Source organism: Altibacter lentus (assembly GCF_000746845.1).
Taxonomy (GTDB): Bacteria; Bacteroidota; Bacteroidia; order Flavobacteriales; family Flavobacteriaceae; genus Altibacter; species Altibacter lentus.
This window is the reverse complement of record NZ_KN050846.1, coordinates 131,394-189,064: the sequence shown is the minus strand read 5'-3', so window position 1 is coordinate 189,064 and position 57,671 is coordinate 131,394. Positions and strand designations below refer to the sequence as shown.

53 protein-coding genes and 1 other RNA gene (1 of these 54 only partly in view) are annotated in these 57,671 nt (G+C 40.5%); 38 read left to right on the top strand and 16 right to left on the bottom strand.

Annotated features, from left to right (window positions below; translation table 11 throughout):
- Window positions 1–772: the 5' portion of a M1 family metallopeptidase gene (locus JS40_RS01055; RefSeq protein WP_034257763.1), read on the bottom strand. Its footprint begins 1,286 nt before the window's first position; the window shows 772 of its 2,058 coding nt (coding positions 1–772); the start codon lies at window positions 770–772; its stop codon lies beyond the left edge, outside the window.
- 87 nt (window positions 773–859) lie between these two features.
- On the opposite strand from JS40_RS01055, the gene recG reads away from it, so the two are divergent.
- On the top strand, window positions 860–2,965 hold the full coding sequence (recG, locus tag JS40_RS01050; RefSeq protein ID WP_034257762.1) for an ATP-dependent DNA helicase RecG: 2,106 nt from the start codon (window positions 860–862) through the stop codon (window positions 2,963–2,965).
- 91 nt (window positions 2,966–3,056) lie between these two features.
- Entirely contained in the window at window positions 3,057–4,397 is a 1,341-nt protein-coding gene (locus tag JS40_RS01045; protein WP_034257761.1) for a hypothetical protein, read from the top strand.
- Here the strand turns inward: JS40_RS01045 and JS40_RS01040 are convergent.
- On the bottom strand, window positions 4,382–5,614 hold the full coding sequence (locus tag JS40_RS01040) for a TlpA family protein disulfide reductase (RefSeq protein WP_034257760.1): 1,233 nt from the start codon (window positions 5,612–5,614) through the stop codon (window positions 4,382–4,384). The genes JS40_RS01045 and JS40_RS01040 overlap by 16 nt on opposite strands.
- Window positions 5,615–5,703: 89 nt before the next feature.
- Between JS40_RS01040 and pheT the strand changes: the two genes are divergently transcribed.
- On the top strand, window positions 5,704–8,130 hold the full coding sequence (gene pheT, locus JS40_RS01035) for a phenylalanine--tRNA ligase subunit beta (protein WP_034257759.1): 2,427 nt from the start codon (window positions 5,704–5,706) through the stop codon (window positions 8,128–8,130).
- Window positions 8,131–8,186: 56 nt separating this feature from the next.
- Here the strand turns inward: pheT and JS40_RS01030 are convergent, their stop codons facing one another.
- Window positions 8,187–8,792 (bottom strand): fasciclin domain-containing protein, encoded by a 606-nt coding sequence (locus JS40_RS01030; RefSeq protein ID WP_034257758.1) that lies wholly within the window; start codon window positions 8,790–8,792, stop codon window positions 8,187–8,189.
- A gap of 115 nt (window positions 8,793–8,907) precedes the next feature.
- Window positions 8,908–9,483, bottom strand: coding sequence for a fasciclin domain-containing protein (locus JS40_RS14735; protein ID WP_051957451.1), 576 nt, complete (start codon window positions 9,481–9,483; stop codon window positions 8,908–8,910).
- A gap of 144 nt (window positions 9,484–9,627) precedes the next feature.
- Here JS40_RS14735 and JS40_RS01020 point away from each other — a divergent pair, with 144 nt between their 5' ends.
- Together JS40_RS01020 and JS40_RS01015 are read left to right on the top strand one after the other, a co-directional pair.
- A complete protein-coding gene (locus JS40_RS01020; RefSeq protein ID WP_034257757.1) occupies window positions 9,628–10,350 on the top strand; it encodes a hypothetical protein in 723 nt (240 codons plus the stop codon).
- Between the two features lie 11 nt (window positions 10,351–10,361).
- Window positions 10,362–10,604: a hypothetical protein gene (locus tag JS40_RS01015; protein ID WP_034257756.1), complete on the top strand. Its 243-nt coding sequence runs from the start codon at window positions 10,362–10,364 to the stop codon at window positions 10,602–10,604.
- Between the two features lie 3 nt (window positions 10,605–10,607).
- Here JS40_RS01015 and JS40_RS01010 read toward each other — a convergent pair whose 3' ends face one another.
- Window positions 10,608–12,233: an ABC-F family ATP-binding cassette domain-containing protein gene (locus JS40_RS01010; protein WP_034257755.1), complete on the bottom strand. Its 1,626-nt coding sequence runs from the start codon at window positions 12,231–12,233 to the stop codon at window positions 10,608–10,610.
- A 152-nt stretch (window positions 12,234–12,385) separates the two neighbouring features.
- On the opposite strand from JS40_RS01010, the gene JS40_RS01005 reads away from it, so the two are divergent.
- The gene (locus JS40_RS01005; protein ID WP_034257754.1) at window positions 12,386–13,774 is read left to right on the top strand and encodes a TlpA family protein disulfide reductase; all 1,389 of its coding nucleotides are present in this window, start codon (window positions 12,386–12,388) and stop codon (window positions 13,772–13,774) included.
- A gap of 62 nt (window positions 13,775–13,836) precedes the next feature.
- Here JS40_RS01005 and fsa read toward each other — a convergent pair whose 3' ends face one another.
- The 3 genes from fsa to ffs all read right to left on the bottom strand — a co-directional run bounded on the left by fsa (window position 13,837) and on the right by ffs (window position 15,576).
- Window positions 13,837–14,490 (bottom strand): fructose-6-phosphate aldolase, encoded by a 654-nt coding sequence (gene fsa, locus JS40_RS01000; RefSeq protein WP_034257753.1) that lies wholly within the window; start codon window positions 14,488–14,490, stop codon window positions 13,837–13,839.
- A 100-nt stretch (window positions 14,491–14,590) separates the two neighbouring features.
- Window positions 14,591–15,400, bottom strand: coding sequence for an SDR family oxidoreductase (locus JS40_RS00995; protein ID WP_034257752.1), 810 nt, complete (start codon window positions 15,398–15,400; stop codon window positions 14,591–14,593).
- Window positions 15,401–15,477: 77 nt separating this feature from the next.
- An RNA gene (ffs, locus tag JS40_RS14995) (signal recognition particle sRNA small type) lies at window positions 15,478–15,576 on the bottom strand.
- A gap of 86 nt (window positions 15,577–15,662) precedes the next feature.
- Here ffs and JS40_RS00990 point away from each other — a divergent pair.
- A complete protein-coding gene (locus JS40_RS00990) occupies window positions 15,663–16,718 on the top strand; it encodes a glutaminyl-peptide cyclotransferase (protein ID WP_034257751.1) in 1,056 nt (351 codons plus the stop codon).
- A gap of 107 nt (window positions 16,719–16,825) precedes the next feature.
- The gene (locus tag JS40_RS00985) at window positions 16,826–18,370 is read left to right on the top strand and encodes a hypothetical protein (RefSeq protein ID WP_034257749.1); all 1,545 of its coding nucleotides are present in this window, start codon (window positions 16,826–16,828) and stop codon (window positions 18,368–18,370) included.
- Between the two features lie 82 nt (window positions 18,371–18,452).
- On the opposite strand, the gene JS40_RS00980 is transcribed toward JS40_RS00985, so the two are convergent.
- From JS40_RS00980 to glyA, 3 genes are read right to left on the bottom strand one after another with little or no spacing between them, the layout of a single operon-like run.
- A complete protein-coding gene (locus JS40_RS00980) occupies window positions 18,453–18,644 on the bottom strand; it encodes a cold-shock protein (RefSeq protein WP_034257748.1) in 192 nt (63 codons plus the stop codon).
- 51 nt (window positions 18,645–18,695) lie between these two features.
- A complete protein-coding gene (locus tag JS40_RS00975) occupies window positions 18,696–19,235 on the bottom strand; it encodes a GNAT family N-acetyltransferase (RefSeq protein ID WP_034257747.1) in 540 nt (179 codons plus the stop codon).
- 2 nt (window positions 19,236–19,237) lie between these two features.
- A complete protein-coding gene (gene glyA / locus JS40_RS00970; protein ID WP_034257746.1) occupies window positions 19,238–20,512 on the bottom strand; it encodes a serine hydroxymethyltransferase in 1,275 nt (424 codons plus the stop codon).
- A gap of 107 nt (window positions 20,513–20,619) precedes the next feature.
- Here glyA and fahA point away from each other — a divergent pair, with 107 nt between their 5' ends.
- Complete coding sequence (fahA, locus tag JS40_RS00965; RefSeq protein WP_034257745.1) at window positions 20,620–21,900, top strand: fumarylacetoacetase; 1,281 nt, start codon at window positions 20,620–20,622, stop codon at window positions 21,898–21,900.
- Between the two features lie 49 nt (window positions 21,901–21,949).
- Window positions 21,950–23,134: a hypothetical protein gene (locus JS40_RS00960; protein WP_034257744.1), complete on the top strand. Its 1,185-nt coding sequence runs from the start codon at window positions 21,950–21,952 to the stop codon at window positions 23,132–23,134.
- A 30-nt stretch (window positions 23,135–23,164) separates the two neighbouring features.
- Here the strand turns inward: JS40_RS00960 and ytxJ are convergent, their stop codons facing one another.
- Window positions 23,165–23,557, bottom strand: coding sequence for a bacillithiol system redox-active protein YtxJ (gene ytxJ / locus JS40_RS00955; protein ID WP_034257743.1), 393 nt, complete (start codon window positions 23,555–23,557; stop codon window positions 23,165–23,167).
- Between the two features lie 177 nt (window positions 23,558–23,734).
- Here ytxJ and clpB point away from each other — a divergent pair, with 177 nt between their 5' ends.
- The gene (clpB, locus tag JS40_RS00950) at window positions 23,735–26,344 is read left to right on the top strand and encodes an ATP-dependent chaperone ClpB (RefSeq protein ID WP_034257742.1); all 2,610 of its coding nucleotides are present in this window, start codon (window positions 23,735–23,737) and stop codon (window positions 26,342–26,344) included.
- 156 nt (window positions 26,345–26,500) lie between these two features.
- Here the strand turns inward: clpB and JS40_RS00945 are convergent, their stop codons facing one another.
- Window positions 26,501–27,802 carry an Ig-like domain-containing protein gene (locus tag JS40_RS00945; RefSeq protein WP_034257741.1) on the bottom strand — a complete coding sequence of 434 codons (1,302 nt, stop codon included), beginning with the start codon at window positions 27,800–27,802 and terminating at the stop codon, window positions 26,501–26,503.
- 109 nt (window positions 27,803–27,911) lie between these two features.
- Between JS40_RS00945 and JS40_RS00940 the strand changes: the two genes are divergently transcribed.
- Window positions 27,912–29,657, top strand: coding sequence for a redoxin domain-containing protein (locus JS40_RS00940; RefSeq protein WP_034257740.1), 1,746 nt, complete (start codon window positions 27,912–27,914; stop codon window positions 29,655–29,657).
- A 109-nt stretch (window positions 29,658–29,766) separates the two neighbouring features.
- On the top strand, window positions 29,767–29,895 hold the full coding sequence (locus tag JS40_RS15615) for a hypothetical protein (RefSeq protein WP_262482533.1): 129 nt from the start codon (window positions 29,767–29,769) through the stop codon (window positions 29,893–29,895).
- 49 nt (window positions 29,896–29,944) lie between these two features.
- Here JS40_RS15615 and JS40_RS00935 read toward each other — a convergent pair whose 3' ends face one another.
- Window positions 29,945–30,130, bottom strand: coding sequence for a CsbD family protein (locus JS40_RS00935; protein ID WP_034257739.1), 186 nt, complete (start codon window positions 30,128–30,130; stop codon window positions 29,945–29,947).
- Window positions 30,131–30,423: 293 nt separating this feature from the next.
- Between JS40_RS00935 and JS40_RS00930 the strand changes: the two genes are divergently transcribed.
- The 5 genes from JS40_RS00930 to JS40_RS00905 all read left to right on the top strand — a co-directional run bounded on the left by JS40_RS00930 (window position 30,424) and on the right by JS40_RS00905 (window position 37,476).
- Complete coding sequence (locus tag JS40_RS00930) at window positions 30,424–30,960, top strand: SixA phosphatase family protein (RefSeq protein ID WP_034261862.1); 537 nt, start codon at window positions 30,424–30,426, stop codon at window positions 30,958–30,960.
- Between the two features lie 63 nt (window positions 30,961–31,023).
- Entirely contained in the window at window positions 31,024–31,491 is a 468-nt protein-coding gene (gene smpB / locus JS40_RS00925) for an SsrA-binding protein SmpB (protein WP_034257738.1), read from the top strand.
- A 308-nt stretch (window positions 31,492–31,799) separates the two neighbouring features.
- Window positions 31,800–32,090: a GIY-YIG nuclease family protein gene (locus JS40_RS00920; protein ID WP_034257737.1), complete on the top strand. Its 291-nt coding sequence runs from the start codon at window positions 31,800–31,802 to the stop codon at window positions 32,088–32,090.
- A 324-nt stretch (window positions 32,091–32,414) separates the two neighbouring features.
- Window positions 32,415–34,898, top strand: a complete 2,484-nt coding sequence (locus JS40_RS00915; protein WP_034261859.1) for a DUF5686 and carboxypeptidase regulatory-like domain-containing protein — start codon at window positions 32,415–32,417, stop codon at window positions 34,896–34,898.
- Window positions 34,899–36,294: 1,396 nt separating this feature from the next.
- Window positions 36,295–37,476: a tyrosine-type recombinase/integrase gene (locus tag JS40_RS00905; protein WP_051957449.1), complete on the top strand. Its 1,182-nt coding sequence runs from the start codon at window positions 36,295–36,297 to the stop codon at window positions 37,474–37,476.
- A gap of 406 nt (window positions 37,477–37,882) precedes the next feature.
- On the opposite strand, the gene JS40_RS00895 is transcribed toward JS40_RS00905, so the two are convergent.
- Together JS40_RS00895 and JS40_RS00890 are read right to left on the bottom strand one after the other, a co-directional pair.
- Complete coding sequence (locus JS40_RS00895) at window positions 37,883–38,719, bottom strand: IS3 family transposase (RefSeq protein ID WP_084677410.1); 837 nt, start codon at window positions 38,717–38,719, stop codon at window positions 37,883–37,885.
- 8 nt (window positions 38,720–38,727) lie between these two features.
- Window positions 38,728–39,126, bottom strand: coding sequence for a transposase (locus tag JS40_RS00890; RefSeq protein WP_034257734.1), 399 nt, complete (start codon window positions 39,124–39,126; stop codon window positions 38,728–38,730).
- Between the two features lie 388 nt (window positions 39,127–39,514).
- Between JS40_RS00890 and JS40_RS00885 the strand changes: the two genes are divergently transcribed.
- The 20 genes from JS40_RS00885 (at window position 39,515) to JS40_RS00790 (ending at window position 57,499) form a co-directional block, all read left to right on the top strand.
- A complete protein-coding gene (locus JS40_RS00885) occupies window positions 39,515–40,183 on the top strand; it encodes a hypothetical protein (RefSeq protein ID WP_034257733.1) in 669 nt (222 codons plus the stop codon).
- Between the two features lie 407 nt (window positions 40,184–40,590).
- Entirely contained in the window at window positions 40,591–41,865 is a 1,275-nt protein-coding gene (locus JS40_RS00880; RefSeq protein ID WP_034257732.1) for a protein NO VEIN domain-containing protein, read from the top strand.
- 144 nt (window positions 41,866–42,009) lie between these two features.
- Window positions 42,010–42,549, top strand: coding sequence for a hypothetical protein (locus JS40_RS00875; protein WP_034257731.1), 540 nt, complete (start codon window positions 42,010–42,012; stop codon window positions 42,547–42,549).
- 165 nt (window positions 42,550–42,714) lie between these two features.
- The gene (locus JS40_RS14730; protein WP_084677409.1) at window positions 42,715–43,326 is read left to right on the top strand and encodes an immunity protein Imm33 domain-containing protein; all 612 of its coding nucleotides are present in this window, start codon (window positions 42,715–42,717) and stop codon (window positions 43,324–43,326) included.
- Between the two features lie 180 nt (window positions 43,327–43,506).
- A complete protein-coding gene (locus tag JS40_RS00865; protein ID WP_009780324.1) occupies window positions 43,507–44,232 on the top strand; it encodes a superoxide dismutase in 726 nt (241 codons plus the stop codon).
- Window positions 44,233–44,382: 150 nt separating this feature from the next.
- On the top strand, window positions 44,383–44,757 hold the full coding sequence (locus tag JS40_RS00860; RefSeq protein ID WP_034257730.1) for a hypothetical protein: 375 nt from the start codon (window positions 44,383–44,385) through the stop codon (window positions 44,755–44,757).
- Entirely contained in the window at window positions 44,757–45,206 is a 450-nt protein-coding gene (locus tag JS40_RS00855; protein ID WP_034257729.1) for a DUF4279 domain-containing protein, read from the top strand. Before JS40_RS00860 ends, JS40_RS00855 begins: the two co-directional genes overlap by 1 nt.
- 237 nt (window positions 45,207–45,443) lie before the next feature.
- A complete protein-coding gene (locus JS40_RS00850) occupies window positions 45,444–46,085 on the top strand; it encodes a hypothetical protein (RefSeq protein WP_034257728.1) in 642 nt (213 codons plus the stop codon).
- 585 nt (window positions 46,086–46,670) lie between these two features.
- On the top strand, window positions 46,671–47,084 hold the full coding sequence (locus tag JS40_RS00845) for a DMP19 family protein (protein ID WP_034257727.1): 414 nt from the start codon (window positions 46,671–46,673) through the stop codon (window positions 47,082–47,084).
- 245 nt (window positions 47,085–47,329) lie between these two features.
- Window positions 47,330–48,124, top strand: a complete 795-nt coding sequence (locus tag JS40_RS00840) for a cation efflux transmembrane domain-containing protein (protein ID WP_034261849.1) — start codon at window positions 47,330–47,332, stop codon at window positions 48,122–48,124.
- 532 nt (window positions 48,125–48,656) lie between these two features.
- Window positions 48,657–49,241 (top strand): hypothetical protein, encoded by a 585-nt coding sequence (locus tag JS40_RS00835; RefSeq protein ID WP_034257726.1) that lies wholly within the window; start codon window positions 48,657–48,659, stop codon window positions 49,239–49,241.
- Between the two features lie 191 nt (window positions 49,242–49,432).
- Window positions 49,433–50,017: a hypothetical protein gene (locus JS40_RS00830; protein WP_034257725.1), complete on the top strand. Its 585-nt coding sequence runs from the start codon at window positions 49,433–49,435 to the stop codon at window positions 50,015–50,017.
- A 223-nt stretch (window positions 50,018–50,240) separates the two neighbouring features.
- Window positions 50,241–51,017, top strand: coding sequence for an ApaLI family restriction endonuclease (locus JS40_RS14725; RefSeq protein WP_233273930.1), 777 nt, complete (start codon window positions 50,241–50,243; stop codon window positions 51,015–51,017).
- The gene (locus JS40_RS00820) at window positions 51,004–52,212 is read left to right on the top strand and encodes a DNA-methyltransferase (protein WP_034257724.1); all 1,209 of its coding nucleotides are present in this window, start codon (window positions 51,004–51,006) and stop codon (window positions 52,210–52,212) included. The genes JS40_RS14725 and JS40_RS00820 overlap by 14 nt, the downstream gene beginning before the upstream one ends.
- Before the next feature lie 140 nt (window positions 52,213–52,352).
- Window positions 52,353–53,162 (top strand): hypothetical protein, encoded by an 810-nt coding sequence (locus JS40_RS00815; RefSeq protein ID WP_034257723.1) that lies wholly within the window; start codon window positions 52,353–52,355, stop codon window positions 53,160–53,162.
- 1 nt (window position 53,163) lies between these two features.
- Window positions 53,164–53,760: a hypothetical protein gene (locus JS40_RS00810; protein WP_034257722.1), complete on the top strand. Its 597-nt coding sequence runs from the start codon at window positions 53,164–53,166 to the stop codon at window positions 53,758–53,760.
- A gap of 182 nt (window positions 53,761–53,942) precedes the next feature.
- Window positions 53,943–54,494 carry a DinB family protein gene (locus JS40_RS00805; protein WP_034261845.1) on the top strand — a complete coding sequence of 184 codons (552 nt, stop codon included), beginning with the start codon at window positions 53,943–53,945 and terminating at the stop codon, window positions 54,492–54,494.
- Between the two features lie 184 nt (window positions 54,495–54,678).
- Window positions 54,679–55,110 (top strand): hypothetical protein, encoded by a 432-nt coding sequence (locus tag JS40_RS00800; protein WP_034257721.1) that lies wholly within the window; start codon window positions 54,679–54,681, stop codon window positions 55,108–55,110.
- A gap of 342 nt (window positions 55,111–55,452) precedes the next feature.
- Window positions 55,453–56,685, top strand: coding sequence for a hypothetical protein (locus JS40_RS00795; protein WP_152558101.1), 1,233 nt, complete (start codon window positions 55,453–55,455; stop codon window positions 56,683–56,685).
- Window positions 56,686–56,848: 163 nt separating this feature from the next.
- The gene (locus tag JS40_RS00790) at window positions 56,849–57,499 is read left to right on the top strand and encodes a hypothetical protein (protein WP_034257719.1); all 651 of its coding nucleotides are present in this window, start codon (window positions 56,849–56,851) and stop codon (window positions 57,497–57,499) included.
- The last annotated feature ends 172 nt before the right edge of the window (window positions 57,500–57,671 follow it).

Below are 57,671 nucleotides of genomic sequence, written 5' to 3'. Positions count from 1 at the left end.
CCATACCGGCGTACAAAAAATCCTTCACGGGAACTTGTTTGTAGTTTTGCCACGGATACGGGATCTCAATTTCGGCTTCCAAGAAATCAAAGATATCTGCGGTGTATCGATATGTAGGCTCCCACTTGGTTGTATCTTCTTCTGAAATGTACAACGCAATGGGCACGCCGCTTTTGGATCTGGTTTCTCTTTTCTCGAAATTCCCCATCGCAAAAGCCACTAAATAACTGGACATGGGCTGTTCCATATCCCACTGCCAATAGGTTAATTGGTCTTTGGTATAAGTTTCTTTTAACGCTCCATTGGCGATCACTGTTTTGTCCGCAGGAGCCGCCAGGGTAAGATCGAACTCGATTTTGTCATTCATATCATCAATACTGGGAAGCCAGTGTGAGGTATATTTTCCCTGACCCTGGGTCCATAATTGTTCTCCCACAAAATACAGGGTCTGCTTCGGAAATGCTTTGTATGAGAACGCCACGGTGTATTCCTTACCTTCTTTAAAATCATCTACTAACCAAATGCGATCGGCTGTTGCCGCTGTTTCCGTCTTTGAGGTATTCTCAAGGACCGTCATCTTCTTGGCATCCAAATAAATCGAATCTGTATCCTGAAGCATTTTAAATGTATAACGAACATTTCCTTGGATGGACCTTTCAGAAGCATTGGGAATAAGGGCAGCCTCGGCCTTTAGAAAATCAACGACCTCTGTTTGTTGTGCAAAAAGAAGCGGAGCAAAACAAAAAAGAAAACTAGAAATGAATAAGCGCATGAAAGGTTTGTATCAATTTTCTTGCTAAAATTACAAAATCCTTTGTCGGGATTCCCTGTCTTCGTATGGAATTGCTAAATTCGTTCTATGAATGCGAATTTTCTGCAAACGCCTATCGATTACCTTAAGGGTGTGGGTCCCAACAGAGCAGACCTGCTTAAAAAAGAACTTGGCATTCATACCTTTCAAGACCTGTTGAATCTGTTTCCCAACAGATACTTGGATCGAACGCAGTATTACAAGATCGGGCAATTACAACAAACCAATGCCGAAATTCAGGTCATTGGCAAGATCACACATCTTAAAATGGTACAACAGCAGCGGGGAAAACGTCTGGTGGCAACCTTTACAGATGAGACGGGAAGTATGGAGCTGGTTTGGTTTCGGGGTCATAAATGGATCAAAGAGAATTTAAAGATCAACGTTCCGTATGTTATCTTCGGAAAGACAAACTGGTTCAACGGAACCTTTTCCATGCCTCATCCCGATATGGAATTGCTGGAAGCACATGAAAAAAGCATTCGTTCTGCGATGCAGCCCGTCTATCCTTCTACCGAAAAACTATCGAACAGTGGTATCACGAATAGGGTAATCGGGAGTTTGATGCAACAGGTATTTTTAGAGGCCAAAAAAGGGTTCTCCGAAAGTCTTTCAAAACCGCTTCTGGAACAGCTAAAATTACTCTCAAAAAACGATGCGCTTTTCAACATACATTTTCCGAAAAGTCAGTCGCTTTTGGCACGGGCACAATACCGTTTAAAATTTGAAGAATTATTCTACATTCAACTACAACTTATTCGTAAAAATCTACTTCATAAGACCAAAATAAAGGGGTATCCTTTTCCTGTGGTCGGGGATCATTTTAACAACTTCTACAACCACCATTTACCCTTTGAATTAACCGATGCACAGAAGCGAGTGATCAAAGAAATTAGACAAGATCTGGGAAGTCATGCACAGATGAATCGCTTGTTGCAGGGAGATGTAGGTTCGGGTAAGACCATAGTGGCGCTTTTATCAATGTTTATAGCACTTGACAATGGTTTTCAAGCCTGTTTAATGGCTCCGACTGAAATTTTGTCAGTCCAACACTATAACAATATAATAGAATTATGTAACTCACTCAATACCAGTGTTGAATTGCTAACAGGTTCAACCAAAACTTCAAAAAGAAAAGAAATTCACGAAAAACTCAAAAATGGCTCATTGGACATTCTAATCGGGACTCATGCGCTGCTCGAGGATAGCGTTGCTTTTAAAAATTTAGGCCTCGCCATTATCGATGAACAACATCGTTTTGGAGTCGCCCAACGAAGCAAATTATGGCATAAAAATGAGTACCCTCCTCATGTACTCATCATGACCGCCACCCCTATTCCCCGCACCCTCGCGATGAGCGTTTACGGAGACTTGGATATTAGTATTATTGATGAGTTACCTCCGGGACGAAAAGACATAAAAACCGTGCATAGATTTGATGCGAACAGGCTTAAGGTATTTCGCTTTTTAAAGGAGGAGATCTCAAAGGGTCGGCAGGTGTATATTGTCTATCCCCTTATACAAGAAAGCGAGGCAATGGATTACAAGGATCTTATGGATGGTTACGAAAGTATTGTTCGGGAATTTCCGCTTCCCCGTTATCAAGTATCGATCGTACACGGGCAAATGAAACCTGCAGATAAAGAGTACGAGATGCAGCGCTTTGTAAAAGGTGAAACCCAAATCATGGTAGCCACTACCGTTATAGAAGTAGGAGTCGATGTCCCTAATGCAAGCGTCATGGTGATAGAAAGCGCAGAACGCTTCGGTTTATCCCAATTGCATCAATTAAGGGGTCGCGTTGGACGAGGTGCAGCGCAGAGCTATTGCATACTTATGTCAGGCCATAAACTCTCTGCCGACGCAAGAACACGTCTGGAGACTATGGTGCGTACCAACGACGGATTTGAAATTAGCGAAGTCGATCTAAAGCTACGCGGACCCGGTGACCTCATGGGTACCCAACAGAGCGGTGTACTTAATTTACGCATCGCCGATATTGTAAAGGATTCAGAAATATTAAAGATCGCCCGCACCTATGCTTTACAGGTACTCAAGGAAGATCCCAATTTAGAGCAGCCGCAACATCTGCCTATCAAACAGACCTTCGCACAGCTATCCAAATACAAGAATATCTGGAACTATATTTCCTGATCAGACGCGCAGTTTTAAAAGTCCATTTTTTTCTATGCGGTTCATCATAAAGTAGTTACCTTTAGTAGAGGCATTTTAACAACACACTATTATGACCGCAACCAACTACCAGCCTGCGCTATCATTCTTGATCATTTGTTTCATGTTCTTTATGGGATGTTCCAACAACGCATCATCATCCGACAAAGATCAAAACAGTTTTATTACTCCTAAAACAGAAACCTTTGAAGCCACCACGCAAGAACGCACGGCCAATGTTCCGGCATCCGTGATGGAATCGCTGCAAACGTATAACCCAAAAACCGGCACCTACGTTTTTAACGACAATGCAGACGACATTGAAGATCTTCAAGCCGGGACCGTGGTTCTTTTTGAAAGGCATTCACTTCGGAAAATCAAGAATGTGCACAAAGAAAACGGCACCATAGTAGTAACAACAGATTTCGCTAAACTCACCGATTATTACAAGGATGCCAATATCCAATACAGCGCGCCTATTAACTGGTCTAACGCAACGGCAGCAACCACTACCATGCATGTAGGACAACCCGTAATTACAATGGCCACTCCCATGCTTGGGTTCATCGCACCTCAAGAGGAAGCACAAGGACTTTCACCGGAAGGCGAGGAAGGACTTCACATTCGGTACGAAGAGATGATAAAAGGCTGGAAAGTAGGTTTCAACCTCACTCCTGAAGCTGGTGGCAAGCTCAAGATAAAACTCAGTGCCGAAAAAGGTAATGTCTGCAGTATTGTTGCCGAAGGCTTTATCTCCTCCTTTACGAGCAATGCACAAATTCTAATTGAAGATGGTGAAACCCAACAGTTCACATATCGCAATGATGGGATGCAGGGAGAGATGGAGGTGAAGTTTGCGGCTGTAGGTCTGGGATCGGAGATTGCTATTCTGGAAATTCCGGCGAAGATCGAGAGAACCATTTTAGTGAACGGAGTGATACCGGTGACCCTGCGGTTAAAAGCAAATTTAAAGATCTATCCGGAAGTGGCTCCGGGCAGCAGCAGCCAGGTAAGCATCAAGCTCAATTACAACAGTAGTCTTGGTTTTAGTTACGAAACAGGTCACGTGAATACCTTTGCCGATGTCACCGGAGACCGCGCCGAGCAAACTGGAGACAGCAATACCGCCACAGCGGGAATTGCAGGCATGGGCGTAGGTGTGGAGTTTCCTCGTTTTGAGCTCGGGATCTTTGGCAACACCATTGTCCCTTACTTGTTACTCAATACACACACATCTTCCTACTTAAGCACAGGACTGCTGGACAACCGTCCTTGCCATACAGCTACTTGTAAATATGTGGTCCATGCGGGTTTGAGCCTTAGTTTCTTAGGATTAGGCGCTATAAATCATGATTATAAAGCGTTTGAAGAAGAAAAAAGATGGATCGCCGAGGGTTCTCACTGTGGTGATTGATCTTCGGGAGTTTCCTCGAGGAGCATTTGTACAAAAGCTTCAAAAGTTTTTACAAAAGTATCGTACTCCTCCCCTGTAGCGGGTCCGTTAAAGCCGGTATGAATTTTCCGTACGTTTCCGCTTTTGTCAATGAAAATAGTGGTTGGATAGGAAAGAACATGATTAAGCATAGGGAGTTTGTCGTTGGCCTTCTGCTTGCTGCTACTGCCATACTGGGCAAGTAAGATAGGGTAAGGCACATCCACGGCACTTTTTAGCTTATTGATCGCTTGCATGGCCTTGGCTTCCGTTTTGGCATATTCAAAAGCAAGTGACACAAATTCAAGTTGTTCGTTCTTGTTGTTTTTATAATATTCTGAAAAATATTTAGTCTCATCCAAACAATTGGGACACCAGGTACCCATGATTTGCACGATTACTACTTTATTCTGAAAGCGTTCATCGGATAAAGAAACGATGTCTCCATCTGTATTTGGAAAACTAAACTCTATATTCTTATACCCTTCCTTTAAAAATGTCAATGAATCTGCTTTGGGTAATTCGTAATTTTCATTCCGCTTTGCGATAAAAGGCTCTTTCCAGTGATTTCCACTGTAAAAGATCCCATTCATAACGCTGTCCTTTACCTCAGCCTCAAACAAGAAGGCATGGGCTCCGTCGAAGGTTGAGAGTTTCAGTGAATCGCCTTCCACAGCGCCTTCTAAGAACCGGTAATCACCGGTAGTGGTTCTAAAAGTACCGGTAACCTTATGCCCTTTCTGGTCAAAGATCCCTTTGGCGATATAGCGATCTGCCTCCGAATCGGGACTAAAAACAGTTTCCCAATTTCCGGTAACGATTTGATTGGGAGCTTTAGAAAGGTCAAATCGCTCCGCCCTGCCTTGCTTCATCTTAAATGGCACCGCGCGATCCAAACTGGGCTGAATAAAACTTCCATAGATGGAATCTTCAGAATAGATCCCTTTAAAAACACCTTCAAAAACAGGATGTTCCAATATAATACTGTCGCCTTTTAAGGTGACATCGGTAATCTCGATCGATTCTCCTGCATTATAGAAAGTGATCACATTCCCTGTAGCATATTCCATTAAAAACGGAATCTTTTTCCCTTTATCCAATTCCAAAACAGCGCGCCATTCTCCTACTTTTGGAGTTTTAGGGTCCCTGTTACAGGAAACAACCAACAGTGCGCTAAAGAGTAAAAGTAAATACTTCATATAATTTTCAATTTCTGGTAGGGAAAGTATCAAAAATAGTTACAAAAAACGAGGTAAATGCTATCTTTGCGGTTTGTTAAGAATATTTTATGAAGATTTCATACAACTGGCTGAAACAATTTGTAAACATTGACTGGGATGCCCAAAAGACCGGTGAACTCCTTACCGATCTCGGACTCGAAATTGAAGGAATTGAGTCTTTCACATCGGTGCCGGGCGGCCTCCAAGGTATTGTCGTGGGTGAAGTGATAGCGTGTGAACAACACAGCAATGCCGATCGCCTAAAAGTAACCAAGGTAGCCATTGGTGATGGTCCCCATTTGCAGATCGTTTGTGGCGCACCCAATGTTGCTGTGGGTCAGAAAGTCCCGGTCGCCACGATAGGCACCACCTTGTATGATGCCGAAGGTAAGCCTTGGGAGATCAAGAAAGGAAAGATTCGTGGTGAAGTAAGCGAAGGGATGATCTGTGCCGAAGACGAATTAGGTCTTGGACAAAGCCACGAAGGAATCTTAGTGCTCAATAAGAAATTAAAACCGGGTACCAAATTAGCTTCGGTCTATAGTGTAGAGAACGATAAGGTGTTCGAGATCGGACTCACACCCAACCGCGCCGATGCTATGAGCCATTGGGGAGTAGCGCGTGACCTGCGTGCAGGATTGCTTCAAAAAGGAATGTCTGTGGAACTTATCACCCCATCCACAAGCAGCTTTCATATTGATAACCGAACCCTCAAAATAGACGTTCAGGTAAAGGATACGAAATTCGCTCCAAGATATTGCGGGGTTACCTTATCGGGTCTAAAGGTAACTGCTTCACCCGATTGGCTGCAAAATAGGCTGAAAGCCATTGGTCTGGCTCCTATAAACAATGTTGTGGATGCCACGAATTATGTGCTTCATGAACTTGGACAGCCTCTGCATGCTTTTGATGCTGCTAAGATCTCGGGAAATAAGATAATTGTAAAGACACTACCTGCCGGAACCAAGTTCACAACGCTCGATGGCGTGGAACGAACTCTGGACGCCGAAGACCTGATGATCTGTGATGCAGACGGCCCCATGTGTATCGCCGGAGTTTTTGGCGGCATGCATAGTGGGGTCACAGAAAAAACAACAAGCATCTTTTTGGAAAGTGCCTATTTTGACCCCGTGAGTATTCGCAAAACGGCAAAACGACACAATTTAAATACCGATGCGTCCTTTCGGTTTGAGCGAGGTATCGATCCTAATATTACAGAATATGCGTTAATGCGAGCTGCTATTTTGATCACCGAGATCGCCGGAGGAGAAACCACCAGTGATGTGGTAGATATTTATCCAAAGAAAATCAACGATCACCAAGTGGTCCTCAATTTTGAGAATACCGCCAGACTAATTGGAGAGGAAATCCCGAAGGAAACCATTAAAAGCATCCTTACCTCTTTGGAGATCAAGGTAAATAACGTTACAGAAACAGGTATTGGGATGACTATTCCCGCCTATAGAAACGATGTGATACGCGAAGTGGATGTCATCGAGGAGATCCTTCGGGTGTACGGTTACAACAAGATCAATTTTACTGAAAAATTACATGCGTCCATAGCTACCACCAAGAAAGTAGAAGATTTTAAGATCCAGAACAAGACCGCTGGTCAACTTATAGGATTGGGCTTTCATGAGATCTTGGGAAATTCTCTCACTTCGGAAAAATATGCAGGTCTCACCTCAACGCTCAACCCGGAGCACAATGTTACTATGCTCAATCCGCTAAGTCAGGATCTTTCCGTTCTCCGGCAATCTCTTGTGTTTGGTGGTTTGGAGGCGCTGTCATATAATAAGAACAGGCGGATGCATAACGTGAAATTGTTCGAGTTTGGAAAAACCTATCACAATTATGCCGAAGGACGTATTGAAAAGAAACACCTGGCATTAACCGTTTCCGGCAATAAGGAAGTTGAAAACTGGGCAAGTAACTCCTCACAGACCAATTTCTTTTACTTAAAAGGTGTGGTCACAGCTATTTTGCAGCGTCTGGGCATCACGGAATATACCGAGAAACCCGTTAAAAGTGATCTCTATTCGGAAGGGATCTGCTTCGTAAAAGGGAAAAAGACGCTGGTAGAGTTTGGTGTGCTTCGTAAAAAACTTGCTTCGGCTTTCGATATTGACGCCGAAACGCTCTACGCCAATTTCAACTGGGACTTGGTATTAGAAGAGATCCCTACAGCTACTTTTGAAATGAAACCCATCCCCAAATTCCCAGAAGTAACCAGAGACTTCGCCCTTTTATTGGATAACACCGTTGCCTTTGAAAGTCTAAAAGATGCTGCGTTTCAAACCGAGCGATCCTTACTCAAAGAAGTGACGTTATTTGATGTTTTTACAGGAAAGAAACTGCCTGCCGGAAAGAAATCCTATGCCTTGTCGTTCACACTGCAGGATGAGAACAAAACACTCACCGACAAACAGATCGATAAGATCATGGCGAAATTGCAAAAGCGTTTCGAGACCGATTTTGGAGCTACCTTACGTTAATACAAAAAGCGTCCGCTAGTAAGTAGCGGACGCTTTTAATTTAGATGTAAGAAAAATTATTTCTTGCTGCCGGTTCCCGGCAATACCACAGTATCCACCACATGTATCACCCCATTGGACTGAAATACATCAGTTATAGTGACCATGGAGATTCCACCATTCTCATCTTTTAGAACAACATTGTTGCCCTTTAACATTGCAGTTAGGGTCCCGCCATTAACAGTCTTAAAAGTAGCTTTGCCCTTGCCTTTTTTGATTGCATTTACAATGGCTTCAGCCGAATAATTGCCGGACAGCACATGGTACGTTAAAATGCTTTGAAGCTTCGCTTTGTTCTCTGGTTTTACCAATGCCTCCACAGTGCCAGCAGGCAATTTAGCAAAAGCCGCATTGGTTGGTGCAAAAACCGTGAACGGTCCTTCCCCTTGTAAGACATCCACCAATTCTCCTGCTTTAACCGCTGCAACCAATGTGGTATGATCTTTTGAATTTACCGCATTCTCGATAATATTTTTGCTTGGGTACATGGCAGCACCACCCACCATTACGGTTTTTTCATTGTTCATGGCATCCTTCATCATTTTGTCTTGTGCGATCGAAGTGCTCCCCACCAATAGAGTAACTGTTAGGGCAATAAGGGTACTAATGTTTGACTTTTTCATAATTTGAATTTTTTATTTTAAGTTATATGCATACAAACGAAATCCGAAGTGCTGCGGTTTTTGCAGACTTCGGATTTATTATTTATTTAACGTTTGTAAGTGCCCGTTCGAGCCGTTACTTGGCAGTGGCCGGGAATACCAGTCCACTTATAATATGAAAGAAACCGTTGGCATGGTAAAAATTGGAGGCTGTAACAGTTGCCGTATTGCCCTGCTTGTCGAATAAGATCACATTTCCGTCGCGTTCCTTTACCCCCAATTGCTCTCCGTTTACGGTATTAAGATAAGCAGTTCCGCCATTTTTTGAAATGGCGAGTCGTAAGGTCGTTGCGTCCAGCCTACCGGGAACCACGTAATATGAAAAGAAATTCTTCAAATTGGTCTTAGATGCAAACAACACTTTGTACTCCTCTTTATCCAGTGCTTTATACGCAGCATCTTCAGCTACAAAAACAGTAACCATGGCATCGGCTTTAAGCACCTGAGATTCAATTTCCTTTAAAATATTTTCAGTTTCACTGAATGTACCAGCGAGTGCCAGATTTTCTGAAAGTGTCTTTTCCGAATCGAAGGTAATATCGTTCCAGATTGTTTTTACTGAAGGATTTTCCTTGCTTAGCGTATTCTGCGATAGTACAGGCAAGGTAAAGAAGGTTGTTAAAAGTAAGACAGCGGTAATCTTTAAGATCATTTTAAATAGGTTTAATGGGCTAAAATTAATCAATTACAATACCAAAACGGAGAATGTCCATGATTATTTAGTGTCTTTTCAAATTAATGTTAAAATGTTGTTTGACTGACGGCTTGTCTGTATTTTTAAAAGAAAATTGCCGTTATGTTTCCCAAAACTAATATAGAAAAACAACTAAAGCGTTCCAGAAACAGGAGGATCACTTCCGAAGAAATCCTGGCAGAAGTACATGCCATCCTTCTGGAAAATGAAATCCTGCGCAGCGGCATCGAAACCCGACTGCAAAGTAAACCTTCTCCTGAAAACATACCGTTCTCTATTGATATGGAACAGTTGGAGACCCATCGGATCTATCAGCGTCAGGATATAAAAAAAATATGTGTGGATTACCGTCTCCGGTTCTTGGACGCACATTATTTCAAGGGAGCCTTTCCTTCCGAAGCCATTTCGGCCATACGAGCGTTCGAAAAAAATCACAACACGCAACTGCAACATTTTAAGATCATGGCTCCGTCTAAACTATTGAAACTTGAAAATGCCGATGACCCCTTGCTTTTTGTGCCGTTAGGGAACGATTACTTCTATTTACTGCATGCGTGGGGGAACGATCTTCATCCGTTCAGAAAATTCCTGATGTGGCCCTATAAGAGTTTTGAGAACCTTGTCTTTACCATCTTTATACTAAGTATATTTTTGACGTCGATCACCCCATTACACTTATTTACGCCTGTGGTAACGCCGCAAGAATATTTACTCATGTTCTTGTTCATGTTCAAGGCCGTAGGCGGGATCGTGCTTTTTTATGGTTTTGCTAATGGGAAAAATTTTAATAATGCTATTTGGGATAGCAAATTCTATAATGCCTAAAGAAAACAGATATGTCACAATACAAAAATGAAACGACCAGAATATATACCGGCCCTGCGATGATCGCAAAAGGATTGGTCTCCCGACTGAATGAACTGGGTATAAGCCCAATTGAGCGCAACGATAATGAAAGCAGTATTCAGGCGGGCTTCACCGTGGGTGTTCCCGGTCAGGTGATGTTGTATATTCGCAATGACGAACTTCCCCGGGCACAGGAAACTATTGACGCCTACCTAAAAGAGATAGGTGAATAACCGTTATACCTTTTCGGCATACATGCTATCACGCTGTTCCTTGATCTTCTTGTCGTTCATATATTCGTCGAAGGTCATGTAACGATCGATCACACCGTTAGGTGTTAGCTCTATTACTCGATTTCCCACTGTTTGCGCGAATTCATGATCGTGTGTGGTAAACAATACCGTACCCTTAAAATTCTTCAGAGAGTTGTTAAAGGCGGTGATCGATTCCAGATCCAAGTGGTTGGTAGGTTCGTCGAGCATAAGTACATTAGCACGCATCATCATCATTCGGCTAAGCATACAACGTACTTTTTCACCTCCTGAAAGGACATTCGATTTTTTTAAGGCCTCTTCCCCGCTGAACAACATTTTACCCAGAAATCCGCGTATATAGACTTCCTCTCGTTCTTCTTCGGTCTTGGCCCATTGCCGCAACCAGTCCACCAAAGACATGTTGTTGTCGAAAAATGAACTATTGTCTAACGGTAAATAGCTTTGTGCCGTGGTTACGCCCCATTGATAGCTCCCTGTGTCTGCTTTGGCATTCCCGCTAATTATCTCGTAAAACGCCGTAGTGGCACGAGAATCCCTTGAGTACACGACCACTTTGTCGCCTTTTGCCAGATTGATATCCACATTCTTGAATAGTACCTCGCCGTCAAGCGATGCCGAAAGATTTTCGACATTAAGAATTTGGTCGCCTGCCTCACGATCGCGCTCGAAGATGATTGCCGGGTACCTTCGGCTGGAAGGTTTTATATCTGAAACATTTAGTTTTTCGATCATCTTCTTACGGCTGGTCGCTTGTTTTGACTTTGCCACGTTCGCCGAAAATCGTCTAATGAATTCTTCCAGTTCTTTCTTCTTCTCTTCGGCTTTTTTATTCTGTTGCGCCCTTTGTCTGGCCGCCAATTGACTGCTTTCGTACCAGAAAGTGTAGTTCCCGCTATAATGGTTGATCTTTCCGAAGTCGATATCGCTAATGTGCGTACACACCGAATCTAAAAAATGTCTGTCGTGCGATACCACGATCACACAGTTGTCATAGTTCGCCAAGAAGTTCTCCAGCCAGCTTATGGTTTCATAATCCAGATCGTTGGTAGGCTCATCCATGATCAGTACATCGGGGTTACCAAACAAAGCCTGCGCAAGAAGCACACGTACTTTTTGCTTTCCGTCAAGATCGCCCATAAGGCTGTAATGAGCCGTTTCATCGATACCAAGATTCGACAACAATGCGGCTGCATCACTTTCGGCGTTCCAGCCGTTCATCTCTTCGAAAGCTACCTGCAGTTCTCCGATACGCTCGGCATTCTCATCAGAGTAATCCTCATAAAGCTTATCGATCTCCGATTTGATAGCAAATAATTCTTTATTTCCTCGCAGAACGGTTTCCAGCACCATAAAGTCATCGTACGCATTGTGGTTTTGTTCAAGCACCGACATACGCTTGCCGGGCTCCAAATGTACATGACCCGAAGTAGGATCCTGCTTGCCCGATAGTATTTTTAAAAAAGTAGATTTTCCGGCACCGTTCGCCCCAATGATCCCGTAACAGTTGCCCTGTACAAACTGGGTATTGACATCGTCAAAAAGGACACGTTTCCCGAATTGAACCGATAAATTTGAAACTGAAAGCATAGCGATTGGAAATTTTTGTAATTCGCCGCAAAAGTAGCCAATTAACTGGGATTGAAGAAACATTAACGTTTTAAAATTCCTTTTAACGAGGAATTAACATTCCCACCCTAGATGGTGAATTACTTTTGTTTGTACCTAAACCACAGCATCCATTGTTTAATAAGTTACTATTCCTCCTTTCCATACTTTTATGCGTTTCTTGCAATAACGCTTCAGAAGAATCCTCCAAAACCATTTGGGTGGGTGGAGAAGTTGTTAATCCCAAATCTGAATATGTAGTCCTTCGGAAGGATCAAAAGATTTTGGATACCGTACCACTAAACGATAAGAACTTCTTTCTGTATGAGGCCAAGGATTTTTCCAGCGGATTTTATTCTTTTCAGCATTTCGAATATCAAATGTTTTTTGTAGAGCCCGGTGATAGTATTATTTTTCGGGTGAACACCGTAGATTTCGACGAATCTCTTACCTACACCGGTAAAGGCGCCGACAAGAACAATCTTCTTATGGAGCTTTTTCTTATAAATGAAGCCGAAAACAAAGTGGTCCCTTCATGGTACACCCTTTCTCCAATGGCATACGAGTCGAAACTGGATTCATTAAAACAGATACGTGTTTCCTTATTTGAAGATTTTAAGGACTCTCATGATACCAGTGACGCTTTTGAAGAGATTGTAGAAGCCAATATCAACTACGATTACTTTTCAAAAAAAGAAATGTATGTAACTGCCAATGCAGCTAATTCCATTCGTTATCCCGATGGCTTTTTCGACTATCGCGATACAATTGACTTTGGCAACGAAGAACTTCGTTCCTATTATCCCTATTACCGCTTCCTGAATCGCTACTTCGATAATATAGTCTATGAAAAATACAGATCGGAGCAGGATTTGGATAAATTTTCATATCTGCACAATTATCACAAGATCCAAACGATCGATAGCCTGGTAACAAACGATTCGTTAAAAAATAATCTTCTTCGCACCTTCGTAAAACATTATTTGATCAATGGGAAGGATGCTGAAAACGAACGTCTAATCAAAGAACTTTTTCTAAAGACAAATACAAACTCCTATCACCACAGGGAGATCGAAGCACTCGCTGAAGCTACCATGCGCTTGACCCCTGGTAACACCGTACCCAATGTTCTCTTGGTGACCACAGAGAATACCATGATGGATCTTCAAAAATTGATCAAGAAGCCAACCGTCCTGTATTTCTGGTCTGCGCAGTCCATGCGTCATTACAAAGACATACATTCAAAAGCTGCCGAATTAAAGGATAAATATCCCGAATACGACTTTATTGGTATAAACACCGATACTCATTTTAAAAAATGGCGCGATATCGTTCGCAATGCCGGGTACAACAGTAACCTCGAGTTTCAACTGGAGAACATCGATGAAGCTGAAAATAAACTCGTTATCAACACGGTTAATAAATCCATACTCGTAGATAAAAACGGGGTCATTCTGGAGGGGAACGCCAATCTTTTCAATCCGAAAATGGAAGAGCTGTTGTTAGGATATCTCAATAAATAACAGCAATGTACATACAATAAAAAAGCCTCAAGGTGTTGAGGCTTTTTTTGTTGTTGGAGGTTTTAGTTCCCTTTTTTATAATCGGCTAAGAACGTCGCCAGACCTATATCTGTTAAAGGATGTTTGAGTAACCCTTCAATAGAGGATAAAGGTCCTGTCATGACATCGGCACCTATTTTAGCACATTCCAGTACATGCATGGTATGACGCACGGAAGCAGCTAAAATTTGTGTTTCGAAACCGTAATTATCGTAGATCAATCGTATGTCGGCAATAAGACTTAGCCCGTCGGTGGAAATATCGTCCAACCGCCCAATGAACGGGGAAACATAGGTCGCTCCCGCTTTCGCCGCAAGTAAGGCTTGTCCTGCAGAGAATACCAAGGTACAATTGGTACGGATTCCATGGTCTGTAAAATATTTAATGGCCTTCACCCCTTCTTTTATCATTGGGATCTTCACCACGATCTGTTCGTGTAGTTCTGCCAGTTCCTCCCCTTCCTTTACCATACCTTCAAAATCGGTCGCGATCACTTCCGCAGAGACATCACCATCCACGATCTTACAGATATCAACATAATGTTTTAGAATGTTATTTCGTCCCGTGATCCCCTCTTTCGCCATTAGCGAAGGGTTCGTAGTAACACCATCGAGAACTCCTAAGTTTTGAGCCTCGCGAATTTGATCCAGATTAGCCGTATCAATGAAAAATTTCATAGTAAAGGGTTTATATTTTTAGTAGGTACAAAAGTACATAAGATCGACTTGTTGTAAAACGTTTGCACTAACTATTTTCCGAACAAGAATTGTTCATAACCTACTTGAGCTTGTAGTGGTTGAGTAACATTCGCTCGTATACCTTATCGGGAAGAACTCTTTTAAGCACAATAGAGAATTTTTGAAGCGGTGCCCCAACTTTATAATGGATCCTGGGCTTGGTAGTGGAAATGATCTTGAATACCATCCGGGCCATTTTGGCCGGGTCTTCACCTTGAACTACATGTTCGTTCATTTGGCGAAGAGTGCTTCCGTAGGCATCACGGTACGGTGAATCCTCCAATACCGGAGCATGATAACGACCCGCGGCAATATTGGTGGCGAAATCTCCCGGTGCGATATTGGTCATCTCAATTCCAAACTGTTTAATTTCCATGCGGAAAGCCTCGGTGGTGATCTCCAAAGCCGATTTAGTAGCACTGTAGATCCCGCGATACGGCAATCCCATATACCCCGCAATGGAGGTTATGTTTATAATATGCCCTCTTTTTTGCTGCCGCATTTGTGGCAAGGCCGCTTTCATAACACGAATAGGTCCGTATACATTGGTTTCGAATGCCTTATGGATCTCTGCATCGGGTGTTTCTTCAATGGGACCGGTAATACCAACACCGGCATTGTTAATGAGCACGTCAAGCCTACCTTCTCTTTTAATTACTTCGGAAACTGCTGTAATGATAGAGGCATTATCGGTTACATCCATGGCCAGCAATGGAAAGGAGCACTCATCTGCATATTTTTGGGGCGACCTGCTGGTTCCGTAGACCCGGAACCCTTTTTCTGTAAGAAATTCGGCTATGGCTTTTCCAATTCCTGAAGAACCTCCGGTAATAAAAACTACATTCGCCATATTATTGCTTGAAAGAACAAAGATGCGTTACCCCGGGTACTTTTCCAAAAGATTGGAACGAAAAATAAGGGTACAAAAAATGGCAAGCTACCTACATCACACCGCTACGACCGTCTACCCTTGCTGCGTTCCCGCCCTGGGGGATTCAACAGGAGCTGGTTGTGTAGGACTTGCCGGTGCAAATATACGGGTTTTTGTAGATTTCACAATGATTTTTAGTTCTAGATTATAATAAATATCTTGCCGAAAATTTGATCGAATCATGAAATTCCATAAGTATTTTATAGTGATGGTCTTAGCTGCTTTTGCGGGTGGCTGTGGCAATACTTCAGAAGATGCCAACGACCTGTTTAGCATTCAAATCAAGGAAAACAAAAAGGTCTATACCCCTGCTGAAACGATCTCGGTGTCGCTTCAAAATCTAAAGAACCGTGATATGTCATCGGTGACCTACTTATTGGACGGTGATGTGATCGCTTCTGTGAAAGGTACTGAGCCCGTTTCGGTATCACTTTCAGAAAAAAAACTGGGCCAGCGTAACTTGGAAGCCCGTGTCGAATCTAATGGGTCGACCTATATGGTAAACAAAGTATTTACCATGGTCGCTTCGGAAAAGCCAACTCTTTATACATATAAGATCTTAGAAAGTTATCCTCACGACCGCAATGCTTACACGCAAGGACTGGAGTTTGAGAATGATACATTATACGAAAGTACCGGACAGTACAAATCGTCATCGCTTCGAAAGACCAATTATATTACCGGCGAAGTGCTTCAGCAGATCCCTTTGCCCGACACCTACTTTGGTGAAGGTCTCACAATTCTAAATGATAGGATTTACCAGCTAACCTGGAAGGAGAACACGGGATTCATCTATAATCTGGCCACGCTGGAGAAAAAAGGAACATTTGTGTATGGTTCCAGTAAAGAAGGATGGGGGCTGTGTAACGACGGCACAAACATTTATAAAAGTGATGGAACCGAAAAGATATGGACGTTACATCCGGAGACCCTTGGTGAACAAGGCTACATAGAGATATACACCAATACCAGTAAGATCCCCAGAGTGAACGAGCTGGAATGGGTAGAAGGAAAGATCTATGCCAATATCTACCAGCAAAGTGCCATTGCCATTGTGAATCCCAAGAATGGCGCTGTAGAAGGTGTCATCAATTTAAGCAGCTTAAAGGACGAGGTCACTCTACACGAAACATTGGATGTGTTGAACGGGATTGCGTATAAGGGCGAGCCAAACATTTTATATGTCACCGGAAAAAATTGGGATAAATTGTTCAAGATCGAGATCGTTGAGAAGTAACATATCCTTTTAATGGATGAATGCACTCTAACCGAAACCCGATAACTTTTGCGGGCTACAATAATTAGCTCCATAAAAAGTTATATTTTTACTGAAAATTATTCTAGATGAAGTATGTATACGGATTGGCACTTTTGGGGTGTCTGATTTTTTGGAGTTCTTGCCGAAATGATTTTGAAAGTGTGCCCAGTACCGGAAATTTGGAGTTCTCAAAGGACACGGTGTACCTCGATACTGTCTTTACCAATATTGGTTCCAGCACGTATAATCTAAAGGTCTATAACCGAAGCGATGAAGACATCAACATCCCCTCGGTACGATTGGGTACCGGAGAGTCTTCCTATTACCGCCTCAATGTAGATGGGGTCCCCGGCAAAATTTTTGAGAACGTTCAAATAATGGCCAAAGACAGCATCTTTATTTTTATAGAAACTACAGCCGACATCAATGATTTTCCAGCAGATGAGAGTCGTTTCCTGTATACCGACCAGATCCTTTTTGACAGCGGTGCGAACCAGCAGGAAGTAGAACTGGTGACCTTAGTGCAGGATGCTGTTTTCCTCTTCCCTGAGGATCTTGGCAATGGAATGTTTGAAACACTAAATTTAGGACAAGACGGTGATGGAAATGATATTTTAATAGAAGGCTTCTTTCTCGATGACACCGAACTCACCTTTACCAATGAAAAACCTTACGTGATCTATGGATTCGCAGCGGTAGGCCCCGGAAAGACCTTAAATGTACAACCCGGAGCACGCGTTCATTTTCATGCTGACAGCGGTATATTGGTTGCGAATACCGGTTCTATCAAGGCAAATGGTCTTCCCAGTTCCGATCCGGAGCTTCTGGAGAACGAGATCATCTTTGAGGGAGATCGGTTGGAACCGGATTTTTCGGATATCCCCGGACAATGGTTTACCATCTGGTTAACAGCAGGAAGTACCAACAACGAGTTCAGTTATACAACTATCAAGAACAGTGTAGTAGGCATTCTTATGGATTCTAACGATGGTGATGAGACCCTTACTTTAAAGAATGTACAGATCTACAATTCGGCCAACGTAGGGCTGCTGGCACGTACAGGAAACGTCTACGGAGAGAATATGGTGATCAATAATGCAGGGCAATCTGCATTGGCCTGTTCCATTGGCGGCACGTACACCTTCAACCATTGTACCTTTGCAAATTACTGGACCGGAAGCTTTCGCTCCTTTCCTGCGGTTACTTTAGACAATATTATAGATGAAACAACCGGCATGGACCTCACCGCCACCTTCAACAATTGCATTGTATACGGGAATGAACAGCGAGAACTTGGTCTCGTACCATCGAGCTCAAGCGCGCAATTCAATTTTAATTTCACTAATAGCTTGATACGTTTTGAGGATCCTAACGGAGATTTCAGTGACGATCCTAACTATCAGTTTGAGAACGATCTCCTTTATACCAATATAGCGCTTAACCTGGACCCGGCCTTTCAGAATACCGAAATGAACAACTTCAACATCGAAAAGGATGTGTCGGGTGCAGAGAATCTGGGTATCACCCCTACATCGCCTCCGGTTCCTGTAGACCTCAACGGTACTGTGCGGGCGAATCCTTCAGATGCCGGAGCCTATGAAAGCATTGTGTTTCCCGATGAAGGAAATTAACTAATGTGAGACCTTACAAGACATAAAAAAACCCATCGCTTTTACGATGGGTTTTGTGTTTCAAAAGTGAAAGAAAATTATATTATAGTACTCTTACGTTTACTGCGTTTAATCCTTTTTTACCTTCTTTAAGTTCAAATTCCACTCTGTCGTCTTCACGGATCTCATCGATCAAACCTGAAATGTGTACAAAATGTTCTTTGTTTGTGTCATCTTCAGTGATAAAACCAAATCCTTTGGAATCGTTGAAGAATTTTACTGTGCCTGTTTGCATTATAATAGTATTAAATTAAGCGGCAAAGGTATACTTATTTCTTTCTCCACACTATTTTTTTGTAATTATATTTTCTGAAGGCTGCAAATCTCTGGTAAAAAGGAGCAGATCCTCACCGTCTTCTTTTAGTTTGGTCTCTCCTGTATTTCTGAAGGATAATTTTTCAAGCAAGTGAATGGACCTTTGGTTCTCATGTTTTGTGATCGCATAAAGTTTTAGGAGTCCTAAAGTTTCGGAAGCATGCTTAACAACCGCTTGTGAAGCTTCAAAGGCATATCCTTTTCCGAAGTATTGAGGCAGGAAAGCAAATCCCAGGTCCGGATGTGCCAGATTCTCTCGCTTATAGAGACCGCAGCTGCCAATTGGAATCTCGCTCTCTTTCAGCATAACAACATACGCTCCGAATCCGTGTTTTTTGTAACTCCCGAGATAGTGGGTGTTCAAATATGCTTCGGCATCTTGGTTTGAATTGATACTCCTGTTTCCAATATACTCTAGCCATCCTTCGCTGTTCATCAAGGCGTATAAGAACGGCGCATCCTGTTTTGTGAATTCACGCAAGGATACCTGCTGCGTAGAAAACACTTCCATTGTTAAGCCTTAAACAACGGCAATCCTGCCATCATATCGTGTACTTGTTCTGAAATTGCTTCCAGCATCCCTTCGTCTTCATGATTCATGATCACATCGTCCATAAGCTCCACGATCTGTTGCATATCGGTCTCGACCAGACCGCGCGTGGTCACAGCCGCTGTTCCTACACGTATCCCACTGGTTACAAAGGGCGACTTATCGTCAAACGGGACCATATTCTTATTCACGGTAATATCGGCTTTTCCCAGGGCTTCTTCTGCTTGCTTCCCGCTAATGTTTTTATTGCGAAGATCGATCAACATCATGTGATTGTCCGTACCTCCGGAGATGACATGGTAGCCCTTATCGATAAACGCTTCGGCCATAACGGCGGCATTTTTCTTTACTTGTACCATATAATGAAGAAATTCATCTGTAAGCGCCTCGCCAAACGCAATGGCTTTGGCCGCAATAATATGTTCCAAGGGTCCTCCTTGGTTCCCGGGAAAGATCCCACTGTCTAAAAGAGAGGACATCTTTCGTAAGCTACCATTCTTTAAGGTGATCCCGAAGGGGTTGTCAAAATCTTTCCCCATTAAGATCATTCCGCCTCTGGGTCCTCTAAGGGTCTTATGCGTGGTGGTTGTCACCACATGACAATGGGGAATTGGATCTGCAATGATCCCTTTAGCGATCAGGCCGGCGGGATGAGCGATATCTGCCAGTAAAATAGCTCCCACTTTATCGGCGATCTCACGAAAGCGTTTATAATCGATCTCACGCGAATACGCAGATGCCCCTGCAATGATCATTTTAGGTTTCTCTTTTATTGCAATGGCTTCAATAGTATCGTAATTAAGCATGCCTGTTGCTTCTTCAACGCCATAAAATACAGGATTGTACAAACGACCGGAAAAGTTAACGGGCGATCCATGTGTAAGATGCCCTCCATGCGACAAATCGAAACCTAAAAAGGTATCTCCGGGTTGCAAACACGCCGCAAAGACAGCCGTGTTCGCTTGCGAGCCGGAATGTGGCTGCACGTTGGCATATTCGGCTCCAAAGAGGGTTTTCGCGCGATCTATTGCGATCTGCTCTACCTCGTCCACCACTTCACAACCACCATAGTAGCGTTTCCCCGGATAGCCCTCTGCATATTTGTTGGTAAGTACAGAGCCGGCAGCTTCCAATACTTGATCACTTACAAAATTTTCGGAAGCAATGAGCTCCAAACCATTAAGTTGCCGTTGCTTCTCTGCCTCTATAAGTTCAAAAATCTGTTCGTCGCGTTGCATATTTTTTCTGAAAAAGTTAATAAAAATCAAAAATAGTAAAAGCTTGCCGTTAGTTCTGAAGAAATTATATATTTGATTAACATTTTACAAACAACAAAAAAACCGCTATGCCTTTAACTGCCAACGACCCTAAAAGAAAAACGTGGCTGGATACGCCTGCAGATACCGACTTCCCCATTCAAAATATTCCGTTTGGGGTGTTTTTAACACGTGACGATATCATCACTATCGGAACACGCATTGGAGATTATGCCATCGATCTGGGAGCTTTGCATCAACTGGGTTATTTTAAAGGGATCGATCTTACCGATGATATTTTTTTACAGGACAGCCTAAACGACTTCATTGCCGATGGCAGAAAAACCTGGCGGTTGGTACGTAACCGTATCTCGGATATTTTCTTAGAAGGAAACAATAGCCTGCGCGACAATAAAGAACATTGTAACAAGGTCTTGTTCACCATGGACGAGATCGAGATGCAATTGCCGGTGGATGTTGGGGATTACACCGACTTCTACGCGAGCAAGGAGCATGCCTTTAATGTAGGGTCGCTCTTCCGCGATCCGGAAAATGCCCTTTTACCCAACTGGTTACATATACCCATTGGCTACCACGGCAGAAGTTCTTCCATTATACCTTCCGGAACTCCTATTCGACGACCGGTTGGACAAACCAAACCAGGCGATTATGCTATCCCGGGTTTTGGACCCACCAAACTTTTAGATTTTGAACTGGAAATGGCCTTTATCACGACAGACAGTAATGATCTGGGAAAAAGGGTGTCCATTAACGATGCCGAAAATTATATCTTCGGATTGGTGCTTTTCAACGACTGGAGTGCACGTGATATTCAGGCGTGGGAGTATGTGCCACTGGGGCCGTTCTTAGGAAAGAGCTTTGCTTCTACTATTTCCCCCTGGATCGTAACCTTGGATGCACTGGAATCGTTCCGCGTTGAAGGACCTGCTCAAAATCCGGAGCCACTACCCTATTTAAAACAAGGAAAGAAAAAGAATTTTGATATCAAGCTTGAGGCCTCCATCCAACCTGAAGGCGGTGAGGAGACCGTAGTAGCTGCTTCCAACTTCAAATATATGTACTGGTCCATGGCCCAGCAACTTACGCACCACACAGTCAACGGCTGTAACGTTAGAAGCGGCGATATGATGGGGAGCGGAACTATTTCGGGACCTACCAAAGAATCGTATGGTTCTATGTTAGAACTTACTTGGCGCGGTAAAAACCCTATCACACTCAAAGACGGTACGCAAAGAAAATTCATTAATGATAACGACACCGTTATTTTAAGAGGATTTTGTCAAAATGAAAAAGTGCGCATTGGTTTTGGAGAATGCAGCGGGAAGGTCCTACCGGCACTGCCTTTTTAAATTTGGCACCACAATTGTATTCTATGCATCATAACCAATACTTTTTGTTATGAGATCAACTATTACTTTATGTTGCCTGGCGCTATTGTTTGCGAGTTGTAATAGTGTAAAACGCAATCAGAAATTCGTCGCACAGGGAAATTACGACCAGGCGATCGAACTCGCTGTAAAGAAACTCCAAAAGAACAGAGATTCTGATAAGAACGACGCACACATCGTGTTGCTTGAAGAGGCTTTCTCCAAAGCCGTTGAAGACGATACACGCCGAATCACTTTTCTGAAAAAAGAGAACAATCCTGCCGCATCTAGGGAGATCTACCATTTGTACAGAGATCTTGAATACCGTCAGAATCTCTTACGCCCTTTACTACCCTTGTACAGCGATGCCCTTGGCAGAAATGCTAATTTTAAGTTGGTCGATTATTCAACTCAACTCATCGCTGCAAAGCAAGCGTATATTGCGTATCTCTATACAGAAGCTGACGCCTACATGGATCGGCAGCAGATAGCCGATTACCGGACTGCGTATCATATCTACTGTGAGATAGACGAACTACAACCCAATTATAAGGATGTGAAACGCCTCAAGGAAGACGCACATTTCTACGGAACGGATTTCGTTTTTGTTTCATTGAACAACCGAAGCGGACAGATCATCCCTCATCAACTGGAACGGGAACTTCTAGATTTCAATACTTATGGATTGGACGATTTCTGGACCGAATATCACAATGAGCGTCAGCAGAACATTCAATACAATCTGGGAATCGTTCTCAATTTACGGGATATCGCCATCGCTCCCGAACGTATCTATGAAAGAGAGGTCCTTAGAAAGAAACGCATAAAGGACGGATGGGAGTATCGTTTAGATCGAAATGGAAATGTTGTTAAAGACAGTCTGGGGAATCCTATTAAGATCGATAAGTTTAAGAACGTTACGGCCAGACTTTTTATCACCGAACAATCCAAATCGGTTTTGGTAGCCGGGAATGTGGTGTATCGCGATCTTATTGCAAGACGTGATCTCAACGACTTCCCATTGTCGAGTGAATTTATTTTTGAAAACATTTTTGCGACCTACCAAGGTGATAAAAGAGCATTGGAAGATGAAGATTGGAACTTGATCAATAATCGCTTTGTACCGTTTCCCAACAATTCGCAAATGGTACTCGATGCCGGTGAAGACATAAAACTTCGCCTTCGGGAGATCCTAAAGAATAATTCCATACGATAAAAAAAGTCCCGCAATGTGCGGGACTTTTTTTTAGGTGTATTTTTTCAAGTGAGCTGCGCTAATGCTGTGATGGGAATCGTGATGAACTACGGCTCCGTTCTTAATGACCAGTACCTGCGGACTTTGATGTGTGACTCCAAATCTGGATGCTACTTCATTGGAAATATCACGATGCTGTAAAAGATCCAAAAAATAGAGTTGCATGCTATCTTCGGGAAGGTCATAGGCACTTTCAAACTGGCGTAATACCATAGCGCTTATTCCGCAACGTGTGGAGTGCTTGAAGATAACCACAGGCTTTTCTCTGGAGGCTGCTTCAATCGCATCCAACTGTTCCATATCGGTGAGTCGCTTCCAAGGCACTTCTACGATCTCTTCCTTTACGATATCTCGTTGTGACTTAAATCTACCAAATAATCCCATGCTTCAAATTTTATATAAAGGTACACATTCCGCGTTCCATTTTTCTGAAGGAATTCATAAAAAAACACAGCTCCCGTTGTCAAATTGTCGTGCTAAACAGGCTCTAAATCGGTCATTTTGTCGTAAATTATTTGTGGCGTATCTTTTGAAATAACCCTTGCAGAAAACATTGAAAACATGAATTTTAACAACTTTACTATAAAAAGTCAGGAAGCGATACAGCAAGCACAAGTGCTGGCGCAAAGCTTCGGACATCAACAGATCGAGAATGAGCACATTTTAAAGGCGGTCTTCGAGGTGGATGAGAATGTTACACCCTTCATTCTGAAGAAGCTGAATGTGAACATAGGGATGATCCAGCAGATCCTGGACAAGCAGCTTCAAAGCTTTCCGAAGGTATCGGGAGGTGATATCATGTTATCCAGAGAAGCATCAAAGACCGTGAATGAGGCCGGTATTATAGCGAAAAAAATGAACGATGAATATGTTTCCATCGAACATTTATTGTTAGCAATACTGGATTCCAACAGTTCCATTGCCCAGTCTTTAAAGGACCAAGGTGTGACCAACAAAGGAATGAAAGCAGCTATTTCCGAATTGCGCAAAGGCGATTCGGTCACCTCACAAAGTGCTGAGGACACCTACAATTCATTAAACAAGTACGCAAAGAATCTAAATCAGTTGGCCCGTGACGGAAAACTGGATCCTGTTATTGGGCGCGATGAGGAGATTCGGCGTATCCTGCAAATTCTCTCCAGACGCACAAAGAACAACCCCATGCTCGTGGGAGAACCAGGTACCGGTAAAACAGCCATTGCCGAAGGTCTCGCACACCGTATTGTAGACGGCGATGTGCCCGAAAACCTTAAGAGCAAGGAAGTTTATTCCTTAGACATGGGAGCCCTTATTGCCGGAGCGAAATACAAAGGCGAATTCGAGGAGCGCTTAAAGGCGGTTATAAAAGAAGTTACTTCCAGTGATGGAGACATTGTGCTTTTTATCGATGAGATCCATACGCTGGTAGGTGCCGGTGGCGGACAAGGCGCTATGGACGCGGCAAATATCTTAAAACCCGCATTGGCACGAGGAGAACTTAGAGCGATCGGGGCTACGACCCTGGACGAATATCAAAAGTACTTTGAGAAAGATAAAGCCCTGGAACGTCGTTTCCAGAAGGTGATGGTCGATGAACCCGATACCGAAAGCGCTATTTCTATACTGCGCGGGATCAAAGAGAAATATGAAACCCATCATAAGGTTCGTATCAAGGATGATGCGATCATTGCAGCCGTCGAGCTATCGCAGCGCTATATCACGAATCGCTTTCTTCCGGATAAGGCTATTGATCTTATGGACGAAGCCGCTTCTAAAATGCGCATGGAGATCAACAGTAAACCTGAAGAATTGGATGTACTGGACCGAAAGATCATGCAACTGGAGATAGAACTGGAGGCTATAAAACGGGAGAAGGATGCCGCGAAACTGAAATCGCTTCAGGCAGATCTCGCCAATCTGAAGGAAGAACGCAACGAGTTGAATGCAAAATGGAAAAGCGAAAAAGAAGTTGTAGATAACGTTCAGAAAGTAAAAACAAGCATCGAGGAATACAAACTGGAAGCCGAGAAAGCAGAACGTGAAGGAGACTTCGGAAAAGTAGCCGAATTGCGCTATGGTAAGATCAAGGAAGCTCAGGAGGAGCTGAGCAAACTCGAGACGCAGCTTGCCGAGAATCAAGAGGGCAGCTCTCTTATTAAAGAGGAAGTGACCCATGAGGATATTGCTGAAGTGGTTGCAAAATGGACCGGAATACCGGTGACCAAGATGCTTCAAAGTGATCGTGAAAAACTATTAAAGCTGGAAGACCATTTACACAAACGAGTGGTAGGTCAAGATGAAGCCATTGTCGCTGTGAGCGATGCCATTCGCCGAAGCCGTGCAGGTTTACAAGATGCGAAGCGTCCCATTGGATCGTTCTTATTCTTGGGAACCACAGGCGTGGGTAAGACTGAATTGGCCAAAGCATTGGCAGAATATCTGTTCGATGATGAGAATGCCATGACACGCATCGATATGAGTGAATACCAAGAACGCCACAGTGTAAGCCGATTGGTAGGAGCACCTCCGGGATATGTGGGATATGATGAAGGAGGACAGCTTACGGAAGCGGTACGTAGAAAACCGTATTCTGTAGTATTGCTGGACGAGATCGAGAAAGCACATCCCGATACCTTCAATATCCTGTTACAGGTGTTGGATGAAGGCAGGCTCACCGACAATAAAGGTCGTGTAGCCGACTTCAAGAATACCATCATCGTAATGACGAGCAACATGGGAAGCACCATCATTCAGGAGAAGTTCGACACTGTAAAAGATCCGGATACAGCCATGGAAGCTGCCAAAGTAGAAGTGCTGGGGCTGCTAAAACAAACGGTCCGTCCGGAATTTTTGAACAGGATCGACGATATCGTGATGTTCACGCCGCTTACCAAAGAGGATATTCACAAGATCGTGGGACTTCAACTAAAAGGAGTTTCCAGAATGCTGGCAAAACAGAACATTACCTTGGATGCGACCGAGGAGGCGATCCAGTACCTGGCACAACGGGGCTTCGATCCTCAATATGGTGCCCGTCCCGTAAAAAGGGTTATTCAGAAAGAGGTCTTGAATGCATTATCCAAAGAGATCCTTTCAGGAAAAGTGACTACAGACAGTATCATTCTTCTGGACAGCTTCAACAACGAGCTGGTCTTCAGAAATCAGAGTGATCTGGTGAACAATAATGGTTAGCGTTCCTTAAAAACGCATTCATAATTTGGTTGGTTAGTCAAGAGCCACCTGTTGAGCAATCGCAGGTGGTCTCTTTTTTCTGAAAAATGACAACACCTCAACCTACTCCATAAAAAAACCGGAAGTTGCCTCCCGGTTTTTTATGAATAGGTTATTTTACTTTTTTATTACTGAAAAGGTCTTGGCGCCTTCCTGTGTTGTAATTCTCATGAAATAAGATCCTGCAGCTATACCGGAAAGGTCCAGGTATACCGAAGGACTGTCGTACACCTTTGAAACGATCGTTTGTCCCAAAGTGTTGAAAAGCGTGACCGTATCGATCTTTTGTGAGTGATCGATGGTAAGTATGTCTGTCACCGGGTTAGGATAGTAACGAATTCCCTCGAAAGCGGCATCGTCCACGCCTAACAGTAATTCCACCGTGATCGCAAGGAGATCTCCTTCACATCCGTCTACCGTCTGACTCACATAATATGTAGTGCCGTCTACCAATGGGGTGGTATCGGGGATCATTGTCATTCCGGCCGCATCTGAATACCATGTCAAGTTCTGTCCGGTTACGTCAAGATCTGCCAGCGTCTCACCTGCAAAGAATGTTTGTGTACTATCTCCGGAGGGTGCAGCGGGTGCAGGCGTTACCATTACAGCTTCTTCCACACGATCGGAGGCACATACAAGTCCGGGGGTGATGGTCCAGTTGTAAAAGAAATAGTACACCGTTGCATTGGCATCATTGTCGTTTATAGTTCCACCGGTGACCGTACCCACGGTTCCGATAGGATACGGGAAGCCGGGATGACCGCTGGAAAATTCGCGTACCATTACGGGGCTGCTCTCTGCCACCAGGTTAAAGTCTGTCCCCATGGGCACATAGAAATCAAGGTTCAATGTGAACTGTACCGGTGTAGAAGAATTTCCTGCGGGCGCTGCTATGGTCGCTGTTTCTAAGACATTCAGTCCGCTGTCCTTGAGCTGCATTACGACATCCCCCGGGGTAGAAGATGCCAAATAAACATCTACCGAGTTGATGGTAAAATCCTGTGTAGCGTTAAAAGCCAAGCCCCACGGACTCGTGACGGCAACTACTGCCGATGAAGTCGTATTTGTAGGTGCTACGCGTGCCCCTCCGGTCTGTGGCGTCCCGCCACCTCCGTTATTGATGGATTCTGCCCAAAAAGAAGTGTTAGAACTCAATGCGGGTGTTACAAAAGGTGATCCGGAACCCACCAGGTTCCCTCCCGTGGCCGCATCGTACCAGTTCACGCTGTCGCCATTATGTGTCGCTGTAAGCGTTGCCGTCTCTCCTTCACAAACAGTACCGGGGCCATCGGTGGCTGTAATTACGGGATCCACACAACCTTGACGCTCTTGTGCGAATAAGAATGCGCTGCTTAGCAAAGCCGCTGTAAGTACCGCAGACATCCTATCAAACTGAAGATTCATGTATTTTTTTTTCATAATTGATTTGATTAGTAATTTGGAAGTAAGATAAAAAATTGTTTGTAATTAGAGATGTCTTTCTTGAAAATAGGAGTCATTTTTCTCGAGTTTGCTTACTTTCGCAACTATGACCTACATTGCAAAATGTATCTGCATTATTGTCTTCTGCCTGTGCTGGACAGGATGCAAGGATGTGCCCGAACCCGTGGCAGACAGTCGTGTAAATGATTACGCCTTGTACGATGTTTCCGGTGATCTTCACAGGTTCTCCTATTACAACGATCACAAAGCGATCGTTCTTTGGGTGCAGGGAAACGGCTGCCCCATTGTTAGGAACGCACTTACAGATTTCCATGAGGTCGCTTCGGAGTATTCTCAAAAAGGGTTTGTATTCTTTATGCTGAACAGCAATCCGCAGGACGACCGTTCAGAAATTCAGAAGGAAGCATTGCAATTCAATTTTGAAGTACCTGTACTGAAAGATCCCGCACAACTCATAGCAGATGCATTGGATATCACCCTAACCGCCGAAGCGATCGTACTGCATCCCACTACCCGGGAGATCCTGTACCGGGGCCCCATTAACGACCGGCTGGACTACGAAGTTCAGAAGCAGACTGCCTCCAACGACTTCTTGAAACAAGCACTGGACCGCATCCTAAAGGGGAAGAAACCAACGCAGAAAGAAGCAATGACCCGTGGGTGTACCGTCACCCGTTTGTCGACCCTTCACGATGAAACACAGCTTACCTATACAAAAGACATTGCTCCCATTTTAAAAGAACGATGTGCCGTGTGCCATATTGACGGCGGGATCGCCCCCTGGCAGATGACCGATTACCGGACCATACAAGGATGGTCCCAGATGATGAAACAGGTGTTGCTTAGCAAGCGTATGCCCCCCTGGAAAGCGGACCCTCATATTGGCACCTTTGAGAACTCGCTGGCCCTTTCCGACTCCAACGCTCGGAAGATCGTAGCCTGGATCGACAACGGTCTTGCCTACGGCGAAGGAGACGATCCCTTGCAGGAACTTTCGCCGATCACCAAAGAATGGAAGCGCGGTATTCCCGATGCCGTGATCGAATTGAAGACCGAGTTACTTCCCGCGACCGGTGTACTAGATTACAGATACCAAAGCATACCCTTAAACAACGACACTGCCAAATGGCTTCGGGGGATCGAGATCCAACCGGGAAATAATCAGGTGGTACATCATGTGGTCGTCACCAATACCGAACGCAACAAAGAAAGTCTAATTACCCACCGAAAACAACGGCCGTGGACCGATAATTACATAGCGATAAGCAGTCAGGGAGCGCAGGCCACTTTCTTTCCTGAAGGTACCGGTGTACTGCTTCCCGAACAGACCGAGCTCACCCTTCAGATCCATTATACCACCACCGGAAAGACAGAAGAAGATAAGACGCGTATTGGCTTATATTATCACGAGACGCCCCCCGGGAAAGAATTCTATGCGCTGTCCCCTTCCAAGAACAATTTTACCATTCCGCCGTATGCACAGAAGGTACCCTTGCGTGTGGAAGATTCCATTCATCGTGATATCAATATCCATTATATTGCGCCCCACATGCATTACAGGGGAAAGAGCATACGCTTTGGCGTAACCTTCCCCGACGGAAGGAAGGAGACCGTTATTTCCATTTCCGATTATAACTTCAACTGGCAACGCATGTATCGTCTGGAAACCCCGTTCTTTGTGCCCAAAGGATCCAAGGTTTGGGTAGAAGGCATCTACGACAACAGCTTTCAGAATCCCTTTAATCCAGATCCTTCTCAGGAGATCGGTTTTGGTTTGCAGAGTACGGACGAGATGCTAATAGGGTTCTTTAATTATACCATAGAAGACTGACCTTTAAGTCTTTGAGGGTCGTTTCAGAAAAAAATATTTTCACCACTCCTGTAACAAAAACCCCTCCTTCCTCGTCTACTTAGTATAACAATCAAAAAAAAACAACCATATGAACACTTTAGAGAACCCTTCGAACAAAAAAACTGCAAGACCCAATTATATTCTTGGCGTATATATTGCCGTTATCACCTTGATCACAGTTACCTATTCGGTAACCACTATAGTAAGCAACCTATAAAAAAACCCGCTCATAGAGCGGGTTTGGTTCGTTATAACATCACATTTGGTTACCAGCTGGAAACCTCTTTTTTAATGTCTTCTTTCGCTTTTCCGGTCTTTTCCTGAATTCTTCCAACCAGTTCGTCGAATTTACCTTCTGAATACGTACTGTCATCGTCTACGGCAATACCGTATTGCTGTTTGGCTTTACCTTTAATTTGATTCCAGTTTCCTTTTAATTGCTCTGAGTTCATAGCTATGTTGTTTTTAAGTTAATAAGGATAAAGATACCATGCATAGGCTCCTTTCTGTAATAAGGAAGTCTTAAATAGGCCGGCGGAACTGTTATAGTTTTACAAAAGTCTCTTAAATTATGTTACAAACAATAATCCCGCTTCGGGGCAGGAAACGGGATCTCTTCTTCATAGCATAACTTCTTATCTATATGTAAACCTCACATTTAACATAGATGCGTTCTATTTCTATATACGAGAAACTGCATCTCTTGGTTTTAAGTTTTGTATCTTTCTTCGTCAAAAAAAGCATCATGCGTACATACCTCATCCTTATACTGCTGGCAGTAAGCTCTTTATCGGCTTGTCTTTCTTCGGAAGAAAAGAAAGAATTGCTGCCCACGACCGAAGTTCCGGCACTCACCACCTACTATCTTATACGGCATGCCGAAAAGGACCGCAGTGATCCGGCCAACAGCGATCCGGAACTCACGGAAGCAGGACGGGAACGGGCCAAGAAATGGCGTACGTTCTTCAGTAAGGTGCCTCTTGACCAGATCTATTCCACTTCGTATAAGAGGACGCAGCAAACAGCCATGGATGTGGCCAGCGACCACAATATCCCTATACAAACCTACGATCCATCGACCTTGTATGATGAAGACTTCCAACGTACCACCCAAGGGAAGACGGTGCTTATTGTAGGACATAGCAATACCACGCCGCAATTTGTGAATGCGATCCTGGGAACCAACGAATTTACCGACATGGACGATACCGACAATGCCAGTGTGTATATGGTGACGGTGACAGGCGACCAAAAGAAAGCGACGGTGCTTACGGTGGAATGAACCCCTGTGAGTTTGGATGAAATCCCTCGTATTGACGAATAATTATTACTATTTTTGCGGGCTATGGCACTTCAGAAGAACGTAAAGATCAAGAACCGAAAGGCAAAATTCGAATACGAGATCCTCGATACGTATACGGCCGGGATCGTTCTGGGCGGTACCGAGATCAAAGCGATACGAGAAGGAAAGGCATCCATTGCCGAGAGTTTTTGTGAATTCAATGATCGCAATGAGCTTTTTGTGATCAACATGACCGTTCAGGAATATTCGCATGCTTCCCATTTCAATCACGACCCGAAGAAGGCACGAAAGCTGTTGCTTAACCGCAATGAGCTTAAGAAACTGGAAAAAGAGGTGCGCAATTCGGGGAATACGATCATTCCGCTGCTATTGTTCACCAACGATCGCGGACTGGCCAAACTACAGATCGCTTTGGCGCGTGGAAAGAAGCAATACGACAAGCGGGAAACCATGAAAGAACGCGACACCCAGCGTGACTTGCGCCGTATCAAGAAAGCATTCAATACGTGATGGTTGTGGTGCCGGTGTTCTCGATACAATCCTTTTGGACTAGCCTCCAAATGGATCACTCGAACTGACAAGAGGATACAATCCTTTTGGACTAGCCTCCAAATGGATCACTCGAACTGACAAGAGGATACAATCCTTTTGGACTAGCCTCCAAATGGATCACTCGAACTGACAAGAGGATACAGTCCTTTTGGACTAGCCTCCAAATGGATCACTCGAACTGACAAGTGGATACAATCCTTTTGGACTAGCCTCCAAATGGATCACTCGAACTGACATGGTGAATCCACTTTTAAGTAGCATGTACTATGAAAATCTACTATGTTTACATATTAGAATGTGCTGATAATACTTATTATACAGGGATAAGTTCCAATTTATCGAAACGGCTTAGTGAACATATTTCCGGGAAACATCCCGACTCCTACACCTATAGTAGACGGCCGGTATCCCTTGTCTTTCATTGTACTTTTACAGAAGTTTCGATCGCCATAGCGACCGAAAAGCAAATTAAGAAATGGTCTCGAGCAAAAAAAGAGGCACTTATAGATGGAAGGTTTGAATCACTGCCGAATTTATCTAAGAAAAAATTCAAGTAGTCTTTTTGACACTTCTTCTAATTCTTTGTATTCTGGTGTTTTGTGGGAGGAGATGTGTTTGGTTCTCGATACTATTCTTTAGTACTACCGTACTAAAGAATCACTCGAACTGACACAAAGATACTAACCTTTACTACTACCGTACTAAAGAATCACTCGAACTGACAATACCATACAAGCCTTTTATATTATATTTATCTCTTATCAAACAATAGAGATAAAAACGGCGATGCTAATTGGATTTACTGTAAGGATTTTTAAACTTGACATTGGGAGACACGCTTTTTATAAATATCTTCGTTGGATAAACGAGAGACCGCTTCTATGAACCGACTCCTATTTCCGGTACTTTTCCTTTTCCTTTGCATTAGTAGTATACAGGCGCAGATCGTTGGAAAGGTCACCGATGTACATGGTGCACCGCTGCCTTTTGTGAACATCTATCCGGAGGATAGCTATAAAGGGACCACCACCAATGATGACGGGAATTACAAACTGGAGGTGGGTGAAGGTACCTACCGGATCCGGTTCCAGTTCCTGGGGTATACCACACACAGTGAGGACGTAGTGGTCACCGCCGGCAGCACGAGTGTCCTTAATGTGGTCCTGCAGGAAGAAACGACGAGCCTTAACGAAGTGGTGATAAGCAAGGGAGAAGACCCCGCGAATCGTATTCTTAGAGAGACCATAGCGCGCAGGAAAGCAAATCTGGATAAGATCGCTGCCTATACTGCCGATTTCTACTCCCGGGGTATCTGGCGGGTAGACAGCATTCCGGAGAAGATCTTTGGACAGGAAGTGGGCGATTTTGACGGTCAGCTGGACTCCACACGCACGGGGATCATCTACCTTAGCGAGACCCTTAGTGAGATCGCATACCGCTCTCCGGACGATTTTAAGGAGCGTATTATTGCCAGCAAAGTGAGTGGTAACGACAACGGTTTCAGTTTTAACAGTGCGCAAGACGCCAATTTCTCCTTTTACCGGAACACCATCGACCTGAACGCAGCCATCGTCTCCCCTATTGCTGCCAATGCCTTCAGTTATTACAATTACACCCTGGATGGGATCTTCTATGAGGGCACCAAGCTCATCAACAAGATACGCGTCACTCCCAAGCGCCCTAACGACCGTGTTTGGAGTGGTATTATTTATATTGTGGAAGACGACTGGCAGTTGTACGGCGTGGAGCTTACCACTACCGGACAGGCGATACAGGTTCCGTTTATCTCGACACTGGTCTTTAAGCAGAACTTTCAGTTTGATACTGCCAAGAACTTTTGGGTGAAGCGTTCGCAAACCATTGATTTTGGTTTTGGATTCTTCGGGTTCAACGGGGACGGACGTTTTATTGCCGTGTACAGCAACTACGACTTTACGCCCGACTTTGAGAAGAACGCCTTTACCAATGAAGTACTTCGGTTTGAAGCGGAAGCCAATAAAAAGGACAGCTTGTTCTGGCGCGGTACGCGTCCGGTGCCGCTTACTGACGAGGAACTGAACGACTACATCAAGAAGGACAGCATACAAACGCTTCGGAAATCGCAGGTGTACCTCGATTCCATAGACCGTAAGAGCAACCGCTTCAGCCTTTTGGACCCCATTACGGGTTATACCTATAAGAACAGCTTCAGACGCTGGAACATCTCCTACGAAGGGCCTTTTCCGAAGGTACATTTCAACACCGTACAGGGCTGGAATAGTAGCGTACAACTGGGGTACTTTCAGAATTACGACGAGAACGGCAGCAACCGACTTTCGGTCTTTAGTAATGTCACCTATGGATTAGCGGACGACCGGGTGCGGGTGACGGGTGGGATCGTTAGAAATTTCAACAGGACCAACCGTTTGAACCTTTCGGTGTACGGCGGAAGTGAGGTGCGGCAGTTCAATGCTTCGGAACCTATATCGCCACTGGTGAATACGGTAGCGACGCTCTTTTTTGAGCGTAATTATATGAAGGTCTACGAGCGCACCTTTGCACAGCTGGGGTATCGTCAAGAGCTTTTTAACGGCTTGCGTATTGCCACCCGCTTTGGGTACGAACAACGCAGTGCGCTATTCAACCAAACCGATTATGTCACGATCCCGAACGATGACGTGATGTACACCTCCAACAATCCGCTAGAACCATTAAATACGGAAGACGCAGCGATCGTGACGCACGAACTTTTTAAGAGTACGATCACTGCCAATATTACCTTTGGACAAAAATACATGACCTATCCCGACGGGAAGTTCAATCTGGGGAACGAGAAATATCCGGCCTTGTCTGTTACGTTCGAGAATGCCATGGCCGCTTCGGAAGCAGGCTATAATTACAGTCAGTTAAGCGCACAGCTCTATCAGGCTGTGACACTGGGTAATAAAGGTGAATTTAGTTACCGGCTTAAAGGCGGGACCTTTTTTAAGGGCGAGGATATCTCTTTTGTGGATTACCAGCATTTTAACGGCAACCAGACCCGTGTGGGTACGCGCGGGAACTATACCAATGTGTTCAATTTGTTGCCCTACTACCGTATGAGCACTAACGACAGCTACTTCGAAGGGCATGTGGAGCATGATTTCAGGGGGTGGATCCTTGGAAAAATACCCGGTATCAATGCCCTGAACTTCAATTTGGTGGCCGGCGCACATCTGCTGAGCATCGCCGATACCAAGCCCTACACCGAAGTATCGCTGGGGATCGACAACCTGGGTTTTGGAAAATACCGGCTGTTACGTCTGGACTATGTGCGTTCTTACTACGACGGCGGCAGTGACGGTGCGTTTATCTTCGGACTGAAGTTTCTGGGTCTTTTTGATTAAGTATGCTGCGTAAGCATTCGTTGTTATGCCTTTTAAAACAACGCATATTGCATGTAAAATACGCCCTGTTTTCTTCTGAAGGTTGTAGGAGTTTGTTTAACAGTAATGTAGGATTATACGTTATAAAATTATATTGAAAATGGATTCGTGGGGTATAGTGGGGATAAAGTGGGGATAAAGTGGGGATAAAGTGGGGATAAAGTGGGGTTAAAGTGGGGTTAAAGTGGGGTTATCGTGAGGCTGATAAAGGGTGAAATTTGGGGTCAAAACCGGTCATTTTCGGTCAAAATCGGACAAATTGGTCATTTTCGGTCAAAACCGGACAAAACGGTCATTTTCGGTCAAAACGGTCTTTTTCCTACAATTTTGAAATTTTTTTTTCTATTCTTTTTTTTCCCATTCCACGGTATGTTGGTGTAAATGAAATTTTCTTTTTTTTATTTTCTTTTTTTGCTTGTGCATTCCACTTACCGCCTACGGCGGATCGTCGGATGCAGGAAAAGAACGAAAAAAAGGAGACCTTTTACGAGGAATTTCCCGGCCTTTGATGCCGGGAACCGCCCCCAAAACTCCGCGTCAGCCACCGGCGGTGGCCTCCTGGATCTCGAAGTTTTGTGTGCATATTCTGGCGTAAAAGGGTTGTCCTTCGTATCGTAATATTCAAACTAGATAAATATTTTTTACTTAGCAATAAAAATTAAAGCTAGCTGTTTAATCCGAAGTACAGAAAAAACCATTCCATTCACTCTTCATCACTCACCATTCATCACTCACCATTCACCAATCACCACTCACCATTCACCAATCACCATTCACTAATCACTACTAACATGTGTCACTTCGAGTGATGCGCTGAAGGCGCATTGTATAGAGAAGTATTATTCTTCTTTTCTTTTTTCCATTTATGAGATTGAATCAACTTTCTTTTGCTGGTCCAAAAGAAAGTTGCAAAGAAAAAGACCTTTTCTCCTTTTCCTAGGCATTTTGAAATGCTCACGCATTCCAAACCAACGCAAAAACTCGGCGTTCGCTATGCTCACTGAATCTCCGAGCTTTTTGCGTTCTATGCTGATGAAAAGGAGGTGGTAAATAGAAACATTTTGGTTAAAGATACTATCTGAGGCAGAAACGCTTTCTAAGAGGCAGCAGCCTATGGTGTGTTGTAGAAAGGAAGCGTGGAAGCGGATGGACGTTTTTGGTATTTCGAATTTATTCAATACTAACAACTAATTTGAACTTCCCTAATTAATGTTGACTACTAACAACTAATTCCTAAATCCTAAGTCCTAAGTCCTAAGTCCTAGCTATTCACTCTTCATATTTGCGAAAAAAGTATTATTTTTAGGGGATCCTACTCCCCAGTTTACACTTTTTGTTTGTGTGTAAACCATTTTCTATGACCCTTGTTTTGGAACCTATAAGGCATCGAGGTACGGCGCGTATTGCGATACGATTTCCGTTTGAGGCTGCTTTGAAGGGCTATGTGCAGCGATTTGAGGGGGTGACGTACAGTAAAACGCATCGGTGTTTTTATGTGACCTACTCGGCTTCGGTGTTGGAACGGCTTGTTTCTTACCTTCAGAAGGAAGGATATACGGCAGACATAAAGGCTTTCCGAAGTGTTTCGGAAAAAGAGCTCCTTAGAAATGCCTCTTCAGAAAAAAGACTCCTTGCGCTACCGCCGGAACGAACGGCCTTGTTTGAAACTTTTGTGAACTATTTGAAGGGAAAGCGTTACAGCAAAAACACCATTAAGGTATACGGGGGTTTTGTTAAGGAATTCCTTCAATTTACGGCGGGGACTCCTCCGGAATCGCTTACCGAGAACGATGTTAGGCTGTATATTGAATGGGCGGTGGAAACACTGGATTATTCTATAAGTACGCACCGGCAATTGGTAGGCGGACTGAAGCAGTTTGCGTATTTCTACCCGGTTTGTGCGATCGACCCCGAATCTATCGAGCGTCCGCGCAAGGACCGGAAGCTTCCTACGGTGCTGAGCAAAGAGGAGGTTCTTGAGATCTTACGTGTGACGAAGAATTTAAAGCACCGGGCCGTACTGGCGTTGTTGTATTCTTCGGGTTTGCGTATTGGTGAACTTATTTCACTGGAGTTGAACTGTTTTGATCTGGAGCGGAAACAACTGCATATTAAGAATGCTAAAGGCCGTGTGGACCGCGTGGTAATTCTGGCGGAGAGTTTTATACCTTTGTTTCGGAATTATTATTACAGTTATCAGCCTAAGCGCTATTTTGTTGAAAACCCCAATGGCGGGAAATACAGTGCGGGGACGATTCGTGTGGTGCTGAAACAAAGCTGTAAGCTGGCCGGTATTGTAAAACGTGTGAGTCCGCATACGCTTCGGCACAGTTATGCGACGCATTTGCTAGAAAACGGGACCGATCTTAGATACATACAGGTGTTGCTGGGGCATAGCCGTCCGGAAACGACGATGATCTATACGCATGTTGCCACTCGTGACCTACAGGCCATTCAGAGTCCGCTGGACGCTGCGCTTCGTGCGCTTGCTGCTCGGGAAGGAGGGCCCGGGGCGCCACGACTTAGTGATGGGATTTAGGTTTTTTTTCTTTGTTCTTTTTTCTCATTGCCGTGGGGTGTTGGTGTAAATGAAATTTTCTTTTGTCTATTTTCTTTTTTTGCTCCTCCAAAAAGAAACGAAACAGTCATTATAATTTTTATTTGTTATTCAACTTTCTTTTGCTGGTCCAAAAGAAAGTTGCAAAGAAAAGTACCTTTTATCCCTTTCGTAGGAATTTTTCAGCAAGCTGAAAACCCCCTCGCCAACTCCGCGTCGTTGCTTGCAGCAACTCCTGGATCTCGGAGCTTGGCCTCGGGTATTCTTGACGAAAAGGATGTCATTATGAGAAACATTGTAGGTAAGTATATTACACCTTGAAGGATATTTTCAGATTCCTGGTTTGATGCTAAGCAAACTGAACTTCCCTAATTAATGTTGACCGTTTTTAGTTAATTAATTCATTGTTAAATATAGTCATCAGTTTTCTTTCTTGAGGCCTCAAGAAAGAAAACTGAGTTATGAACTTCTCAGGACTCATTCTGTCGTTGTTGTTATGCAATCTTTTACTGTTATAGTTCTGTACCGCTTTTGCCACCATTCTTTTTAATTGAACAATATCCTTTGGCTTCCAATAATCCAGGTATTCCTCCTTTATGGTTCTGTTGATGCGTTCTGCATAAGCATTGTCTTGCGCCGAGAGTGCCATACTTATTTTACTGCCATGCCCTTTTAGAAGCGCTACGTACTCTTTATAGGTATATTGACTTCCTCTGTCGCTGTGGTGAATCAAAGGTGGGGAATTATCCTTAAGTGCCATCTTTAATGCTTCCACGTTTGCTTTGGCTCTCATATTATCAGAGATTTTATATCCCACAATCTTCTTTGTATAGACATCTATTATAAACACTCCATAATAATGTCTGTTTCCAATTGGAATGTAGGTAATATCAGACTGCCACACCATCGATGGACGGTCAACCTCCATTCCTTTTATCAGGTTGGGGTAATAGATCTTTGAAGCGATTGTTGTTCTTTTATAATTGTTTTTCCGCTTCAATCGATACCCCAGTTCCATCATTAGCTCTATAAACCGATCCCGTCCTATAAAGTCAGGGTTAAGGGTATAGTACATTTTCTCCACCCCACAACCCGGGTGATCTTCTCTAAGATCATCAGCTTCAAGGATCAACTGATTGACTTTAGTATCAAAGGCCATTTGCCTTACTTGATACTGCGCAACTGCTTGTTTACTCAGCCCTGCTTCTTTATAGAGATTGTTCATAGAAAAACTTACTTTTTGTTTGTTTTCTTTGAACCAGTTGACTGTGGGGTGCCGAAGTTTTTTTTGATATCGATGTCCAATTCTTCTTTGGCGATCTCCATCATCTTCTCCAAATAATCAATCTTGATTTGCTTACGGCCAACGGCACGCTCCAACTCTTTTACTCGAGCCTCTAATTCTTTCATTTTTTTGTTGCTGCTGTCCTTCATCTCTACAATTCTGGTTCCCTGTTGGTTAAAGGTAGAGAATTTATAGATCCAACGGTAGATTATCTGACCTCTTACCCCGTGGAGCTTCTCTAGCTGCAAAACGCTAAACCTGCCGCTCTCGAAATCTGCCACTATTTTTCTTTTGAACTCTTCAGAGTATTTTCGCTGCTTGCGCAACTCTCGCACATTTGCTTTCATAGTTACCACTGTTTTAAGTGGTCAACCTATATCAGGGACGTACAACTATTCACCCTTCACTATTCACCCTTCACTATTCACCCTTCACTATTCACCCTTCACTATTCACCCTTCACTATTCACCCTTCACTATTCACTATTCACTTTTCACTACTACGTCCTAACTCCCGGGTGTTGGCTATTGCAACTGCGGACCGGATTTTTCCTGTTTTTGGTTGGATCGTGGTTTTGGGTAGTTGTTTTATGGAATAATTTACTATTTTGCATGGGTTGTATGGTATGGCCGGGTGCCTTTGGGCTATCGATAGTTATTATTATCTATTTTCCTGTGCGTTTCCCGGGCTATCGTGCATAAAGTAAAAGATATAACACGTTGGGCAACATTAAAATGAAGAATTGGCTCGAATACATAGAAAATGAATTAACAGGCATTGACTTTGACCATATTGAGACAAAGCAGACTGACTATTATCTATCCAAATTTTATCGCCTGAATGGAACATATCTTTCAGTCGATTTAGTTGACGACTTGAGAAAAATTCGAAAAGTTGAAATTGGCAAATATTGGTTGACTGACAACAATGTTTGGGGTTATGAAGTAAGCAGTGCAAAAGCAGTATTCGACAAGACTAAAAAGCATTTTATTGATTTCCTGCAAGTTTCATTTGACAGTGAATATGGAGAACAATACGAACTTGACTTTTCTCCCAACAATCAAGAAATATTAAGTCATTTTTTAAAAATACCGTTTTACAAGGGTTGGACTGAGGCCTACTACAAATACAAAGAAGATAATTACAAAATCGGGATTGAACTTAAAATAGATAACGAAATTCTAAACTTTGAAATGATTCTCTTGCATTTCGCGGAGCAGGATTTACCAATGCCAGGCGATAAGACCGAAAAAAGAATTCGTGCTTGGTGGGCTGACTTGAAAATAAATGACTCTAAACGAAATATTGAAAAGGAAATAATAAACCCGATAAAAGTAAACGTTGCCCAACAACGCATAAACGCCAACGCTCACAAGGCTTTGGTGGAAGAGAAGAAAATTTAATTTAAAAAGAAACAACGCTACGTTTAGCGCGCGTCGGAGGGTTCGCACGGCGTTTATACGGGGACGTTACCGTTAAATGGCTTCGACATTTCATTAGCTGATTGAATTTCTAAGAAATTTGGCAATTCCGACAGTTTTGCAGGTTCTCTGAATAACTTCTGATTAGACCAACTCTCTGAATGTTCGGAATGGTTTCTGATGATCAGCTAAAGTCGGTTCCGGCCCGAAGTTCCGGCTCGCCACTTAAGGTAACAATGTATACCGTCCATTGCTGCTGATTTTCCAACTCGGAAAATCATTGCAAAGAGAAAATACAGGAATTTTTAACTATTTTAGTCGAAACGTTCCGCAACGGAACGTTATACAAAACCGTTAGGCACAATGCCGAAAAAACCAACTAACATTGAATGAACACAGTTATTGAAATATTAATTGACAATTCCAATAGTATGGGAAACTGTAAAGGAATTTTTGAAAACTACAAAGATTACCTTTTACCAGATGGAACTACTCGAATGGAATTAGCGAAAAAAATATTATTAAATGAAATTATTCCAACTATCGATTATGCTTCAAATATAACTACAAGTTTATTTCATTCTTTAGAGTATAAAGAAAAGCCAAGAGAAATTGTACAACCAATTATTCATAAAGGCAAAAATGATGATAAATTAAAAGCTGCAATTCAAGGAATAAAAATTCCGCATAAATCAGGTGGTACACCTATCACAGATGCAATATTAAATTCTATAAATAGACTTAAAAGTTATCCTAATTCAGACCGAAAAATAATACTCATAACAGACGGAGAAGAAACTGGCGAAAAAGATTATAAAGTAGCTGCGAAAAACGCACTCAAGGTTTCTGGAATTAGTTGTAACATATTTATTGTAGGCATTTCTTTGAAGCCAGAGGCACGGATTAAAGCAGAAGCACTTGTCAACGAAACAAAAGGAGAATACTTTCATTTAGAAACTTCAAATTATAATAAAGTAACGATTCAAAACAAATTAATTCCTTTAAAAAGTGCATTAATAGTAGATACAGTAAATAAAATAACTTCAACGAAAATAGAAGAACCAAAAGCGGAAATAAATAAAACTAAAGAAGAAAAAAGCACATCAGAAAAAATAACTGCATTAGAACAAAACGTATCTGATAATAATAAATTATTAAACTTGATTTCTAAACAAGTTTCATTAATCCAAACTGGAATATCTAAACAAAATGAAGAAGATGATTTCGATGACGAAAATCTCATAGTTAGAGAAAACAGCGAATTAAACGAGAAAGTTAGAATGGCAAGTGAAACTTACCTCTTTGGACTCTTGAAAAAGAAATTTGGAGAGAGAATACAATGGATGAACGAGAATGGAGAAAGTGGGGAAAGTTATGATTTTAAAGTATTAGACAGTATTGATAATAGTGTAGAATATTTCATTGAGTGCAAAGGCACAATTGGAAAGGAAAAAGTGTTCTATATGACTAAAAACGAATGGTCTTTATTTCTAAAAAACAGTTCTAAATATCAAGTATATTTTATTTCAGATGCATTGCAAAACCCAAAAGAAATTAAGATTGATAATCTAATGGATTGGATAATGACAGAAAAGGTAGTCCCTTATCCAACAAGAAATCGAAAACAAAAAGCTGAAAGAATAATATTTACAATTATCGAATAAAGCAAAGTGCCTAACAACGTATATAAAAAATAGCGGTTTAAGTGCTTAAACAAAAAATAAATAATAAAATAAAGGTCAGTTGTAAACTGAAAAGTTGGTGATTGAATTCCGCTACTTTTCATATACAATACCGTTACCTACAATTTGAAAAAACATATACTAATAATATTTCTAACTATACTTTCAGCTTGCAGACAAGAAAGTAAAATTCAAAATCCCAACGGAATTTGGACAGAAACCGAATTGACGGAATTGAATTCAATTGTTTCTGAATTTGACCAAATCTTAACGACTGAATACAAAACCGATTCCGAAAAAAAAGCATATCTGGAATATTCGAATAACGTCTTTCAAAACCAAATCGTGCCGAATTTAATCGGAATAGAAAAATTAAGTTCTGATTTAAAAAAATTTGTGGTTTTTGACAAAATTTGGTGGAAATATACGGATTCGAATACAGAACATTTTAATTTAAAAACGGATAGTAATTACCAAAAATATCTGACTGAAATTGAAAAAAAATCTGATTTTATAAAAAATTATACTGACCGATTTAATGCTGCGAGTGATTTACAGCCATCAGTAATTGCTGGATTTGCAAAAAACATAGAAAGCATTGATTTGACTGATAAAAATAATCGTCTGATTTTTGCAATACATTATCTGACATTAATAAATCGATAAATAAAAACTGTAGGTAACACCGGCTATAATTCATTGCTTCTGACTTTCCTCGCGGAAAGTCCTCGCAAATTTGCTATCTTCGGTTTACGGCGGAAAATCCTCGCGGATTTTCACGCAACGAAACCATAGCCAAACACGTTGTACACCATTTAAGAAAACGCAGAATTGAATCAAGAAATCAAAATATCACGTTCTGACTTAATCGCAAAATGCGACCAATTTCTGAATGGAGAAATTCGAGAAAAGGATTTTGAAGATTATGCGTGGAGCTTAATAACAAAAGAACATTTCGATTGGGACGATGATGTAATTTCTGATATAATTTATCAATGGGACAATCCAGAAATCAACTTTCCGATTACAAAACAAAACGTCAGACTTTGGAAACACCAATTGGAAACTGATGAGGATTTATTAGCCGATTATAATTATTGGAATGCACATATCGACCGACAAAAAGAAATTTGCGGAAAATATGATTCTAAATGGAATCCAATAAATAAAAAACTAAAAGTCGGAATCGGCTCTGACTTGGATGCTGACCCAATTCACGGATTGAGACATCCGCAAGAAAAAGGAACAACTGGTTGGTATATTTGGACAGGAGATTACTTGGAATCCGATGACTTTTTCCAACCAATGTGCGCAGAACATTTGCTTCAAATCCGACCTGAATTAATTAAATATTTCGGACTTGATGTTGGCTATCGATTTTTGATTGACAAAAACGGATACGAAGATGTTTGGTATGACGAAAAATTAAAAAATGTGGAATAAGAAAACGGTGTACAACAACGGCTATAATTCAGCGTGGCGACAGTGCAAAACCAAAAGTAAAAACACTAAATTAGCTTGATTTCTCTGCGGAATAGTCCTGCGGACGATTCCACGCCGAAATCATAGCCAAACCGTTGGCAGTAATGTGGAAAAACGAGATAAATTGAAAAAAGTATAAATATGGACAGAAAAGAATTTTTAAGAAACACGGCAATTTTAGGTGGAGCGACAATCCTACCAATGAACAACGTTTTTTCACAAAATGTAACGGAAAACGGAATTGACAGATTAGTGGACAGTAATGGAAATTTCATTCAAAAATCACTTCCATACAATAAAACTTTTTTGGAGCCACATATGGATGAAGAAACCTTACATCTGCACTTTGAATTTCATCACGGTGGAGCAGTAAAAGGGGCAAACACAGATTTGATTAAAATTAAGGAACATCTAAAATCGGGCGATTTAGACCAAGTGGATTTGTGGACCCGAAAGTTAGCTTACCACTTTTCAAGCCACGTGCTTCATTCCATCTTTTGGACGAACTTAACGAATAAAAAAACTGAACCCAAAACTGAACTCTTAAAACAGATAGAAAAGGATTTCGGTTCATTTGACAAACTGAAAAGCTATATCGGGAAAATATCAAAAACTGTAGAAGGAAGCGGTTGGGGTATTTTGGGTTACCAACCTTATTCGGATAGCTTGACATTGTTACAATGCGAAAATCATCAAAAATTAACACAATGGGGAGTTGTTCCGATTTTGGTGATTGATGTTTGGGAACACGCCTATTATTTGAAATACAAAAATAAAAGAGCCGATTTTGTTGATACAGTTCTTGAAATTATCAATTGGGACAATGTAGCTGACCGATTTATGACAGCAAAACGACTGACAAAATAAACACTACTGCCAACAATGGCTATAAGTAATTGCTTGTTCTCGCCTACTTCTGAAAATCCTCACGGATTTTCAGTTTGGTGTGTACTTGCAAAGTTAAGTGCTAAACCACGCAACTACTCATAGCCGAAACCGTTGTGTGCAATTTGAAAAATGAGCGTATTTAGCAAAATAGATGATAAATTAATTAAACTTTCTAATAGGTTAAATGCTACTTTGACTAAAGATAGACCAAGTTATCCTGAGGCATTAAGAACTTTTGAGGAAAGGCGAATCGATTGGATTGTCAATGATATTAATCGAGCAATTATTATTCAACCAAATTTTGAAATTAATGGAGTGAATAGTGAAATATGGAATTTTATAAATATTGCTTGGTATGATGACGCAAAATCAATTAATCGACCTCAATGGTATCGAAATCTTGCGGAAAAAGAAAAGTTTGAAAACATTGAAAAACGTATTGACCATTTATTAAGAACATCTGAAAACAATTTGACTAACATAAAAATGACTGATTTAAAGTAATGTGGCAGAAACTAACATATAGTGGGACGGAATGCAATAATTACTTGTATTTCTCTTTTGATGCCGAATATTTCGACACAGAAAAAATAACGGCTGAATTAAGAATTGAGCCAACTTCTGTAATGATTAAAAAAGAACCTGTTCCGAAATCAACTGCGTGGAAATATCAAATTGATGCTGGAAACAATATTGATTTGGAAAGTTATCTTGAAAAACTAATTGATGTTTTTGAACCTAAAGCGAAAATCATAAACGAACTGAAAGAAAAATATGATTTAACAACTAGAATACAATTTGTAATTGACATTGATATAAATCCAGAATCTTCAACACCATATTTCGGATTGAATAAAAAAGTAATTGACTTTTTAGCTAAGACTGAAACTGAAGTAGATTTTGACCTTTACAAAGCTGACACAATCGGAATTTTAGAAAAAACTAATGAATAAAAAACTGCACACAACAATGGCTATAAGTAATTGCTTGTTCTCGCCTACTTCTGAAAATCCTGCGGAATTTCCAACTTGGTGTGTGCTTGCAAAGTTAACCGCTAAACCACGCAACTACTCATAGCCGAGACCGTTGTGAGCAAGCTTGGCGTACTTGTCCAAATTGAAAAATTTACCCTTTATTAGGTATGTTTTATAACTTTATTCTTAGCTAAATTGTAACCTAAAATTTTAACTATGAAAAATCTATTTACTTTACTCGTTCTCTTAATTGCATTACAATCCTTTGCTCAAGACGGACTTGACGAATCAAAAAGTTTAGGACTTGTGGCATATCTAAACACAATTAAAGAAATATCTGAGAATAAGATTTTATGGTCAGAGGCAAGATTTAAACAAAGAAATGAAAATCTTGAAAATCCTCGTCAAGAAGATTTATATACTAAAAGGATAATCAAAGAAAAATATGCTTTATTAAAGTGGAAAATAGATTTATTCGTAAATCAATTTAGTGCTGATTTGATTGACAGGAATAGTATTGGACTTTACAGAGAAATGAATAAGCATCTCGTAGAACAGTCAAAATCTAAAAGAATACGAAAATATATACCCTTATTAGATGAAATTGACGAAACTTATAAAGATTTGTTTTATGAAAATTATACTACTGGATTGAATTTCATAGAAACTGCTACTGCAATTTTAACTTTAGCTGGTTTTAATCCCTATACATTGTACAAGGATATTAAAGCTACAAAGGAGAAGAAAATCGCAACATTAATTGGTTACCTTAAAGAAATGCGTTTGAAACCATTATCTGAGTTAAAAAAGCCTGAAAAAAAAGAGAAAGAAAAAAAAGAAGATACTAAATCCGAATAAAGCCAGCTCACAACAACGTGTATAGCTCATTGCTAATCAGTTGCTTTATCAAAGTTAAGGCATATTTGGAAAGTCGCCAAATTTTTAAATTTGACGATTTCCAATAAAAAGATAAATAGTAAAATTTAAAAATCTGGCTTGTGCTAAAACCGAAAATAATTTTCTAATTTGCACGCAACGAGCCATACACAAGACCGTTACAAACAATGCCTCCGGAGAATCGATTTTGAAAAAATCTCAATTGATTTTCAAGCTGAATTGAAAGATCCTTTAACCAATTTGAATATTGATTTGCAGTTTGATTGAATTTCGGACAGAATATCATACAGCGGATTTACATGCGCGTTGAAAATCGTTCGGAAATCGAAAATCGAGCGAAACCTACAGCTGATTCTCACTCGGACGGCATAGCCGTACGTGTCGGCACTGTTTATAACAATGGCTATAATTCATTGCGGCTGAATTCCTCCAACGGAATTCACCGCTAATTTTGTTATCTTTCGCCCACGGCGGAATAATCCTGCGGATTTTTCCGCAACGAAATCATAGCCAAGACCGTTGTAGTGCATTTGAGAAAACTAAAATATGACAAGAGACGAAGCTCAAATTACTTGGGAAAGAATAGTTGATATCGGATTTACCAATTATGATAAACTGACTCGTGAACAACGAGTTTGGTTTAATATTGAACCCTTAACTACTGACGGATTATGGGGCCATTATATGAACTACGGAGCGGATAAAAATGCGGACACGATTGCGGATTTGGAATATCTGAATTTCAATTCGGTTGCCAACCAGTTACGCGAATTTAATAAAGTCTATTTTCCGAATGGAGTTCCCGAAGGACCAGACGCTCGACAAGAGGAGTTTGACAAATTTGATGAAGACCAGCTTGAAGAGGATATTGAGAAAATGGACACTAAATTTTGGAAGATGGCAGACGAATTAGAAAAAGCTCTTTTGGAACATATAAATAACACTGGAATTGGAAAATAAAAACGCACTACAACAACGTATATAATTCATGGCGGTAGAGGGTTAAATGAATTTGAATTCCTACAAATTATCGTAAATTGGTAACGCGGATAAAAATGTGAAAGCGGCGCCGTTGCGCTTCAAACGTCACCAGCCAAACGCTGCGCCACGTTGCTACTTGCGTTTACGCTCAGCCGATACGGCCGCCGAGCCGCCACAAATCATATACAAACCCGTTGTAGCCAATGCGAAAAAAGAAACCGGGAATGAATAAAACAATATTCGAGATTACTAAAATGGACTGTCCTTCGGAAGAAAATCTAATCCGAATGAAACTGGATGGTATTTCAAGTATCGCGAATTTAGACTTTGATATTCCCAACCGAAAATTGACCATTTATCATAGCGGAAAAATTGACCAAATTGAAAAGTCCGTTCTCGAACTGAATCTTGGCGGAAAGAAAATCTCGACTGAACAAACTGACCGAACAGAATTTAAAGAAAACGATAATCAGAAAAAACTACTCTGGACAGTACTCGGAATAAACTTTGCCTTTTTCATAATCGAAATAACAACGGGACTAATTTCAAAATCAATGGGATTAGTTGCCGACAGTTTGGATATGCTCGCTGACAGTTTCGTTTATGGAATTAGTCTGTTTGCAGTTGGCGGAACTTTGACAAGAAAAAAGCGGATTGCCAAACTTGCTGGTTATTTTCAAATTACACTTGCGATTATTGGATTTGTGGAGGTTCTGAGAAGATTTTTCGGAGCAGAAAAATTACCTGACTTCTCGACAATGATAATCGTTTCGATTTTCGCACTCATTGCGAACGGAGTTTGTCTGTACTTGCTTCAAAAGTCAAAGAGTAAAGAAGAAGCTCATATGAAAGCAAGTATGATTTTCACCTCAAATGATGTGATAATTAATTTGGGAGTAATAACAGCGGGAGTTTTGGTCAATTGGCTGAATTCAAATAAACCTGACTTGATAATCGGAACAATCGTTTTCGCGTTAGTAATTCAAGGAGCGATAAGGATTTTAAAACTAGGAAAATGAAAAAGCACTGGCTACAACATTGGCTATACGTAATGCGGGAGGAAGTGCTGATATGAAAGTAATTACATTAAATAAACTAACTGCTAAACGGAAAGATAAGTGCCTTGAAATCCCGCACTACGCATAGCCGAGACCGTTACAAACAATGCCTCCGGAAATCGATTTTGAGAAAATCTCAATTGATTTTCAGGCTGAATTGAAAGATCCTTCGGCAGATTTGAAAATTGATTTGCAGTTTGATTGAATTTCGGACAGAATATCATACAGCGGATTTACATGCGCGTTGAAAATCGTTCGGAAATCGAAAATCGAGCGAAACCTACAGCTGATTCTCACTCGGACGGCATAGCCGTACGTGTCGGCACTGTTTATAACAATGGCTATAATTCATTGCGGCTGAATTCCTCCAACGGAATTCACCGCTAATTTTGTTATCTTTCGCCCACGGCGGAATAATCCTGCGGATTTTTCCGCAACGAAATCATAGCCAAGACCGTTGCCTGTAATTGTGGCGCTACCTTAAAAATCAATTATGAAATCAAAACTAATTTTACTTTTTGCAATCCTAATCGCCTATTCTTGTTCGGATAATAACGATGATGACTCAAACTCTGAATCGGAATTTATCACACTAACGGTTAACAACGTTTATCTGGAAAATCCTGACAACGGAACGAATTGCAATCCCGACGGAAGTAGTATCGACTGTTGGCGTGATTTAATAATAACAGACGGAACTTATACACAATCGTCCGCTGACAACATTTTTTATCCTGACAATAATACAACCTACCGAATAAACTTTCTCGAATTACAACTGGTTGGAGATTTTAGCACACCGAATACATTTGAGCAGTTATACAATCCAAACACCGACATTTACACAAATAACGGAACGGAAGGAATTATTTTCTACAAAGACATTGTTGCGGAAAGTGGGAATGTAGTTTCTTCGACTGACTTGACCGAAACGGAGGGCTACGTGAAAGTTGAATTGTTATCGGAAAACAACTTTAGATTTGAAATCGAAATGTTGGATGGAACTAAATACAGAGGCTCATACTCTGGTCAAATAAATATTTTAGACCAAGAGTATAGCTTTGCACCATTCGACTGAATTAAAAACAACTACAGGCAACAATGGCTATAATTCATTGCGGTTGAATTCCTTATCGGAATTCACCGCAATTTTGCTATCTTTCGGCTACGGCGGAAAGAATCCTGCGGATTTTTCCGCAACGAAATCATAGCCGAGACCGTTAGCACACATTTAAAAAAACGAAAATCAAATAATTAAATTAAAAACCAATGAACAAAACAATCTACACTTTTTTAACACTATTATTTATTTCAACTTCAATTTTTGCTCAAGAAAAAATTGGAAACAAAATCTATCTATATGGAGATTTAGAAAATTCAATAAATGGAAAAACCTTGATTTATTATGGAGTAGATGACCCAAAAGGAGAAGGTAAAATTATAAGCCGATTTGAAAAGAAAGGAATAAACGCTATTTCGTGGAATAAATTATTTATACCTGGATATAAATATTCAGATTCCGATATGAATGATGCTATAAATAAAAAAAATATTGAAACAATTATTTTAATAAAATTGAATAATAGGTCCTCTTATACACAATCGAGTTCAAGCACTTCTTATAGTAGTTGGACAGATTCATTTAACACTTACGGAACATCGGGAAGTGTAGTCGGAAATGTTGGATTATTATTTGAAATTTACAACAAAAGTGACGGATTTGACAAACCTCTTGCTGTTATAAATGGAAACGCTAACAATAGTTGGGGTGCAGCAGGCTCACAAAGAGGAGTTACCCTAAAAGTTGTTGATAGAGTTTTAAGTGCTATGAAGAAAGAGAAAGCATTTGAATAAAAAAACGTGTGCTAACACCGTATAAAAATAATTGCGGTTTAGTGCTAAAACAAAGGTCGTTGCGTGTTTGCTACATCTGATTTTCCTTCGGAAAATCCTCGCATACAAACCCGCAACTATTCTTATACATCAACGTTGGGCACAATACCCAAAAACAGCTCTGCGAAAGAATTTAAATTTCGTAAATTTGTTAAAATTTAAGAACTAATTGAAACTATATAAATTGAATAAAAAAGAACTTGTAGATTACTGTAAATCTTTAGGAATTGAGACAAAAGGAAAAACCAGAAACACTTTAATGGAGGATGCAGAAACATACGGCAATCAACAAATCCTGCAAGCGAAAAAGGACGGGACGGACTATGAGTTATTATATTCAAAAATTGTAGAACTTTCCAATAGATATGCTGAAACTCTGAATGGAAAGATAGAGGATAGAAAAGAAGAAATGCTTGAAGATGATAATTCACATTATCTAATTTATAGAGTTTTGGGAATTTCCAATGAAAGAGGTCAATTAATTGATGTTTATCAAAACACAGGACGATTTCTCTACAAATATGCAGGCTCTTTTTTAGAGGAAGCAACTGTTCTATGTTTCAAATTTAACAATTTAAAAGGAAAGAGAACGCTTGTAGATAATACAGTAGGCTCTAAACCTAAAACCTTTGAAATTGACTTTTTAGATGACAATAACGCTATTGAAATCAAATGGCGAGATGCAACTACAGATGGAGACCATATAACAAAGGAGCATACAAGAGTTGAGTGTATAACTAGTTACGGTTATAAACCAATTCGAGTTATGTTTTATTATCCTCAAAGGAAACAAGCAATTAAAATTCAAAAAATACTCGCTACTTACTATAAAGGTGTAAAAGGAGAATATTATGGAGGAGATGAAGCTTGGAATTTTGTCAAAAAATATACTGGATACGACTTATTAGAAATCCTAACTTCTATCGCAGATAAAAAAACTAGTGCTGATGGAAGTAAATAAAATATATCAAGGTAATTGTATTAATAAATTGACAGAATTAGAATCTAACTCTGTTGATTTAGTATATTTTGACCCACCGTTTTTTACTCAAAAAAAACATTCATTAGTTACTAGAGATGAATCAAAAAAATATGAATTCAGTGATAGTTGGGATTCATTAGATGACTACCTCGATTTAATTGAGGCTTGTTTAAAGGAATGTAAAAGAATTTTAAAAGAAACTGGTAGTGTTTTTCTTCATTGTGACAAAGTTGCTTCTCATTATATCAGAGTAACTCTTGACAAAGTTTTTGGTATGAAAAACTTCCAAAGTGAAATTATTTGGAGTTATAAAAGATGGTCTAATTCTAAGAAAGGGCTTTTAAACTCGCATCAAAATATATACTTCTATTCAAAAAGTAAGCATTTTAAATTCAATCAATATTATACTAATTACGCAGCTACAACAAATATTGACCAAATATTACAAGACAGAAAAAAAACTGCAAATGGTAAGTCAATTTACAAGACAGATGAAGATGGCAACATTGTTTTAGGAAAAGAAAAAAAAGGCGTTCCGTTATCAGATACTTGGGAAATTCCTTATTTAAACCCTAAAGCAAAAGAAAGAGTTGGTTATCCAACACAAAAACCTGTTTTACTCTTAAAAGAAATAATTAAAATAGTAACGGACAGAGGAGATTTAATTGTTGACCCTTTTTGTGGAAGTGGTACAACCTGTGTTGCTGCTAAATCTATGGATAGAGATTTCATTGGAATTGATGCGTCTCAAGATGCAGTTGAACTTGCGAACAGACGATTAGAAGAAATGATAATCACAGATTCTGCATTATTAAACAAAGGCTATAACAGCTATCTTGAAAAATCAGAATATGAGATGGCAATTTTAAAAAGTATTGGTGCTTTACCAGTTCAAAGAAACTCTGGAATTGATGGATTTTTAAGAAAGCATTTTAACGAGAAACCAGTACCTGTTAAAATTCAAGGAAAAAGAGAAACTCTTAATGATGCAATTGAAAAACTTGAAAAATCTTGCCAAGGAAAAGAATTTGAACTAAAAATTGTAATTCAAACTCGAAAAGAATCAAGAGGTAATCGACTTTTTGAATTGGAATCTGATATAGAAATTATCCAATCACAGGAATTGATAATTGAGGAGTTGAAAGAAAAAAGTACAGTGCCCAACAATGTATAAAAATAATAGCGGTTTTAGTGCTTAAACCAAAGTCAGTAAACCTAAATAAGGTCTGTGCTTAACCGAAAAGTTAGTGCTTGAAAATCCGCTACTATTCTTATACGAGACCGTTGTAGTGCATTTGAAGAAACATTCGAGTAATGAACAAACTAACCAAAACAGAAGCAATAGAGAAAGTTAAAAACGAACTTTCTAAAATAGATGGAAAAGGGAAGAAAACTCGAACTGGACGATTTGTAGTTTCAGCTTTAAGCAGTATTCCTTGGGTTGGTGGAGTAATTGCCGCAAGTTCAGCTCTACACGCAGAAAAAGAACAAGGGAAAATTAATGACTTACAAAGAATTTGGCTAGAAGAACACCATAGAAAAATCGAAGAATTATATTATACGATTTACCAAATTCACGAAACTTTAGACAACGCTGGAGAGGAAGTTCAAGAAAGAATGGAAAGTGAAGAATATTTAGCGTTAGTCAGAAAAGGTTTTAAAGAATGGGATAACGCAGAAACATTTGAAAAGAAAGAATATTTAAGAAAATTACTGACAAATGCTAGTGCAATAAATCTTTCGACAGATGATTTAATCCAACTTTTTATAGAGTGGATTTCTAGATATCACGAAACACATTTTATGGTAATTAGAGAAATCTACAAAAATCGTGGCATCACAAGAGGTCAAATTTGGGACAACTTAAATGGCACTCTTCCAGCAGAAAATTCTTTAGAAGCAGACTTATTTAAGCGTCTGATTAGAGACTTAAGTATGGATGGCATTATAAGACAAGAACGTGTTACAGATTACGCTGGTAATTTTATAAAAAAATCTACTAGACGTTCTAAATCTTCAACCTTAAAGTCGGCTTTTGATAATATAGAGCCTTACGAATTAACTGAACTAGGACAAAGTTTCGTCCATTATACAATGGAAGAAGTTGTAACAAAAATTGAATAATATGAAACACCTTTTTAACAACAGAAAATTCTACGATTTCGCAAATTCATTAGCAAACTCGATAGAAAATCGAATTAACAATTATGATAAGTCAAAATTCGATAACAACACTATTGAAACTCTAACAGAACAATTAGTAGAGGAATTTAAAATTGAGCTTCCCGAAATTAAAGAGGACGCAATTTATCAAAACAAACCAACAGATACTAAAATAAGATATTCTGGAAGAGGAAACTATGGGAGAAGTACATCAGTAGATGGGACCAAATATACTTTAATAATACCTTTTAAAGGAGATTCAACAATGTTTGGAATTTTCCCTTCATCTTTTTTATCTGTTCTACCTTATGGAATCATAGAATCTGATGAACTAAAAGTTGTATATGAAGTTCCTGTTGGACAAGATGCTTCACGAATAAAGGCAGATTTCGATAATAATCTGGGAACTATTAAAAAGTATTTAGAATTCCTAGCTAAAGATATTAATGATTTTAACGGAAAATTAGAACCATCAATTAAGGCTCGTCTTGAACGCAGAAAGGACAAACTTGATAATGATGATGAAATTGCTAATACTTTTGGATTTCCGATTAAATAAAAAACGCACTACAACAACGTATAAAATTAATTGCTTGGTACGAGCCTGCTTACGAAAATCTTCGCGGATTTTCTATTCGGTTTGTATTTACTAAATTCGTTGCTAAACCACGCAACTAATCTTATACAAAACCGTTGCCATTCATTGTGGACAAACGCTACAGAAATTATAAACTGAAACAAATGAGAAATATAAAACACTTATTAATTCTGATTTCGATAATGATGTTGTCTTCATTTGGACAGCCAACTTTTGCCCAAGAAAATGACTTCATTAAAGAATATTTGGAACGATTAGAAAAATCGAAAGAATATTTAATTCTTGTAGCGGAAACAATGCCAGAAGATAAATATAAATTCAAAGCAACGCCTGAATCAATGAGTTTTGCGGAAAATCTAATGCATATTGGTTGGGCAATGGATTGGCACAGTCAATCATTAATGGGCGGACGTGAGGCGAGAGATTGGAATACCGACACGGAACTCAAAGTGGACAACAAATCGAAAAAAGAAATGATTGCCAAAATCAGCGAGACTTTTGACAAAACAATAGAATTTATCTCAAATTTCGACCCAAATAGACTTAAAGAAAGATTGGACTATTTTGGGGCGGACAGAACTAAAAGACAAATTTTGTTATTACTTGCCGACCATATAACACATCACAGAGGGCAAATGCTTGTTTATATGCGGCTGAATGGATTAAAACCACCAAGATATGTTTTGTATCAATAAATCGACATTCTGACTGAATTACTGACTAAAAAACAACGAAATGGCAACAATGGCTATAAGTAATTGCTTGTTCTCGCCTACTTTGGAAATTCCTGCGGAATTTCCAACTTGGTGTGTACTTGGAAAGTTAATCGCTAAACCACACAACTACTCATAGCCGAAACCGTTGTGCAACATTTGAAAAATGACCCGAAAAGAATTCAAAAAACATATAGAAAAGACTCTTTCAGAACTAAAACTTTATGCTGAATTACATTCGGGAAAAGAATTACCAAACGACTTTGAGTTTGAATGGCATTTCGCTGAAAGAATAAAAGCAACTGGAAAAGATAATGTGACTGAATTGATTGCGAATAAAGTTTATCTCGACGAAAACAAAATTCATCCTTGTGTTGACTTAGTTGTGGAAAAAGTAACGAAGGAAAATCGGATTTTAATAAGTGGACAAATTGCTGGTTATGAACCGAGAGAATTTGGAAAAGGTTGGAGTAATCGACCTGGACCTTTTATTTATGGAATTGGAAGCGGAATATCGACTGACCAAGTGAATTGTAATTCCAAAGAATTTAAAAATATGCTTTATGAAAAAGGGTTATTACATTATAAAACTGAATAAAAACGTTGCACAACAAGGTGTATAATTAATTGCGGCTGAATTTCCTCATCGGAAATTCAATCTTATTAATTATCTTTCCGCAACATCGGAAAAAGACTCGCGTCCTTTTCCCGCAAAAAATCATACACAAAACCGTTGTAACCAATGCCGAAAAAATGAATGGTAAGAATATATTTTGACAAACAAATCTTCAGTCACCTGTTCAAACAGGAAAAAGCTCAATATGTCAAACTATTGAATCAAATCAGGAAACAAAAGGCAAGTTTATTCTGTTACTCTTACGCACATCTTCGAGATTTAAAAAACGATAAAACAAATATTAAATATTCCGAATTAGAATTTATGGATTCAATTGTGAATGATAATTACCTATCATACCACGCAATTGAAAAGAAAACCTCTTGCTATTTAGCAAGACCTTTAGAAGCATTTGCAGATGTTGAAAAAGAAACAGATGATATTGATTTCTCAAGCATCTTTGATTTTGACACGAGCGACCTAAATCCAGAAGACCAAGAAAAGTTTGAAAATGCAAAAACTCTCTTAACCGAAACAAAGTTAGATTTCAACTTTCCAGGAATGGAAAACTTGGACTCGTCAATAACTGACCCATTAAAAAACTTTCTTCCTTTTGGCAAAGAACCAATGAGTATATTGCAATGGAGTGAACATTTTATGGGAATGCTTAAAAATATGCAGGAGGATAAATCTGTGTATAAGGGATTGAGAAACGTTACAGACAAGCATATTAACAATGGAAAGTTTACTATTGACTATGACGAGATAGATTTCAATGAAGACTTGAAAGATTCTCATCTTCAAAAGACGTTTATAGAATATGTGAATAGTAATTTAAATCCAAATGGAGACAAGGAAATATCAAAATATGACTTTTTTACAAACGCATACTTTACTCTTGACCTTTTAGGCATAAGTAAAGAACCATCTAAAAGTGTTAGATTCAATAATATGCTAAATGATGGGATTCATAGTTATTATGGAGCTTACTGCGATTGTGTTGTTTCAGACGATAATGGTTTTTTGAAAAAAACCAGAGCACTTTATAAGTTACTTGGAATTGACACAAAAGTTATTCACGCTGATGAATTCATCCAATCTTTTGACTTTATTGTCGAAAAGGAAGAAAAAGACCAAAATACTTTTTCCGAACTTTTAGTGAATGATTTGAAAAATGGATTGATTGTAGATTCTTATAAATCTATTGATATAAATAGAGAGACAAATACAATTAAGCCTGTTCATAATTATTTGGGATTCTTTAATAGAATTGATAAAATCCTTGAGGATGGTAAAAGCTACCTTTATTTTTATCGAAAAACCAATAATTATTCAAACTTCACATTTATAAGAGAGTACGAATTAGTTGTTAATAATGCGGTTGAAATTTTTGGAGCGGATAAATATTTTAAAGAAAGATTTGAATGGGAAAAAGAAAAGGATTTGATTCAATCCAATAAATGGGATGGACGAATATGGGACTTTGAAACTTTTACTTTAAAAATTGAGACAAATAAAGGTTCAGGTAAATTAAGTATATTGATATCAATAAAATAAAAAGCACTGGTTACAACAATGGCTATAATTCATTGCGGTTGAATTCCTAATCGGAATTCAACGCAAATTTGCTATCTTTCGGCTACGGCGGAAAGAATCCTGCGGATTTTTCCGCAACGAAATCATAGCCGAGACCGTTGTAGCACATTTGACAATAAATTTTATGAAAATTGTAAAGTGGTTTTTAATAGGCATTGCGTTACTTTTTTTGTTACCAATATTAGGGTTTTGGATTCACGGCACTTTTTTTTATGAATATGAAATGAACCAAATAAAATCTGACTTAAATAAAATTGAAGGAGTTTCAGTAATTGATATTTGGGGACATAAAGATATAACTCTTGAGGAGGTGGGTGCTCGAGTAAAAATTAAAGGTAAAGGCGAAATTGAACTAATTGATTTGAGTTCTGATGCAAACAATTACCCGAATAGGGTTATAATTTCTAAAATTGGTGGTTATTCATTTAGAACATTTTCTTGCTTTGATTATGAAGATAAGGGTTTTCACAAAGGACTTGGCTACTCGATTAACATTTCAGAAAACTCAGAAATAGGAAAACAAATTGGAATTGAATTTACTGATGAACTAAAAGTTGTATATGAAGTTCCTGTTGGACAAGATGCTTCACGAATAAAGGCAGATTTCGATAATAATCTGGGAACTATTAAAAAGTATTTAGAATTCCTAGCTAAAGATATTAATGATTTTAACGGAAAATTAGAACCATCAATTAAGGCTCGTCTTGAACGCAGAAAGGACAAACTTGATAATGATGATGAAATTGCTAATACTTTTGGATTTCCGATTAAATAAAAAACGCACTACAACAACGTATAAAATTAATTGCTTGGTACGAGCCTGCTTACGAAAATCTTCGCGGATTTTCTATTCGGTTTGTATTTACTAAATTCGTTGCTAAACCACGCAACTAATCTTATACAAAACCGTTGCCATTCATTGTGGACAAACGCTACAGAAATTATAA

Bases quoted from the DNA above. Each gene is read 5' to 3' on its own strand.
- recG (WP_034257762.1), top strand. From the start codon at position 860: ATGAATGCGAATTTTCTGCAAACGCCTATCGATTACCTTAAGGGTGTG.
- JS40_RS01045 (WP_034257761.1), top strand. From the start codon at position 3,057: ATGACCGCAACCAACTACCAGCCTGCGCTATCATTCTTGATCATTTGT.
- JS40_RS01040 (WP_034257760.1), bottom strand. From the start codon at position 5,614: ATGAAGTATTTACTTTTACTCTTTAGCGCACTGTTGGTTGTTTCCTGT.
- pheT (WP_034257759.1), top strand. From the start codon at position 5,704: ATGAAGATTTCATACAACTGGCTGAAACAATTTGTAAACATTGACTGG.
- JS40_RS01030 (WP_034257758.1), bottom strand. From the start codon at position 8,792: ATGAAAAAGTCAAACATTAGTACCCTTATTGCCCTAACAGTTACTCTA.
- JS40_RS14735 (WP_051957451.1), bottom strand. From the start codon at position 9,483: ATGATCTTAAAGATTACCGCTGTCTTACTTTTAACAACCTTCTTTACC.
- JS40_RS01020 (WP_034257757.1), top strand. From the start codon at position 9,628: ATGTTTCCCAAAACTAATATAGAAAAACAACTAAAGCGTTCCAGAAAC.
- JS40_RS01015 (WP_034257756.1), top strand. From the start codon at position 10,362: ATGTCACAATACAAAAATGAAACGACCAGAATATATACCGGCCCTGCG.
- JS40_RS01010 (WP_034257755.1), bottom strand. From the start codon at position 12,233: ATGCTTTCAGTTTCAAATTTATCGGTTCAATTCGGGAAACGTGTCCTT.
- fsa (WP_034257753.1), bottom strand. From the start codon at position 14,490: ATGAAATTTTTCATTGATACGGCTAATCTGGATCAAATTCGCGAGGCT.
- JS40_RS00995 (WP_034257752.1), bottom strand. From the start codon at position 15,400: ATGGCGAATGTAGTTTTTATTACCGGAGGTTCTTCAGGAATTGGAAAA.
- JS40_RS00990 (WP_034257751.1), top strand. From the start codon at position 15,663: ATGAAATTCCATAAGTATTTTATAGTGATGGTCTTAGCTGCTTTTGCG.
- JS40_RS00985 (WP_034257749.1), top strand. From the start codon at position 16,826: ATGAAGTATGTATACGGATTGGCACTTTTGGGGTGTCTGATTTTTTGG.
- JS40_RS00980 (WP_034257748.1), bottom strand. From the start codon at position 18,644: ATGCAAACAGGCACAGTAAAATTCTTCAACGATTCCAAAGGATTTGGT.
- JS40_RS00975 (WP_034257747.1), bottom strand. From the start codon at position 19,235: ATGGAAGTGTTTTCTACGCAGCAGGTATCCTTGCGTGAATTCACAAAA.
- glyA (WP_034257746.1), bottom strand. From the start codon at position 20,512: ATGCAACGCGACGAACAGATTTTTGAACTTATAGAGGCAGAGAAGCAA.
- fahA (WP_034257745.1), top strand. From the start codon at position 20,620: ATGCCTTTAACTGCCAACGACCCTAAAAGAAAAACGTGGCTGGATACG.
- JS40_RS00960 (WP_034257744.1), top strand. From the start codon at position 21,950: ATGAGATCAACTATTACTTTATGTTGCCTGGCGCTATTGTTTGCGAGT.
- ytxJ (WP_034257743.1), bottom strand. From the start codon at position 23,557: ATGGGATTATTTGGTAGATTTAAGTCACAACGAGATATCGTAAAGGAA.
- clpB (WP_034257742.1), top strand. From the start codon at position 23,735: ATGAATTTTAACAACTTTACTATAAAAAGTCAGGAAGCGATACAGCAA.
- JS40_RS00945 (WP_034257741.1), bottom strand. From the start codon at position 27,802: ATGAAAAAAAAATACATGAATCTTCAGTTTGATAGGATGTCTGCGGTA.
- JS40_RS00940 (WP_034257740.1), top strand. From the start codon at position 27,912: ATGACCTACATTGCAAAATGTATCTGCATTATTGTCTTCTGCCTGTGC.
- JS40_RS15615 (WP_262482533.1), top strand. From the start codon at position 29,767: ATGAACACTTTAGAGAACCCTTCGAACAAAAAAACTGCAAGACCCAAT.
- JS40_RS00935 (WP_034257739.1), bottom strand. From the start codon at position 30,130: ATGAACTCAGAGCAATTAAAAGGAAACTGGAATCAAATTAAAGGTAAA.
- JS40_RS00930 (WP_034261862.1), top strand. From the start codon at position 30,424: ATGCGTACATACCTCATCCTTATACTGCTGGCAGTAAGCTCTTTATCG.
- smpB (WP_034257738.1), top strand. From the start codon at position 31,024: ATGGCACTTCAGAAGAACGTAAAGATCAAGAACCGAAAGGCAAAATTC.
- JS40_RS00920 (WP_034257737.1), top strand. From the start codon at position 31,800: ATGAAAATCTACTATGTTTACATATTAGAATGTGCTGATAATACTTAT.
- JS40_RS00915 (WP_034261859.1), top strand. From the start codon at position 32,415: ATGAACCGACTCCTATTTCCGGTACTTTTCCTTTTCCTTTGCATTAGT.
- JS40_RS00905 (WP_051957449.1), top strand. From the start codon at position 36,295: ATGACCCTTGTTTTGGAACCTATAAGGCATCGAGGTACGGCGCGTATT.
- JS40_RS00895 (WP_084677410.1), bottom strand. From the start codon at position 38,719: ATGAACAATCTCTATAAAGAAGCAGGGCTGAGTAAACAAGCAGTTGCG.
- JS40_RS00890 (WP_034257734.1), bottom strand. From the start codon at position 39,126: ATGAAAGCAAATGTGCGAGAGTTGCGCAAGCAGCGAAAATACTCTGAA.
- JS40_RS00885 (WP_034257733.1), top strand. From the start codon at position 39,515: ATGAAGAATTGGCTCGAATACATAGAAAATGAATTAACAGGCATTGAC.
- JS40_RS00880 (WP_034257732.1), top strand. From the start codon at position 40,591: ATGAACACAGTTATTGAAATATTAATTGACAATTCCAATAGTATGGGA.
- JS40_RS00865 (WP_009780324.1), top strand. From the start codon at position 43,507: ATGGACAGAAAAGAATTTTTAAGAAACACGGCAATTTTAGGTGGAGCG.
- JS40_RS00860 (WP_034257730.1), top strand. From the start codon at position 44,383: ATGAGCGTATTTAGCAAAATAGATGATAAATTAATTAAACTTTCTAAT.
- JS40_RS00855 (WP_034257729.1), top strand. From the start codon at position 44,757: ATGTGGCAGAAACTAACATATAGTGGGACGGAATGCAATAATTACTTG.
- JS40_RS00850 (WP_034257728.1), top strand. From the start codon at position 45,444: ATGAAAAATCTATTTACTTTACTCGTTCTCTTAATTGCATTACAATCC.
- JS40_RS00845 (WP_034257727.1), top strand. From the start codon at position 46,671: ATGACAAGAGACGAAGCTCAAATTACTTGGGAAAGAATAGTTGATATC.
- JS40_RS00840 (WP_034261849.1), top strand. From the start codon at position 47,330: ATGAATAAAACAATATTCGAGATTACTAAAATGGACTGTCCTTCGGAA.
- JS40_RS00835 (WP_034257726.1), top strand. From the start codon at position 48,657: ATGAAATCAAAACTAATTTTACTTTTTGCAATCCTAATCGCCTATTCT.
- JS40_RS00830 (WP_034257725.1), top strand. From the start codon at position 49,433: ATGAACAAAACAATCTACACTTTTTTAACACTATTATTTATTTCAACT.
- JS40_RS00820 (WP_034257724.1), top strand. From the start codon at position 51,004: ATGGAAGTAAATAAAATATATCAAGGTAATTGTATTAATAAATTGACA.
- JS40_RS00815 (WP_034257723.1), top strand. From the start codon at position 52,353: ATGAACAAACTAACCAAAACAGAAGCAATAGAGAAAGTTAAAAACGAA.
- JS40_RS00810 (WP_034257722.1), top strand. From the start codon at position 53,164: ATGAAACACCTTTTTAACAACAGAAAATTCTACGATTTCGCAAATTCA.
- JS40_RS00805 (WP_034261845.1), top strand. From the start codon at position 53,943: ATGAGAAATATAAAACACTTATTAATTCTGATTTCGATAATGATGTTG.
- JS40_RS00800 (WP_034257721.1), top strand. From the start codon at position 54,679: ATGACCCGAAAAGAATTCAAAAAACATATAGAAAAGACTCTTTCAGAA.
- JS40_RS00795 (WP_152558101.1), top strand. From the start codon at position 55,453: ATGGATTCAATTGTGAATGATAATTACCTATCATACCACGCAATTGAA.
- JS40_RS00790 (WP_034257719.1), top strand. From the start codon at position 56,849: ATGAAAATTGTAAAGTGGTTTTTAATAGGCATTGCGTTACTTTTTTTG.